Annotated in this window: 52 protein-coding genes and 2 pseudogenes (2 of these 54 running past the window's edge); 18 read left to right on the top strand and 36 right to left on the bottom strand. The window is 67.8% G+C overall.

What is annotated here, in order from left to right:
• The 9 genes from gyrB to mutM form a co-directional block, all read right to left on the bottom strand.
• Positions 1-2,371: the 5' portion of a DNA topoisomerase (ATP-hydrolyzing) subunit B gene (gene gyrB / locus T8T21_RS11140; RefSeq protein WP_183470310.1), read on the bottom strand. It extends 44 nt beyond the left edge of the window; the window shows 2,371 of its 2,415 coding nt (coding positions 1-2,371); its start codon is at positions 2,369-2,371; its stop codon lies beyond the left edge, outside the window.
• A gap of 79 nt (positions 2,372-2,450) precedes the next feature.
• On the bottom strand, positions 2,451-3,071 hold the full coding sequence (locus tag T8T21_RS11145; RefSeq protein ID WP_322335639.1) for a LysE family translocator: 621 nt from the start codon (positions 3,069-3,071) through the stop codon (positions 2,451-2,453).
• The gene (locus T8T21_RS11150) at positions 3,068-3,502 is read right to left on the bottom strand and encodes a VOC family protein (RefSeq protein WP_322335640.1); all 435 of its coding nucleotides are present in this window, start codon (positions 3,500-3,502) and stop codon (positions 3,068-3,070) included. The genes T8T21_RS11145 and T8T21_RS11150 overlap by 4 nt, the downstream gene beginning before the upstream one ends.
• On the bottom strand, positions 3,499-4,599 hold the full coding sequence (recF, locus tag T8T21_RS11155; protein WP_183470304.1) for a DNA replication/repair protein RecF: 1,101 nt from the start codon (positions 4,597-4,599) through the stop codon (positions 3,499-3,501). The genes T8T21_RS11150 and recF overlap by 4 nt, the downstream gene beginning before the upstream one ends.
• Positions 4,600-4,648: 49 nt before the next feature.
• A complete protein-coding gene (gene dnaN, locus T8T21_RS11160; RefSeq protein ID WP_183470302.1) occupies positions 4,649-5,767 on the bottom strand; it encodes a DNA polymerase III subunit beta in 1,119 nt (372 codons plus the stop codon).
• 106 nt (positions 5,768-5,873) lie between these two features.
• Positions 5,874-7,232, bottom strand: a complete 1,359-nt coding sequence (gene dnaA / locus T8T21_RS11165) for a chromosomal replication initiator protein DnaA (protein ID WP_221188708.1) — start codon at positions 7,230-7,232, stop codon at positions 5,874-5,876.
• 723 nt (positions 7,233-7,955) lie between these two features.
• Positions 7,956-8,222 (bottom strand): 30S ribosomal protein S20, encoded by a 267-nt coding sequence (gene rpsT, locus T8T21_RS11170; protein WP_183470300.1) that lies wholly within the window; start codon positions 8,220-8,222, stop codon positions 7,956-7,958.
• A 97-nt stretch (positions 8,223-8,319) separates the two neighbouring features.
• Complete coding sequence (locus tag T8T21_RS11175; RefSeq protein ID WP_322335641.1) at positions 8,320-9,096, bottom strand: enoyl-CoA hydratase-related protein; 777 nt, start codon at positions 9,094-9,096, stop codon at positions 8,320-8,322.
• Between the two features lie 57 nt (positions 9,097-9,153).
• A complete protein-coding gene (gene mutM / locus T8T21_RS11180) occupies positions 9,154-10,005 on the bottom strand; it encodes a bifunctional DNA-formamidopyrimidine glycosylase/DNA-(apurinic or apyrimidinic site) lyase (RefSeq protein WP_322335642.1) in 852 nt (283 codons plus the stop codon).
• 30 nt (positions 10,006-10,035) lie between these two features.
• Between mutM and ubiE the strand changes: the two genes are divergently transcribed.
• Together ubiE and ubiB are read left to right on the top strand one after the other, a co-directional pair.
• Complete coding sequence (gene ubiE, locus T8T21_RS11185; protein WP_322335643.1) at positions 10,036-10,833, top strand: bifunctional demethylmenaquinone methyltransferase/2-methoxy-6-polyprenyl-1,4-benzoquinol methylase UbiE; 798 nt, start codon at positions 10,036-10,038, stop codon at positions 10,831-10,833.
• Positions 10,830-12,356, top strand: coding sequence for a 2-polyprenylphenol 6-hydroxylase (gene ubiB / locus T8T21_RS11190; protein ID WP_322337484.1), 1,527 nt, complete (start codon positions 10,830-10,832; stop codon positions 12,354-12,356). The genes ubiE and ubiB overlap by 4 nt, the downstream gene beginning before the upstream one ends.
• On the opposite strand, the gene T8T21_RS11195 is transcribed toward ubiB, so the two are convergent.
• Entirely contained in the window at positions 12,353-13,018 is a 666-nt protein-coding gene (locus T8T21_RS11195) for a flagellar hook capping FlgD N-terminal domain-containing protein (protein ID WP_322335644.1), read from the bottom strand. The two genes, ubiB and T8T21_RS11195, sit on opposite strands and share 4 nt — an antisense overlap.
• Positions 13,019-13,027: 9 nt before the next feature.
• Positions 13,028-13,441 carry a flagellar hook-length control protein FliK gene (locus T8T21_RS11200; protein WP_322335645.1) on the bottom strand — a complete coding sequence of 138 codons (414 nt, stop codon included), beginning with the start codon at positions 13,439-13,441 and terminating at the stop codon, positions 13,028-13,030.
• Between the two features lie 2,062 nt (positions 13,442-15,503).
• Here T8T21_RS11200 and T8T21_RS11205 point away from each other — a divergent pair.
• From T8T21_RS11205 to T8T21_RS11215, 3 genes and pseudogenes are all read left to right on the top strand, one after another.
• Positions 15,504-15,785, top strand: coding sequence for a rod-binding protein (locus T8T21_RS11205; protein WP_322335646.1), 282 nt, complete (start codon positions 15,504-15,506; stop codon positions 15,783-15,785).
• On the top strand, positions 15,782-16,117 hold the full coding sequence (locus tag T8T21_RS11210) for a hypothetical protein (RefSeq protein WP_322335647.1): 336 nt from the start codon (positions 15,782-15,784) through the stop codon (positions 16,115-16,117). Before T8T21_RS11205 ends, T8T21_RS11210 begins: the two co-directional genes overlap by 4 nt.
• 222 nt (positions 16,118-16,339) lie before the next feature.
• Positions 16,340-16,477 (top strand): annotated as a pseudogene (locus T8T21_RS11215) (flagellin N-terminal helical domain-containing protein); the annotation flags it as partial.
• Here the strand turns inward: T8T21_RS11215 and T8T21_RS11220 are convergent.
• The 8 genes and pseudogenes from T8T21_RS11220 to T8T21_RS11255 form a co-directional block, all read right to left on the bottom strand.
• Positions 16,441-17,736 (bottom strand): annotated as a pseudogene (locus tag T8T21_RS11220) (flagellar hook protein FlgE); the annotation flags it as partial. The pseudogenes T8T21_RS11215 and T8T21_RS11220 sit on opposite strands and share 37 nt — an antisense overlap.
• Positions 17,737-17,799: 63 nt before the next feature.
• The gene (locus tag T8T21_RS11225) at positions 17,800-18,636 is read right to left on the bottom strand and encodes a flagellar motor protein MotB (RefSeq protein WP_322335648.1); all 837 of its coding nucleotides are present in this window, start codon (positions 18,634-18,636) and stop codon (positions 17,800-17,802) included.
• Positions 18,637-18,709: 73 nt separating this feature from the next.
• Positions 18,710-19,114 (bottom strand): DUF6165 family protein, encoded by a 405-nt coding sequence (locus T8T21_RS11230; protein ID WP_322335649.1) that lies wholly within the window; start codon positions 19,112-19,114, stop codon positions 18,710-18,712.
• Positions 19,111-20,457 carry a tetratricopeptide repeat-containing glycosyltransferase family protein gene (locus T8T21_RS11235; RefSeq protein ID WP_322337485.1) on the bottom strand — a complete coding sequence of 449 codons (1,347 nt, stop codon included), beginning with the start codon at positions 20,455-20,457 and terminating at the stop codon, positions 19,111-19,113. Before T8T21_RS11235 ends, T8T21_RS11230 begins: the two co-directional genes overlap by 4 nt.
• 5 nt (positions 20,458-20,462) lie before the next feature.
• Positions 20,463-21,257 (bottom strand): hypothetical protein, encoded by a 795-nt coding sequence (locus tag T8T21_RS11240; protein WP_183470278.1) that lies wholly within the window; start codon positions 21,255-21,257, stop codon positions 20,463-20,465.
• 77 nt (positions 21,258-21,334) lie between these two features.
• Positions 21,335-22,105: a sulfite exporter TauE/SafE family protein gene (locus T8T21_RS11245; RefSeq protein WP_322335650.1), complete on the bottom strand. Its 771-nt coding sequence runs from the start codon at positions 22,103-22,105 to the stop codon at positions 21,335-21,337.
• Positions 22,106-22,124: 19 nt separating this feature from the next.
• Positions 22,125-22,997: a ribokinase gene (locus tag T8T21_RS11250; protein WP_322335651.1), complete on the bottom strand. Its 873-nt coding sequence runs from the start codon at positions 22,995-22,997 to the stop codon at positions 22,125-22,127.
• Positions 22,994-25,255 (bottom strand): NADP-dependent malic enzyme, encoded by a 2,262-nt coding sequence (locus tag T8T21_RS11255; protein WP_322335652.1) that lies wholly within the window; start codon positions 25,253-25,255, stop codon positions 22,994-22,996. The genes T8T21_RS11250 and T8T21_RS11255 overlap by 4 nt, the downstream gene beginning before the upstream one ends.
• Positions 25,256-25,395: 140 nt before the next feature.
• Between T8T21_RS11255 and mutS the strand changes: the two genes are divergently transcribed.
• Positions 25,396-28,041 carry a DNA mismatch repair protein MutS gene (gene mutS / locus T8T21_RS11260; protein ID WP_322335653.1) on the top strand — a complete coding sequence of 882 codons (2,646 nt, stop codon included), beginning with the start codon at positions 25,396-25,398 and terminating at the stop codon, positions 28,039-28,041.
• A gap of 89 nt (positions 28,042-28,130) precedes the next feature.
• On the opposite strand, the gene T8T21_RS11265 is transcribed toward mutS, so the two are convergent.
• Positions 28,131-28,706 carry a nucleotide exchange factor GrpE gene (locus T8T21_RS11265; protein ID WP_322335654.1) on the bottom strand — a complete coding sequence of 192 codons (576 nt, stop codon included), beginning with the start codon at positions 28,704-28,706 and terminating at the stop codon, positions 28,131-28,133.
• Between the two features lie 14 nt (positions 28,707-28,720).
• A complete protein-coding gene (gene hrcA / locus T8T21_RS11270) occupies positions 28,721-29,785 on the bottom strand; it encodes a heat-inducible transcriptional repressor HrcA (protein ID WP_183470270.1) in 1,065 nt (354 codons plus the stop codon).
• Between the two features lie 132 nt (positions 29,786-29,917).
• On the opposite strand from hrcA, the gene rph reads away from it, so the two are divergent.
• From rph to hemW, 3 genes are read left to right on the top strand one after another with little or no spacing between them, the layout of a single operon-like run.
• Positions 29,918-30,625, top strand: a complete 708-nt coding sequence (rph, locus tag T8T21_RS11275) for a ribonuclease PH (protein ID WP_322335655.1) — start codon at positions 29,918-29,920, stop codon at positions 30,623-30,625.
• Positions 30,622-31,233 (top strand): RdgB/HAM1 family non-canonical purine NTP pyrophosphatase, encoded by a 612-nt coding sequence (gene rdgB, locus T8T21_RS11280; RefSeq protein ID WP_407660133.1) that lies wholly within the window; start codon positions 30,622-30,624, stop codon positions 31,231-31,233. Before rph ends, rdgB begins: the two co-directional genes overlap by 4 nt.
• Positions 31,223-32,386 carry a radical SAM family heme chaperone HemW gene (gene hemW / locus T8T21_RS11285; RefSeq protein WP_322335657.1) on the top strand — a complete coding sequence of 388 codons (1,164 nt, stop codon included), beginning with the start codon at positions 31,223-31,225 and terminating at the stop codon, positions 32,384-32,386. Before rdgB ends, hemW begins: the two co-directional genes overlap by 11 nt.
• Positions 32,387-32,389: 3 nt before the next feature.
• On the opposite strand, the gene T8T21_RS11290 is transcribed toward hemW, so the two are convergent.
• The 7 genes from T8T21_RS11290 to hemJ all read right to left on the bottom strand — a co-directional run bounded on the left by T8T21_RS11290 (position 32,390) and on the right by hemJ (position 39,713).
• Positions 32,390-33,271 carry a ParB/RepB/Spo0J family partition protein gene (locus tag T8T21_RS11290; protein WP_322335658.1) on the bottom strand — a complete coding sequence of 294 codons (882 nt, stop codon included), beginning with the start codon at positions 33,269-33,271 and terminating at the stop codon, positions 32,390-32,392.
• A gap of 8 nt (positions 33,272-33,279) precedes the next feature.
• Positions 33,280-34,062 carry a ParA family protein gene (locus T8T21_RS11295; protein WP_322335659.1) on the bottom strand — a complete coding sequence of 261 codons (783 nt, stop codon included), beginning with the start codon at positions 34,060-34,062 and terminating at the stop codon, positions 33,280-33,282.
• Positions 34,055-34,678: a 16S rRNA (guanine(527)-N(7))-methyltransferase RsmG gene (gene rsmG / locus T8T21_RS11300; protein ID WP_322335660.1), complete on the bottom strand. Its 624-nt coding sequence runs from the start codon at positions 34,676-34,678 to the stop codon at positions 34,055-34,057. Before rsmG ends, T8T21_RS11295 begins: the two co-directional genes overlap by 8 nt.
• Positions 34,678-36,543: a tRNA uridine-5-carboxymethylaminomethyl(34) synthesis enzyme MnmG gene (gene mnmG, locus T8T21_RS11305; protein ID WP_322337486.1), complete on the bottom strand. Its 1,866-nt coding sequence runs from the start codon at positions 36,541-36,543 to the stop codon at positions 34,678-34,680. Before mnmG ends, rsmG begins: the two co-directional genes overlap by 1 nt.
• 4 nt (positions 36,544-36,547) lie before the next feature.
• Positions 36,548-37,831, bottom strand: a complete 1,284-nt coding sequence (gene mnmE / locus T8T21_RS11310) for a tRNA uridine-5-carboxymethylaminomethyl(34) synthesis GTPase MnmE (RefSeq protein ID WP_322335661.1) — start codon at positions 37,829-37,831, stop codon at positions 36,548-36,550.
• A gap of 24 nt (positions 37,832-37,855) precedes the next feature.
• A complete protein-coding gene (gene rho, locus T8T21_RS11315; RefSeq protein WP_183470256.1) occupies positions 37,856-39,130 on the bottom strand; it encodes a transcription termination factor Rho in 1,275 nt (424 codons plus the stop codon).
• 133 nt (positions 39,131-39,263) lie between these two features.
• Positions 39,264-39,713: a protoporphyrinogen oxidase HemJ gene (hemJ, locus tag T8T21_RS11320; protein ID WP_322335662.1), complete on the bottom strand. Its 450-nt coding sequence runs from the start codon at positions 39,711-39,713 to the stop codon at positions 39,264-39,266.
• A gap of 418 nt (positions 39,714-40,131) precedes the next feature.
• Here hemJ and T8T21_RS11325 point away from each other — a divergent pair, with 418 nt between their 5' ends.
• Genes T8T21_RS11325 through dnaQ form a run of 4 tightly spaced genes read left to right on the top strand, consistent with a single transcriptional unit; the run spans position 40,132 to position 42,830 of the window.
• The gene (locus T8T21_RS11325; protein WP_322335663.1) at positions 40,132-40,731 is read left to right on the top strand and encodes a Maf family protein; all 600 of its coding nucleotides are present in this window, start codon (positions 40,132-40,134) and stop codon (positions 40,729-40,731) included.
• Entirely contained in the window at positions 40,728-41,558 is an 831-nt protein-coding gene (locus tag T8T21_RS11330) for a shikimate dehydrogenase (RefSeq protein WP_322335664.1), read from the top strand. Before T8T21_RS11325 ends, T8T21_RS11330 begins: the two co-directional genes overlap by 4 nt.
• Positions 41,555-42,148, top strand: coding sequence for a dephospho-CoA kinase (gene coaE / locus T8T21_RS11335; protein ID WP_322335665.1), 594 nt, complete (start codon positions 41,555-41,557; stop codon positions 42,146-42,148). Before T8T21_RS11330 ends, coaE begins: the two co-directional genes overlap by 4 nt.
• On the top strand, positions 42,141-42,830 hold the full coding sequence (gene dnaQ / locus T8T21_RS11340; RefSeq protein ID WP_322335666.1) for a DNA polymerase III subunit epsilon: 690 nt from the start codon (positions 42,141-42,143) through the stop codon (positions 42,828-42,830). Before coaE ends, dnaQ begins: the two co-directional genes overlap by 8 nt.
• A 4-nt stretch (positions 42,831-42,834) precedes the next feature.
• On the opposite strand, the gene secB is transcribed toward dnaQ, so the two are convergent.
• Together secB and T8T21_RS11350 are read right to left on the bottom strand one after the other, a co-directional pair.
• Complete coding sequence (secB, locus tag T8T21_RS11345) at positions 42,835-43,383, bottom strand: protein-export chaperone SecB (protein ID WP_322335667.1); 549 nt, start codon at positions 43,381-43,383, stop codon at positions 42,835-42,837.
• A gap of 53 nt (positions 43,384-43,436) precedes the next feature.
• On the bottom strand, positions 43,437-43,916 hold the full coding sequence (locus tag T8T21_RS11350; RefSeq protein WP_322335668.1) for an FxsA family protein: 480 nt from the start codon (positions 43,914-43,916) through the stop codon (positions 43,437-43,439).
• 143 nt (positions 43,917-44,059) lie between these two features.
• On the opposite strand from T8T21_RS11350, the gene T8T21_RS11355 reads away from it, so the two are divergent.
• From T8T21_RS11355 to T8T21_RS11375, 5 genes are all read left to right on the top strand, one after another.
• Positions 44,060-44,719, top strand: coding sequence for a Tim44/TimA family putative adaptor protein (locus T8T21_RS11355; protein ID WP_322335669.1), 660 nt, complete (start codon positions 44,060-44,062; stop codon positions 44,717-44,719).
• Entirely contained in the window at positions 44,716-45,747 is a 1,032-nt protein-coding gene (gene mltA, locus T8T21_RS11360) for a murein transglycosylase A (protein ID WP_183470238.1), read from the top strand. The genes T8T21_RS11355 and mltA overlap by 4 nt, the downstream gene beginning before the upstream one ends.
• The gene (locus tag T8T21_RS11365; protein WP_322335670.1) at positions 45,747-46,346 is read left to right on the top strand and encodes a Smr/MutS family protein; all 600 of its coding nucleotides are present in this window, start codon (positions 45,747-45,749) and stop codon (positions 46,344-46,346) included. The genes mltA and T8T21_RS11365 overlap by 1 nt, the downstream gene beginning before the upstream one ends.
• Positions 46,347-46,412: 66 nt before the next feature.
• Entirely contained in the window at positions 46,413-47,351 is a 939-nt protein-coding gene (locus T8T21_RS11370) for a diacylglycerol/lipid kinase family protein (protein WP_183470235.1), read from the top strand.
• On the top strand, positions 47,348-48,136 hold the full coding sequence (locus T8T21_RS11375; protein ID WP_322335671.1) for a metallophosphoesterase family protein: 789 nt from the start codon (positions 47,348-47,350) through the stop codon (positions 48,134-48,136). Before T8T21_RS11370 ends, T8T21_RS11375 begins: the two co-directional genes overlap by 4 nt.
• On the opposite strand, the gene hslU is transcribed toward T8T21_RS11375, so the two are convergent.
• The 6 genes in view from hslU to addB are tightly spaced (at most 57 nt apart) and all read right to left on the bottom strand, a layout consistent with a single transcriptional unit that may run on beyond the window.
• Positions 48,133-49,431, bottom strand: coding sequence for an ATP-dependent protease ATPase subunit HslU (hslU, locus tag T8T21_RS11380; RefSeq protein ID WP_322335672.1), 1,299 nt, complete (start codon positions 49,429-49,431; stop codon positions 48,133-48,135). The two genes, T8T21_RS11375 and hslU, sit on opposite strands and share 4 nt — an antisense overlap.
• Positions 49,432-49,469: 38 nt before the next feature.
• A complete protein-coding gene (hslV, locus tag T8T21_RS11385; protein WP_322335673.1) occupies positions 49,470-50,024 on the bottom strand; it encodes an ATP-dependent protease subunit HslV in 555 nt (184 codons plus the stop codon).
• The gene (locus T8T21_RS11390; RefSeq protein WP_322335674.1) at positions 50,021-50,206 is read right to left on the bottom strand and encodes a hypothetical protein; all 186 of its coding nucleotides are present in this window, start codon (positions 50,204-50,206) and stop codon (positions 50,021-50,023) included. The genes hslV and T8T21_RS11390 overlap by 4 nt, the downstream gene beginning before the upstream one ends.
• A 10-nt stretch (positions 50,207-50,216) precedes the next feature.
• Positions 50,217-50,537 (bottom strand): thioredoxin, encoded by a 321-nt coding sequence (gene trxA / locus T8T21_RS11395; protein ID WP_183470227.1) that lies wholly within the window; start codon positions 50,535-50,537, stop codon positions 50,217-50,219.
• A 57-nt stretch (positions 50,538-50,594) separates the two neighbouring features.
• Complete coding sequence (addA, locus tag T8T21_RS11400; protein WP_322335675.1) at positions 50,595-53,966, bottom strand: double-strand break repair helicase AddA; 3,372 nt, start codon at positions 53,964-53,966, stop codon at positions 50,595-50,597.
• Positions 53,963-56,212: the 3' portion of a double-strand break repair protein AddB gene (addB, locus tag T8T21_RS11405; protein WP_322335676.1), read on the bottom strand. 702 nt of this gene lie beyond the right edge of the window; only the last 2,250 of its 2,952 coding nucleotides appear in the window; its start codon lies beyond the right edge, outside the window; the stop codon is at positions 53,963-53,965. Before addB ends, addA begins: the two co-directional genes overlap by 4 nt.

Here is a 56,212-nt window from a genome sequence, read left to right on the forward strand (position 1 = left end):
ACTCGCGGCGCGGCTCGACCACGTCGCCCATCAGCTTGGTGAACAGGTCGTCGGCCTCGGTCGAATCCTCGATCTTCACCTGCAACAGGGTCCGCGCCTCGGGATCCAGAGTCGTCTCCCAGAGCTGGTCGGGGTTCATCTCGCCCAGACCCTTGTAGCGCTGCAGCGTCAGGCCGCGCTGGCCCTCCTCGAGGATCGCGGCAAGGAGATCGAGCGGGCCGTGGATCAGCTGCGTCCGGTCCTTGCGCACCAGCGTCGCGGGCAGGTCGTAGATCTCCTGCAGCGACTTGGTGAAGCTGCCGGTCTTGCGCGCCTCGCCCGAGCGGAGCATCGGGCCGTCCAGCGTGCGCACCTCCTCGACCCCGCGCAGGATGCGAGCGAGCCGGATGCCGTGATCCTGGGTGATCCGGCCGTGCCAGCCACGCTCGTATTCCAGCGCGATCAGGTCGAGCCGCTTGGCGACCTTGTCGGCCACGCCCTGAAGGTCGGCATCGACCGCGCCGGGCACGAAGGCGCCGGAGATCGCCGCCTGTTCGAGGATGTGGCGCGGGTAATGGGTCGGGAAGGCGTCGAGCACACGGCGCAGCTGACGCGCCTCCTCGACCACGCGGCGCAGGTCGTTGCCGGTGATCTCCTCGCCGGTGCCGAGCCGCAGGGCGGTGCCGTCGGTGCCCTGGTGGATCAGGTACTCGTCCATCGCCGCCTGGTCCTTGAGATAGACCTCGGACTTGCCGCGCGTCACCTTGTAGAGCGGCGGCTGCGCGATGTAGAGATGCCCGCCCTCGATCAGCTCCGGCATCTGCCGGAAGAAGAAGGTCAGCAGGAGCGTCCGGATATGCGCGCCGTCGACGTCGGCGTCGGTCATGATGACGATCTTGTGGTAGCGCAGCTTCTTGATGTCGAACTCGTCGCGGCCGATGCCGGTGCCGAGCGCCATCACGAGGTTGCCGATCTCCTGGCTTCCCAGCATCCGGTCGAAGCGCGCGCGCTCGACGTTGAGGATCTTGCCCTTGAGCGGCAGGATCGCCTGGGTGCCGCGGTCGCGGCCGGTCTGGGCCGAACCGCCCGCCGAGTCACCCTCGACGAGGAACACCTCGGTCTTCGACGGGTCCTTCTCGGAGCAATCCTTGAGCTTGCCGGCGAGGAAGTTCACGTCCATCGCGGTCTTGCGGCGGGTCAGCTCGCGCGCCTTGCGCGCGGCCTCGCGGGCGAGAGCGGCCTCGATGATCTTGCCGACGATCTGCTTGGCGAGGTTGGGGTTTTCCTCGAACCACTCGGCGAGCTTCTCGCCTACGAGGTTCTCGACCGCCGGGCGCACCTCCGACGAGACCAGCTTGTCCTTGGTCTGGGAGGAGAACTTGGGGTCCGGCACCTTGACCGACAGCACGCAGGTCAGCCCCTCGCGGGCGTCGTCACCGGTGAAGGAAACCTTCTCCTTCTTGGCGATGCCCGAGGACTGCGCGTAGTTGTTGATGGTCCGGGTCAGCGCGCCGCGGAAGCCCGCCATGTGGGTGCCCCCGTCGCGCTGCGGGATGTTGTTGGTAAAGGGCAGCACGGTCTCGTGGTAGGTGTCGTTCCACCACATCGCCACCTCGACGCCGATGCCGTCCTTCTCGCCCTCGATCCAGATCGGCTCGGGCATCACGGCATGCTTGGAGCGGTCGAGATACTTCACGAATTCGCGCACGCCGCCCTCGTAGTACAGCTCGGAATGCAGTGGCTGCGCCGGGCGGTCATCCTCGAGGATGATGCGCACGCCGGAGTTCAGGAAGGCCAGTTCGCGCAGGCGCTTTTCAAGGGTGGCAAAGTCGTATTCGAGGTTCGAGAAGGTCGTGGTCGAGGCAAGGAAGCGGACCTCGGTGCCGGTCTGGTCGGTCTCGCCCACCACCTCGAGATGCTTCACGGTCTCGCCGCGCTCGAACCGGGCGACGTGCTCTTTGCCGTCGCGCCAGATCCGCAGCTCCAGCCAGTCCGACAGCGCGTTCACGACCGAGACGCCGACGCCGTGCAGGCCGCCGGACACCTTGTAGGAGTTCTGGTCGAACTTACCGCCGGCATGGAGCTGGGTCATGATGACCTCGGCCGCCGAGACGCCCTCCTCGCGGTGCAGATCGGTGGGAATGCCGCGACCGTTGTCGCGCACGCTGACCGAGTTGTCGGCATGGATCTTGACCTGCACGAAGTCGGCGTGGCCGGCCAGCGCCTCGTCGATGCCGTTATCGACCACCTCGTAGACCATGTGGTGCAGGCCCGAGCCGTCATCGGTGTCACCGATATACATGCCCGGACGCTTGCGGACCGCATCCAGGCCCTTGAGAACCTTGATGGAATCGGCGCCGTAGGCGTTGGGTTGCAGAGCGGGTTCAGCCATGGGGGAAATCCTCGGGACGTTACCGGCGGAATATACGAATACTGGTGGGGGATGTCACGGTTTTCCCCCATATTTTGCGCTACAGGAGGGGGATGAGCAGCCCCACGCCGACCAGCATCGCCGCCGCCGCGTGATTGGTCCGGCGCAGCGCCTCGGGCGAGGTCAGAATCGCCCGCGCGCGGTCGATCGACGCGGCAAGCACGAGGTTGCCCAGAAGCGGCACGGCAAAGGAGACCGCGCAGATCGCGGCGATGTCGAGCCCGCCCAGCGCCGAGAGATCGAAGAAGCCCGGCAGCATTCCCATGTAGAACAGGATGGCCTTGGGGTTGCCGAGGATGACCGCCAGGCCGGCCATGAAGCCCGCCCACATGCCGGGACGGGTCAGCCGGCTGTCGGTGGAGATGGAGGCGCCCGCATGCCGCCACAGCATCACCCCCATGGTCACGAACATCGCCGCCGCGACCCAGCGCAGCGCCTCGAGAAAGCCGCCATAGACCGACAACACCCAGTTCACCCCGAGGATCGCCAGCAGCGGCCACGCCACGTCGCCCACCACCACGCCGAGCGCCAGCGGCCATGCGGCGTGAAACCCGCCAGACAGCGCACGCGCGGTGAGCGCGACCCAGACCGGTCCCGGCGTCAGGAACAGCACCAGAAGCGCGCCCGCGTAGAGCGCGAGATCCGGGAAGCCGAGGGTCACGGCGCCTCGGGCAGCGTCAGCGAGCCATCCTCGGCCAGAGACCAGAACGGGTTATGGGCGATCTCCCAAACATGGCCGTCGGGATCGGCGTAGTAGCCGGAATAGCCGCCCCAGAACACTTCCTCCGGTGCCTTGAGCGGCCCTGCCCCGGCATCGAGAGCGGCCTGCCACGCGGCATCCACCGCCGCCCGATCCTCGAAGTTCTGCGCCAGCGTCGCGGCTCCGGTCCCGAGGCGTGCGCCCGGCCGGCCCTGATCCGCGGCAAGATCCGAAAGGCCGAACAGCCCGAGCACGAGCCCGTGCATCTGGTAGAAGGTCACGGAAGGCTGGCTGGAGGCATGCGGCACCCAGCCCAGCGCGGCATAGAAGGCCTTCGACCGGTCCATGTCGGTCACGCCGAGGGTGATGAGGGTCACGCGTTGCGGTGTCATGTCGCCTCCCTGACCTGCGAGACGCCGGCCGTCTCGGTCACCTCGATCCGTTGCGCGCGGTCGCCCAGCGCCTCGAACAGCCCCGGCTCGGTGCCGGTCATGAAGGCCTGCAGCCCCAGCGCGCAGATCTCGTCATAGAGCGCCGCGCGGCGGCGCGTGTCCAGATGCGCCGCGACCTCGTCCAGGAGCAGCACCGGCGGCGCGCCCCCCTCGGCGGCCAGCGCCCGGGCATTGGCGAGGATGAGCGAGATCAGCAGCGCCTTCTGTTCGCCGGTGGAGGCGTCGCGCGCCGCCACCCCTTTGGCGCGCCACAGCGCGTCGAGATCGGCGCGATGCGGCCCGATCAGCGTGCGGCCTGCCGCCATGTCGCGGCCGCGCATCCCGGCGAAGGCCGCGCGCAGCTCCTCCTCGGCCTCGGGCGTCTCGTCGGGATAGCCGAGCGCCAGATCCGCGGCGGGAAAGGCGGTCTCGGCCCGGTCTTGCGCCGCCATCAGCCGGTCGATCGCGGCGCGGCGGGTGGCCGCGATCACCGCGCCGGCCCGCGCCATGCGCCCTTCGAGCGCGCCGTACCAATGCGCGTCGCGCACCCCGTCCTTGAGGAGCCGGTTGCGTTCGCGCATCGCCTTTTCGTAATCGAGCACCTGTTCGGCATGGCCGGGATCGAAGCTCAGTGCGGCGCGGTCGAGAAAGCGGCGCCGCCCCTCGGCGGCCTCGATCCAGAGCCGGTCCATCGAGGGCACCAGCCACAGCACCCGCAGCACCCGCGCCAGCGCCACCTGCGGCACCGCCTTGTCGTCGATCCGGACGCCCCGGCTCTGGCCCGCCTCGGCGCGGGTCTCGATCTCGTGCGGCGCGCCCTCGGCCTCGACCTCGGCCCGGACCTTCCAGCCCAGCCGCTCGGGCCGGCGGGCGATCTCCTCGGCGCCGGCGCGGCGCATGCCGCGCCCGGGCGACAGCAGCGACACCGCCTCGATCAGGTTGGTCTTCCCGGCGCCGTTGGGGCCGAAGATCGCGACCGGCCGGCCGTCAAGCGCCAGCCGCGCCCGCTTGTGCGAGCGGAAATGCGACAGCTCCAACTCGGTGACGGCCGCCCTCATGCGCGGCCCTCGCCCTCACCGTTTCCGACAGGCGCAGGTCCCGCAGGCGTCACACGCGCATCGGCATGACGACATAGACCGCGCTGGTGTCGTCGCCCTCGCGCATCAGGGTCGGATCGCCGGAGGAGTTGAACAGGAACACCGCGTTCTCGCGATCCACCTGGTTGGCGATCTCCTGAAGGTATTTCGCGTTGAAGCCGATCTCGAGCCGCTCGTCGCCATAGGCCACGGCCAGCTCTTCCTCGGCGGCGCCGGAATCGGGCGCGTTGACCGAGAGCACCAGCCGATCCTCTTCGAGCGACAGCTTGACCGCGCGCGAACGCTCGGAGCTGACGGTGGCGACCCGGTCCACCGCCTTGGCGAACTCGGCCGCGTCGACCTCGAGGCGCTTGGAGTTGTTTTGCGGAATCACCCGGCTGTAATCCGGGAAGGTGCCGTCGATCACCTTCGAGGTCAGGGTGATGTTCGGGGTGGCGAAGCGCACCTTGGTCTCGCTGACCGACACCTCGATCTGCGCCTCGTCGTCATCGAGCAGCTTGCGCAGCTCGTTGACGGTCTTGCGCGGCACGATCACCCCGGCCATCGTCTCGGCCCCTTCGGGCAGGTCGGCGTCGATCCGGGCGAGGCGGTGCCCGTCGGTGGCGACGCAGCGCAGCACCCGGCCCTTCTCGCCCTCGGCCACATGCATGTAGACGCCGTTGAGGTAGTAACGCGTCTCCTCGGTGGAGATCGCGAACTTGGCCTTGTCGAAGAGCCGGCGCAGCACCGGCGCGGGGGCGGTGAAGCTCGCGGCGTATTCGGCCGAGGCCATCACCGGGAAATCCTCGCGCGGAAGCGTCGCCAGCTGGAAGTTCGAGCGCCCCGCCTCGATCGACAGCCGCCCGGAGGCGCCCTGATCGGTGAGCGTCACCAGCGCCCCGTCGGGCAGCTTGCGGACGATCTCGTTGAGCAGCACGGCGGCGACGGTGATCGCGCCGTCGCGCTCGACCGTGGCAGGGGCGCGGTCGACCACCTCGATGTCGAGATCGGTCGCACGGAAGCGCACCGTGTCGCCCTCGGCCTCGATCAGCACGTTGGCGAGGATCGGGATGGTGTTGCGCCGCTCGACCACCGACTGGGCCTGGGCCACGGCCTTGAGCAGAACGCCGCGTTCGATCGAGAATTTCATGTGCTTCGCTCCGCTAGTTGCCGCAGGCCTTGGCCGGGACTGGAAAACTACCTGTTTTCCACCCGTTCTCAAGCCCTTTCGGCGGCATCGCGAAGCCCGCCTCGCGTCACTCCTCGAGCGCGCGCCGCAGCAGTTCGAGATCGTCGGCGATCTGGCTGTCGGTGGCCTTCAGCTCCTCGATCTTGCGCACCCCGTGCATGACGGTGGTGTGGTCGCGCCCGCCGAAGCGGCGGCCGATCTCGGGCAGCGAGCGCGAGGTCAGCTTCTTGGACAGGTACATCGCCACCTGGCGCGGCCGGGCATAGCTGCGCAGCCGCTTCGGTCCGATCATGTCCGACAGGCGGATGTTGTAATGCTCCGAGACCCGGCGCTGGATTTCCTCGACGGTGATCTTGCGGTCGCTGGCGCGCAGGATGTCGGCCAGGCAATCCTGCGTCATCTCGAGCGAGATCTCGCGCCCGACCAGCGAGGCGAAGGCAAACAGCCGGGTCAGCGCGCCTTCGAGCACGCGGACGTTGTTGGAGATCCGCTGAGCGAGGAACTCGAACACGCCGGGCTGGACCACGATGCCGGGATACTGGGCGCGGTAATAGTCGGCCTTGGCCTGCAGGATGCCGACGCGCAGTTCGAAATCGGTCGGGAAGAGATCGACCACGAGGCCCGACCCCATGCGCGAGGTGATCCGCTCCTCGACATCCTTCATCGCGCCCGGCGCACGGTCGGCCGAGATGATGATCCGCTTTCCGGCGTCGATCAGCGCGTTGAAGGTGTGAAAGAACTCCTCCTGGGTGGAATCCTTGCCACCGAGGAACTGGATGTCGTCGACCATGAGCACGTCGACCGAGCGGTAGAGCTGCTTGAAATCCATCATGCGCTTGTCGCGCAGCGCGGTGATGAAGCGGTACATGAACTGCTCGGCGGAGGTGAGCACGACCTTGAGATGCGGCTGGTTGGCCTTCAGCTCGTGACCGATGGCGTGCATCAGGTGGGTCTTGCCCAGGCCCACGCCGCCATAGAGGAACAGCGGGTTGAAGCCGAGCGAGCCGCCCTCGGCGATGCGGCGCGCGGCGGCATGCGCCATCTCGTTGGGCTTGCCGACGACGAAGCGGTCGAAGGTGAAGCGCGGGTCGAGCGTGGCCGAGGGGGTGGCGTCCTCGTCATCGGCCGCGGCCAGCGCCGGGGCGGCGGGCTGCGGCGCCGCGGGGCGGGGCGCGGCGGAGGCGTTGGCCGACTGGGCGAAGATCAGGCGCTGCACGGTGATGCCGGCCCGGGCGAGCTGGGTCAGGATCTGGTCGCCGAAATTCTGCAGGACGTAGTTGCCGTGGAAGGTGGTCGGCACGTGGAAGCGGGCCACGCCGTCGACCAGCCCTTCGAAGCGCAGCGGCGCGATCCAGGTGGTGTGGTTGTTGGCGCCCACCGCCTGCTTGAGCTCTTCGCTGACCTGCGCCCAATTGTCGTTCGTCATGACCTGTCCCCGACCTGCCTTCATCGTCACCCGGTCGCGCCCGCCGCGCCCGGCTCGCCATCCACATCAGGGCACAGCTCGTGCGGCCGCCGGCGCGCATGCGCCGACGCTGTTCCGCACCGGACTGACCTAACCTCCGGACCCGAACGGGGACGGACAAGCCGCCGACCCGCTCATGCAGTTCGGCCCGGGATCGGTACATGACGGCAGTGACGTCCGCCGAGATGGCGGCCGCAATGCAGACAAGCGCGGGACGGCGAATGGCACGGCCAAGGCCGTGCGCCCGTCACGCTCATGAGAGCTGGCACCCCGTCGCGGTTCCGATCATTCGGCCGTGCAGCTGGCCTTCGGACCACCGTGGTGCCGACTCGCCCATGTTCCCCCAGGAACGATGTGAATCGCAGGGGCAAGTTAGCGCCTGCGTTCGGACGTCATCAACCGAACAACGCGCTTGACGACGGACTCCGCTGAATCGAATCCGCGGCCATTTGCCGGGGCCCCTGAATCCTAAGGCCCGGCGCCAAATGCCGTGTCAGGGGGCCACAGCGGCTTCGGGGCGCCCGGCCATGCTAAGGGTGCAGCTTGACAGTGGCATGACGGAAATGGGGTCGATTCTGCCGCAACGGCACGGATTCGAGCGCCGCGCTTGGGGCCGAATCCGAACACGAAAAAGGGGTGCCCCTTTCGGGGCACCCCTTTGATATTCTTCGCCTTTGGGCGAGATCAGGCGGCGATCGCCTTCACGCGCGACGACAGGCGCGAGATCTTGCGAGCGGCGGTGTTCTTGTGCACCACGCCTTTGGTGACGCCGCGCATCAGCTCCGGCTGGGCTTCGCGCAGGGCGGTCTTGGCAGCGTCAGGGTTGCCGGAGGCGATCGCCTCTTCGACCTTGCGCAGGAAGGTGCGGATGCGCGAACGGCGCATCTTGTTGATCGCGTAGCGGCGCTCGTTCTGGCGAGCGCGCTTCTTGGACTGGGGCGTGTTGGCCATGTGTCGAGAATCCACTTGCGGGGTGATTGTTCTGAAGCCGCGTCTCTAAGGCCGACTCGACGGCTAGTCAACCTGTCGCGCGCCTTTTCCGGCCGGCTCAGCGATCGCGGTACTGCGGCTCGCGCTTCTCGCGGAACGCGGCCATGCCCTCGGACTGGTCCTCGGTGGCGAAAAGCGCCTCGAACAGCCGCCGCTCATAGGCCAGCCCCTCGGACAGGCCGACCTCCTGGCTGCGGTTGACCGCCTCCTTGATCGCAAGCACCGCGACCTGGCCCTTCTCGGCGATCTTGGTGGCGGCCGCCCGCGCCTCCTGCTCGAGCTGGCGCGCCGGCACGACCCGGCTGACGAGCCCGGAGCGCTCGGCCTCCTCGGCCGACATGAAGCGGCCCGTCAGATGCATGTCCATCGCCTTGGGCTTGCCCACCGCACGAGTCAGCCGCTGGCTGCCGCCCATCCCGGCCATGATCCCGAGATTGACCTCCGGCTGGCCGAACTTGGCGTTGTCGGCGGCGATGATGAAGTCGCAGGCCATCGCCAGCTCGCAGCCGCCGCCCAGCGCATAGCCCGCCACCGCGGCGATCACCGGTTTGCGGATGCGGGCGAGTCGCGCCATGTCGCCCGCGTATAGCGCCTTGCGATACATCTCCACGAAGCCCATCTGCGCCATCTCGGCGACGTCGGCACCGGCGGCAAAGGCCTTGTCCGACCCGGTCAGCACGATGCAGCGCACCTTGTCGGAGCGATCTGCCTCCTCGAGCGCGGTCACCAGCTCGTGCAGCAGCGTCGAGTTGATCGCGTTCATCGCGTCGGGGCGGTTGAGCGTGATGGTGGCGATGTCGTCCTCGGTTTCGACGAGGATGGTGCTGTAGGCCATGCGGGGTCTCCGGAGCAGGTTCTAAGAACCGTGCCGCGCCCCGCCGCGGTGTTCAAGTCACCTCTGGCAGTGCCGGCACAGGAAGGTGGAACGCCCCGACTGCACGATCCGCTCCACCGTGCCGTCGCAACCTTCCGTCGCGCAGCCCTCGCCCGCGCGGTCGTAGACCCGGAATCCGTGCTGGAAATAGCCCATCGCCCCGTCCGCCTGCCGGTAATCCTTGAGCGAGGAGCCACCCGAGGCGATCGCCTCCTCGAGCACCTCGCGGATCAGCGGCACCAGCGTCGCGACCCGCGCGGGCGCGATCCGGCCCGCCTTGCGCCGCGGGTCGATCCCGGCCCGGTGCAGCACCTCGCAGACATAGATGTTGCCCAGCCCGGCGACGATCTTCTGGTCGAGCAGCGCCGCCTTGACCGGCACCGCCCGCCCGGCGAGCCGCTCGGTCAGGTAGGTCTCGTCGAAGGTGTTGCCCAAGGGCTCCGGCCCGATGCCGCGCAGCAGCCGGTGCTGCTCGAGCGTGGCGGTCGGCGCGAGATCCATCGCCCCGAAGCGGCGCGGATCGTTGAAGGTGACGCGGGCGCCGCCCGCCATCTCCAGCACCACGTGGTCATGCTTGGCCGGCGCCGGGTGATCCACGTGGAACCGCCCGAGCCGGACGCCCGAGACGGTCATCCGCCCCGACATGCCCAGATGCACGATCAGCGTCTCGTCGCCCTCGAGATCCGCGAGGATGTATTTCGAGCGCCGCCGCAGCCGCTCCACCCGCCGTCCCGTGAGCCGTTCGGCCATGCGTTCGGGGAACGGCCAGCGCAGGTCGGGCCGGTTGACATGGGCGGTCTCGATCACCGCCCCTTCCATCGCGGGTGCCAACCCGCGACGAACCGTCTCCACCTCGGGCAATTCGGGCATCGCTTCTTTCTTTCGGCTGCCGCGGCCTATATGCCGCCACTGAGCCCTATCAAGGCACGCCACCGGCACGGGACAAGACCCTTGAACGACGAGCAGACCACGCATTTCGGCTACCAGACGGTGCGCGAGGAAGAGAAGGCAGGCCGCGTGCGCGGCGTGTTCACCTCCGTCGCCTCGCGCTACGATGTGATGAACGACGTGATGAGCGTCGGCATCCACCGGCTGTGGAAGGACGCGATGATGGACTGGCTGGCGCCGCGGCCGGGCCAGAAGCTCCTCGACGTCGCCGGCGGCACCGGCGACGTGTCGTTCCGCTTCCTCGCCCGCGCCGGTCGCGGCCACGCTACGGTCTGCGACCTGACCGAGCCGATGTTGGTCGAGGGCCGCAAGCGGGCCGAGGCCGAGCGGCTGGAGGACAGCCTCGACTGGGTGGTGGGCGACGCGATGGCGCTGCCCTTCCCCGACAACAGCTTCGACGTCTACACGATCAGCTTCGGCATCCGGAACGTGACGCGGCCGCAGAAGGCGCTCGACGAAGCCTACCGCGTGCTGCGCCCCGGCGGCCGGCTGATGGTGCTGGAGTTCAGCCAGATCCCCAACGACCTGATGCAGCGGGCCTACGATCTCTACAGCTTCAACGTCATCCCGGCGATGGGCCAGCTGATCGCCAATGACCGCGACAGCTACCAGTATCTGGTCGAGTCGATCCGCCGCTTCCCCGACCAGGAGACCTTCCTCGGCATGGTCGAGGCGGCCGGGTTCGAGCAGGCGAAGTACCGCAACCTGAGCATGGGCATCGCCTGCCTGCATTCGGGGTGGAAGCTCTGAGGGGCCCGCACAACCTCATTCGGCTGATCCGCACCGGCGCCACCTTCGAGCGCACCGGGGCGATGGCCGTCGTGCTCGACGCGGTCGAGGCACCGCGTGCGGTGCGGCTGGCGGTCCGTCTCTTCGCCGCGCCGTTCCGCTGGATGGGCTACGAGGGCGACGCCGGCATGCCGCCCGCGACCCGCGCCATCACCGCGCTGGGCCCGGCCTATATCAAGTTCGGCCAGATCCTCTCGACCCGCCCCGACGTGGTGGGCGAGGAGCTGGCGATGCAGCTGCGGGTGCTGCAGGACAGCCTGCCGCCCTTCCCCACGGCTCAGGCCAAGCGCGCCGTAGCGGTCGAGCTGGGCCAACCGGTCGATGCCATGTTCTCCGAGTTCTCGGAGCCGGTCGCCGCCGCCTCGATCGCGCAGGTGCACCGCGCGCGGCTGGCCGAGACCGGCGAGACGGTGGCGGTGAAGGTGCTGCGCCCCGGCATCGAGCGCGCCTTCCGGCGCGACATCGAAGCCTTCTACTTCGCCGCCCGGATGATCGAGCGGCTCTCGCCTGCCTCGCGGCGGCTGCGCCCGGTCGAGGTGATCGCCCATTTCGAAAGCGTGGTGCTGGGCGAGCTGGACCTTCGGCTCGAAGCTTCCGCCGCGGCCGAGTTCGCCGCCAACACCGCCAAGGACGAGGGTTTCGCCGTACCCGCGCTGCGCTGGCACCTCTCGGGCCGGCGGGTGATGACGATGAGCTGGGTCGAGGGGATCGGCGCCGCCGAGGTGGCCGAGATCGACGCCGCCGGGCACGACCGCAAGCGTCTCGCCGCCCGCGTGCTGCAGCTCTTCCTCGCCCATGCGCTGCGCGACGGTTTCTTTCATGGTGACATGCATCAGGGCAATCTCAAGGTTGGCCCCGACGGCACGCTGATCGCGCTCGATTTCGGGATCATGGGCCGGATCGACGAATACACTCGTCGCGTCTATGCCGAGATCATCTTCGGCTTCATCCGCAAGGATTACCGCCGCGTCGCCGAGGTCCATTTCGAGGCAGGCTACGTGCCGGCCGACCGCGACGTCGACGCCTTCGCCTCTGCCCTGCGCGCGGTAGGCGAGCCGATCTTCGGCATGGACGCCTCACGCATCTCGATGGCGCGACTGCTCAACTACCTGTTCGAGGTGACCGAGCGCTTCGGCATGGAGACCCGCACCGAGTTGATCCTGCTGCAGCGTACCATGGTGGTGGTCGAGGGCGTGGCGCGCACGCTCGACCCGCATATCAACATCTGGGAGGCCTCCCGCCCGGTGGTCGAGGACTACATCCGCGAGAGCATCGGCCCCAAGGCCGTCGCCCGGGATCTCGGCCGCACGATCCAGGTGCTGTCGCGCTTCGGGCCGCGCCTGCCGGCGCTGGCCGAAGCCGCGCTGGTGCGCCAGAGCCACCCCGAGCCCGAGCCGCGCCGCCGCGACTTGCCGCCTCTGGCCTGGCTGACCATCGGCGCCGCGCTGACGGCGACGGCGGGCTGGATCGCCTCGCTGGTCTAGCCGGCCTCGCGCAGCGCGGTGACCGCCGAGACGGGGACCTCTACGCCCGCTTCGGCCACCAGAACCGGTCCGTCGGGGCCCAGCCGCACCTCGCGCACCCGGCCATAGGTTTCGATCGTGTCGCGACCGATCTCCTCCCCCGCTGCCAGGCTCACGATCTCGAAGCGATAGGCACCGGACGGCAGCGGCCGCCCCTCGGCGGTGGTCCCGGCCCAGTCGAGGTCCTGCGCCCCGGCAGACACGACATGGCGGGCCACCTCGACATCCTGCGCGTCGGATACCACGATCTCGCCCGCCTCGGCGCCCGGCCGCGTCTCGAAGCCGAGCGGCACCGGCGCACCGTCGAACCAGGCTGGCATCGGTGCACGCGCCTCGCGCCCGACCCAGCCCGCAATGTCGGCCAACCCGCCCGCGCCCGAACCCGTGGCAAGGGCGGAAAGCAGATCGTTGGTTTTCACCTGCTGCTCGACTCCGGAAAAGGTGGCGAGCTGCACCGCATAATCGGCCGATTCCATCGGTTCGAGCGGATCCTGATTGCGGATTTGCGCGGTCAGCATCTTGAGGAACATGTCGAAATCGGAGGCGGTGGCCGTGCTGGCCGGGCTGCTGGTATGCGCCGCAGGCTGGATGGCCCCGGCGACGGCGTCGGAAATCAGGCTCATGCGATGCTCCTAGAGACGTAGATCGAGCCCGGCCTTTCCAGGCGCTGGCTCGGAAACAGACTGCGGTGGCACTTCGTCGGATGCATCCATCGGAAGGGCCGCAGGGGTCGCCTGCCCCTGACCCGCGCCACTGCGCGCGCCATCTCCACCGCCGAAGCCGAGATCAATCGAGCGGTAGCCCAGCGCCCGGAACTCCTGCGCCAGCTCCTGCAGGTGGCGGCGCAGCAGGTCGGAGGTTTCCGCGCGCTCTGTCGTGATGGTCAGGCTGATCCGGTCGCCATCGCTCTGCATCTGGAGCACGACCCGGCCAAGCTCCTCGGGATCGAGCCGGATCTCGACCCGCCCATCCGCCGCGCCGGTGACGGCAGCGGCGAGCTGCTGTGGCAATGGCCGCTGCGCGGACGGTGCCTCGGCCTGTCGCATCTCGGTCGGAGCCATACCGAAGGGACGCTCCGGCGGCATGGGTGGCGTTACTTCGTTTGGAGCGCCATCGACGCGAAGTGGCTCGGATACTCCCGAAGACGGCAGTGCATGCCAGTCGCCCCTCGATGCGGGGGCTGGGCTCGTCCGGACGGACGGCCCCTCAGCACTGTTTTGCAGGACCCCGCGTCCCTCGCGTGCTTCCGAGGGCGTAAGACGCACGCGCGTGAACGGCTCCTCAAATGGCGGCGCTTCCGAAGGTTCGGCATCAGTCACAGGCGGAACCGCCGTTTCACCGATCCGGTCCGACCGCGCGGTCAGTGTGCCTTCCGACTTCACCTGCATCGCTCCGACAGGGTCCGTCGTCACGACCGGCTCTGCTCGTAAAGCGCCCAGCACGAAGCCCGGCCGCTCCGCTGCGCCGGACGAAGGCGTCAGCCTCTCTGAGGAAATAGAAGCCTCGTTTCTTGTCCCTGATATGGGGATCATTGTCCTCGGTGCCTCGCGCTTCAATACGGCCGTCACAGCATTCCCCGATGGCTGCGCGCCAATGGCGACCGAATTAAACCGCATGAGCTGTACCAGCCGGGCGGGCCAATCACTGGACTCGCTGATTCCGCTTCGAGGGGATGCGGACAGCATCTGATCATTTTGCCTTGCCGGGTTCTCGCTTGAGCCAGCGGCCAAGGTTGTTGCCGGGATAGAAGGCAACAGGCCCTGATCCTCGACTGGAGCTACCGGCCGCGCCTCAGGGCTGGATGGAGCATCGACGCCCTGAATCGACTTCTCTGCACCTTCTGTTGGTGTTCTGGTCGCTGCGAGAGGCATTGCACCCTCCACGCGGGGGAGCGGGTCGAAACCGACGTCACGAGGTGACGGATCGGCACCCTCCTCGCCGACTCCTGACACGACGGGATCGGCGATAGATACGACGGAGGCCTCCATGCCCCAAGATTCGTCACTTACTGGGGCTGCATGGGGCACTGGAGGAGCGTCCTGAGCATACTTGGTCAGTGTGACGGCTGCGGCCTGCTTAACGGGAACGGGCTCATCCGCCCTGCGCGCTGCGCTCTGCCTCCGTCCCGCCATATCCAGGATCGCCTCACTGGGATGGGACCAGTCCGCGCGTGATGCAACCCCCATGGCACTGGGAAGCGGTTGGACAGGTGGTGTTTCGAGGCTCGAAGCCTTGGCTACCAAACGATCCCACCCCGGCTCATACCCCGTGCCTTTATCGGCAGGCGGTGACACCGCCGCGCGCGCCGGGATTTCAACATCGTCCGATGCCCAAGTTTTAGCTTCAGGACCAAGAGCGGCTACTAGCGCCGGAGCAATCGTTTCCTCTATCGCGGGTCTTGGCTCTGGGCGCGTTGGCACGAGTGCGCCTTCATAAGCGTCGAGCTGCGACAGGCCCCGTGCGCCCCTCCGAACAGCAGGGTCGGGGTGATCGGTACTGAGTGCCTCGCCCGTAATGGCCACGTCTCGAGTCATCTTATCACGACACACCACTTGCGGAGCCGTGCCCTCCATCATGACCACCTCCCCGGTGAGATTCGGTGCGCCATCAAGCTTCGTCAGAGGAAGAGGAGGAGATTTTTCTGCCCCCCCGGCCTCTCTGCCGCCCGGCATGGGAGAGGTGGGATTTTTCACTACCGATCCCTGCGGAAAGGACGGCATCACCTGTTCCGCCTTCGCTTGGCGCTTTGCCGGCCGGCGCTCATGCATCGCGGACTCATCCACTGACACCGCCTCAGGCAGGTCTTCCGACACGACATCCCCCGCCTCGTTCATCCCGGCCTGCTTGGCTGCATCCGGAAGTGCGGGGGGCGTCCGCACCGTGCCCTCCAATGCCGTCAGGAACCCGGCGAACCCCGCCGCCCGCACCGGAGTGGGTTCGGCCGCGGGGACCTTGGAGGGCGCGGGCAGTCGCGGTCCGGTCGGCAGGGGGTCGAACATGCGCGGTCCTTTCAGCGCGGCGGCGTCCGCCCATCCTGCCCACGAAAGGCTTACCGAATATTTACCACGCGGCAGGATCATCACCGGCGGATCGCAAGGAGTTCCGCGCATGATCGCCTCTCTCATTACGGGCCATGTCCATGCCCGTCCCCTCAACCCGGCGAAGCCGGACCCGCTGATGACGGCCGCCAGGCAGCTCGAAGCCGGGTTTCTTTCCGAGTTGCTTCGCCTGTCCGATCCCGGCACGCCACAGGGCGGCTTCGGCGAGGGCGCGAGCGAGGCCCAGTTCCGTTCGTTCCTGTTCGAGGCGCAGGCGGAGAGAATGGTCGCGGCGGGGGGAATCGGCCTCGCCGACCAACTCTATGTCGAGCTGTCGGCGCGCGCCCGATGAGCGCCGCCACCCGCCTTGCCCGGCTGCTGGCGCAGGAGCGCGACGCGCTGCTCACCGGCGACGTCGCGGCCCTGGGTGCGCTGATCGCGCCCAAGCAGGCACTGCTCGAGGAGTTGTCGGCGGAACCGCACGATCCGGCAGAGGCACGCGCCCTCGTCGAGCTGGACGGTGCCCTCGCGCGGCAGGCCAGGCTGTTCGAGGCCGCGCGCGAGGGGCGCGAGCGGGCCGAGGCGCTGCGCGCGGCGGCCGGTGGCTTTGCCACCTACGGGCAAGACGGCCGGAGCCGCCCGGCACCGCCCGCCGCCAACCCGGCGCTCAGCCGCAAGGCCTGAGAAATTCGACTGGAATCCGCCCTATCTCGCCGCCCGGACGTTAGGCCGGGCTTAAGCGTCTCCTGCGACAACGACCTCGTCTCCCGAAACCGGGGACACCCCCAGGCGGCGGGGCGCATCGTCCCGGACCGCGAAGTCAGAACGGCTGTCAGCAGCCCCTATGCGGGGCCTTGATCGAAACCCGGCGCGCGACGGCCGCCGAGCTTTAGGACCGTACAACCCATGTCCAGCATTCTGACCAACAACGGCGCGATGGTCGCGCTTCAGACCCTCAAGGGAATCAATTCCGACCTGTCCAAGACCCAGACCGAGATCTCGACCGGCAAATCGGTCTCTTCGGCCAAGGACAATTCGACCGTCTGAATCACCTTGGCGTTCGACGAATAGGCGCGCTGCGTCTGGATCAGCTGGGTGAGCTCGGAGGCGACGTCGACCGTCGATTCTTCGCGCGCGAAGCCGACGATGTCGCCGGTCGGACCGTCACCGGCGTTCCACAACAGCATCTCGCCGCTTTCGCGGGTCAGCGAATAGGACTGGCCGTCATGGGTCTCGAGCCCGTTGGGGTTAGCGACGTCGACCAGCGGCACCTGGTAGATGCGGCGGCTCGCGCCATTGTCGTAATAAGCGTGGACATAGCCGCCGGGATCGACTTCGACCGAGGTCAGGTTACCGGTGGCTGCGCCATCGCGCCCGACCGAGAGCGGCGCGAAGACCCCGGCGAGCTGCGACAGACCACCCGAGACTCCGGGCAGGCCGACATCAATCTCGATCGGGCCGCCGGCCACGTCGATGGTGAAGGTGCCGGTCTCGGGGTCGAAGGGGCCGCCGGTGGCCACGGTCATGCTCGACAAAGTGCCGCCGGCGCCACGGCTGTCGTCGAAGACCAGCGTGTATTCACCGACCACCGCCCCGGCCGAGGCGCCATCCGTGATCTCCAGCGTCCATTCGTTGGTCGGCGCACCGCCCGGCGCCGGCACGGTCGGGGTGAACATCAGGCTCAGCTTCTGCGTGGTGCCGAGATTGTCGTAATACTCGACCGTCAGCTCCTCGGGGAAACCCTCCGAGCCGTCCTGCGTCTCGGTGGCGGGGAGGTTGACGGCGAGCGTGACCTCGGTCGTGGCCATGCCCGACAGCTCGCCCGCGGGGACGCGCACCGGTTGAAGCCCGCCTGCGGTATCGCGCGGATAGGTGCCGATCGTGCCGTCGAGCTCGGCCGGCCAGCCCAGCAGGGTCTGTCCGTCGGGGGTGCGCAGATAGCCATCCTCGTCAGCGCGGAACGATCCGGTGGTGGTCAGGCGGAAATCCTCGGTGCCGCGATCCCCGGCCATGGCCGAAGAGGAGACCGGCAGGAAGCCGCGTCCGCGCACCGCGAGATCGGTCGGGTTGGCGGTCGAGGAGAGCGCACCGCTCTCGTCGATGAGCCGCTGCGAGGTGGTGGAGACCCCGCCCGCGACATAGCGCCCGGACTCGTTGCCCAGCACCAGGGAATGGAAATCGGTCACCGCGCGGCGATAGCCATAGGTGGCCGAGTTGGCGATGTTGTCCGAGATCGTCGCCAGCCGGTGCGCGTTGGCCGCGAGACCTGACACGCCGGCGCTGAGGGAGGAGGAGATCGTCATGCGGGACCTTTCCGTTCGATCGCTTGCTGGGGACAGGGCTAGGGCATCAGGCTTAAGACCGGGCTAATGGCGCCGCAGAAGCGTGATCTCGATCCGTTCGCTGCGCGGCGCGGCGGCGCCCTCTGGCGCCGGGCTGCGGTCGCCAAGACCGGTGACGCGGGCAATCCGCGCGGGCGCGAGACCCGCCGCCTCGAGCGTGTCGCGCGCCGCCAAGGCCCGTCCCGCCGAGAGGCTCCAGACCGGGTTGTCGGCCAGCACCACGGGCCGCGCGGCCAGATGCGCGGCCAGCGCCACGGGGTTGTCGACCAAGCCCGCGACCTGCGCCACGAGACCCAGCAGCGCGCGGGTGACCGGCAGCGGATCGGTCTCTCCCGGATCGAAGATCGGCGCGCCGGGCCGGGCGAAGATCTCGATCACCAGCCCTTCATCGGTGAGCCGGGTGACGACGTGGCGCAGAGCCTTGCGTGCGACTAGGCTCTCGCCGCCGCGGCCGAGCAGCAGCTCTTCGATTTCGCGCAGCGCCGCCACCTCGGTCGCGGCCGCGCCCTCGCCCGGTCGCACCCGTGGCGGGGTGCGGTCGGGCGGCACCGCGCCGCGCAGGCCGACATTGGCGCCGGTGCCGGATTCGCTGAGCGCGTCGCTCTGGTGCAGCGTGTCGCCGGCCAGCACCTCGGCGCCGCCGCCCGAGGTCCGGCTGATCGCGATGGTCGGCGCAAAGTAGTCGGCGAGCCCCTTGCGCTGCTGTTCCGTGGTGGCGTTGAGCAGCCACATCAGCATGAAGAAGGCCATCATCGCCGTGACGAAATCGGCATAGGCGACCTTCCAGGCGCCGCCGTGATGGCCGCCGCCCGCGACGACCTTCTTGCGCTTGATGATGACGGGGACGTTCTGGGCGCTCATTGCGGGCTCCGCGCGGCTCGATCGAGAGGCCGCAGCATGCGCCAGGACGGGTTAAGCCCGCGTATAGGCCGCCCTAGTGCCCGTCTCCATCCGGGTCGACATAGGACTTCTCCTCCACCAGATCGGAGCCCAGAAGCAGGTTGATCCGTCGCTTGACCGCCGCGCGGCGGTCATTGGTGCGGTAGACGGCGCGGGCCAATGCGATGAACCGCTCCGAGAAGTCGCGCCGCGCCTCGCAGGCGCGGATCTCGTCCTCGATCTCCCATAATTCGAGATTGATCGCCGCCAGTTCGCCGCGCAGATGGTCGAGCCCCTCGCTCTCCGGAACGGCCTCCTCGCGCGCCGCCTCGAGCAGCGCGTGTTCGCGCGCGACGTTGGCCCGCTTGTCGGGGTCGATGATCCGCGCCAGCTTGATCTCGAGGATCGTCAGCTTGTCGATCAGCTCGCCGGGCGGGACCGGCACCATGACCTGCTTCACCGCCGCTTCTCCCCGGCCAGCGCCGCCAGATCGCGCGCCACCGTCTCGAACACGTCGCTCCAGTCATGCGGCCGGGTCTGCCGGACCAGCCGCATCGAGGGGTACCAAGCCGTGCGTTCCGAGCCGCGCCCCCAGAGCCAGAAGGCATCCCAATGCAGCAGGGTCCAGACCGGCCGGCCCAGCGATCCGGCGAGATGGGCGGTGACGGTGTCGGAGGTCACGATCAGGTCCATCTCCTCCATCATCGCCGCGCAATCGGCGAAGTCGCGGTCGGACCCGCAGGCGTCGATGATGAAGGCGGCGCTACCATCGGCCCGGTACGGCGCCAGCGCCGGCCCCTTGTAGAGCGAGAAGAGCTGCACGCCCGGAATGTCGGCGAGCGGCAGGAACCGCTCATGCGAGAAGGAGCGGGCGGCATTGGCCCGAAAGCTCGGCGAGCCGCTCCAGACCACGCCGACGCGCAGCCTATCGCGATATGGCGCGGTGACGGCGCGGGCCCGGGCGCGGCTGTCCTCGGGCACCGCGAGCCGGGCCGGCGGCGGCACGGCGGCGTCGCGCGCGAAGCCATGGGCGGGCAGGTCCATCAGGTCGCACCACAGATCGCCCCGGGCCTCGGCCTCGGGACAGACCAGATCGGCGCCCTGCGCCGCCTGCAGCAGCCGCAGCAGCGGCGGCCGGGCGGCGAGGATCACCCGGGAGGCCCCGAGATCGCGCGCCACCGGCAGGAAGCGGGCGAAGGCAATGCTGTCGCCGAACCCCTGTTCGGGCATGACCAGCATGCTGCGACCGTCGAGCGGCGCGCCGTCCCATTTCGGCATCGTCATCCGGCGCGGCGTCAGCTCGCCGCTCTCCCAGCGCATGCCGAAGGCGTCGAACCCCTCGGCCCAGCGGCCCGCGGCCAGCATCGCCAATGCCAGCTGCAGGCGGATTTCGACATGGCCGGGATGGCGCGTCAGGGCACCGCGCAGCCAGTCGACCGCCGCCGGGGCGCGACCGTCGGCGCGCAGCGCCTTGCCGATCATCGCCTCGGTCATCGGGTCCGGCCCCTGCAGCTCGAGCAGGCGGCGGCGCAGCGCGATCGCCTCCCTGTTCTCGCCCAGATCGGCCAGCACGTTGGCGAGGTTGGCGAGCACCTGCGCATCCCGCGGCCCGGCCAGAGCCTGTGCCCGGCGATGCGCGCGCAGCGCCTGTTCGAGCCGCCCGGACTTGCGCAGCGCCGCGCCGAGATTGCTCCACATCCCGGCATCCCCGGGATTCCGTGCGAGCCAGTCGCCATAGAGCGGCACCGCCGCCGCGAGATCGCCTGCGCGATGCAGCGCGACGATCTTCTCGCGCGGGGTCATGCCGGTCACGCGGTTCCGGGCCCGCCGCGCCGCGCCACCGGCGTCACCAGCCGCTCCGGTCGGCGCGCCTCGGCCGCCTCGAAGAGCGAGAAGGTCTGGTTGACGTAGTTCACCGCGCCCGAGATCAGGTCGAGATATTCGAGCAGTTCCGGCGTGCGCTGCGCCTCGACCATGGCGATGCCGCGATCCTGCGGCAGGGTCTCGAACGCGGCATAGAACAACGGATCGCCGCGCGAGATCTTCAGCGGCTTTTCCGGCTCGTGCCATTCGAAGGCCCACATCAGCGGGCGCGGCCAGACATTGATCGGGAAGCGCCCGCCGAAGATCGTGCCCGGCAGGGGCGTGCGGCTGTAATGCATGAAGGGCGCGACCTGGCTCATGTAGACGGGCTCGTCGCACAAGAACAGGTAGGGCAGCAGCAACTGCAGGGTCGGCACGCCGGGATGGCGCCACTCGGCCTCGCTCACCATGTGGAGCTTCTCGCCGAGCTTGTTGCCCCGGATCGTGCTGGCCGCGCCGTTCAGGTTGCGCAGCACCGGCCGGCCCTTCTCGTCACGGTCGAAGCCGACATGGATGTCGAAGGGGCAGCGGATCAGGAAATGGCGGCTTTCGAGATTGATCACCGCCGGGCAGCGCGAGGCGGATTTCGCGTGCCGCCGGTCGAGATCGACCGAGCGTACCCGTTCCGGCGGGGCATAGATGATCCCGCCCTTGGTCTCGTTCAGGCACCAGCCCACGGTCACGGGCCCGCGGCCCGGCGGGCCGTCCGGCGGGCGGTCGAAATGGACGGAGAACTGCATGGGCTGCTGCCCCTTCGGTGATCGCTGCCGGCGCAGGATGCATCTCGCCGAACGACACTGTCAAAGCCTCTCGCGGCCTAGAGCAGCGTCGTGAGCCCGTCCCAGCACAACCTGAGGCCAACCAGCACCACCATGCCGTACATCAGCGGATAGAAGATCTCGGCCCGCATCCTGCGCACCACCCAGGCCCCCGCCAGGGTCGAGATGATGGCGATCGGCACCAGCGAGGCGGCGGCCATCAGGTTGGCAGCGTCGAACTGGCCCAGCGCAGCATAGGGTACCAGCTTGATCGCGTTGACCACGGCGAAGAAGATCACGCTCGTGCCGGTATAGACCCGCGGATCGAGCCTGAGTGGCATGGTATAGACCTGAAACGGCGGGCCGCCGGCATGGGCCACGAAGCTGGTATAGCCCGCCAGCGTCGCCCAGACCGAGGCGCGGGTCACGCTGCCAGTTCGGGGTTCGGCCCGGCTGGCCTGGCTCGAGAACAGCCAGCGCGCCGCGAAGGCGAGCGCCACGACGCCGACGATCAACCGCACCATCGCGTCCGAGACCAACGCGGCGGTCAGCCAGCCGATGCCGATCCCCACCACCGCGCCGGGCAGCATCCGCTTGAGCGTGGGAGCGTGGTACTGTCCGCGCCAGGCCCAGAGACTGATCGCGTCCATCACCAGAAGGATCGGCAGCAGGATGCCCGCCGCCTGCACCGGCGGGATCGTCAGCGCCATGATCGGCACGCCCAGAAGCGCCAGCGCGCCGCCCAGCCCCCCCTTGGACAGCCCGACCAGCACCACCGCGACGCAGCCTGCAAGCAGCGCCGAAGGCTCGGAGAAGACGAAATCCTGCATGGTCGTGCCGCGACAGGGTCTAGAAGACCGCCCGCTCCACCTCCTCGGCCGTGGGGATCGCGTCGGCGGCGCCGGGGCGTCCGACCTTGAGAGCGGCAGCGCGGGTGGCGCGGTTCAGCGCCGCCTCCATCGCGAGCCCCTGCGACAGCCCCGCCAGCAGGTAGCCGGTGAAGGTGTCGCCCGCCCCGGTGGTGTCGACCGCCTCGACGCGGGGGGCGTCGACATGATGGCGCGTCTCGGACCCCGCCTTGATCCAGTCGCAGCCCCGCGCGCCCAGCGTCACCACGACATGCGCGATGCCGAGGCTTTCGATCGAGGCGTCCAGCGCCTGCTCCAGCTGCCGCGCCTCGATCTCGTTGAGCACGAGAAGGTCGAGATGCGGCCGCACCGCGCGCACGGCCTCGGCATCGAAGGGCGCGGCGGCATAGGCCACTGTGAGGCCCTTGGCGCGGGCCTGCGCCGCCGCCTCGGGCTGCAGCGCCGTCTCGTTCTGGGTGACGAAGAGATCCCCCGGCGCGGCGCCCTGCAGGGCCTGTTTCACGGCCTCGGGCTCGATGTCGCGGTTGGCGCCGGGCCAGAGCGTGATCGCGTTCTCGCCCTTTGCATCGACGGTGATGATGGCATGACCCGAAGGGCCCCCGCGCCGCTGCACATGGGCGCAGTCGACGCCGTAGGCTTCGAGCCGCTCGACCATCCAGCCGCCATCCTCGCCCACCGCGCCCAGATGCGCGACCCGGGCACCGGCGCGGGCGGCGGCGACCGACATGTTGGCCCCCTTGCCGCCCAGGCCCCGGCTCAGCCCGGTGGCCGCCAGAGTCTCGCCTGGGGTCGGAATATGCGGCACCGCATAGACATGGTCGGCATTGATCGAGCCGAGATTCCAGATCGTCATGCCCGGCGCGCCTTGCAGGCGGCCATCACCGCCATGTTGACGATGTCGTTGACGGTCGAGATCGTCGAACAGATCTGGATCGGCTTGTCGACGCCCGACAGGATCGGTCCAATCACCGTGGCGCCGGCCATCTCCTGCATCAGTTTCACGCTGATCGACGCCGAGTGTCGTGCCGGAACCACCAGCACGTTGGCCGGTCCGGTGAGACGCGAGAAGGGATAGTTCTCCTGCCCCTTGGGGTTCAGCGCCACGTCGACGGCCATCTCGCCCTCGTATTCGAAATCGACATTGCGCCCATCAAGAACGCCTGCGGCGGCATGCATCTTGGTCGCGCGTTCGGAAACCGGGTAGCCGAAGGTCGAGAAGCTGACGAAGGCCACGCGCGGCTCGAGCCCCAGCTCGCGCGCCACCTGCGCGCCTTGGGTCGCGATGTCGGCGAGATCCTCCTCGTCGGGCCATTCATGCACCAGCGTGTCGGCGATCAGCACGATCCGGCCGTTATGCATCACCACCGAGACACCGACCGCGCCGTCATGCGGGCCCGCGTCGAAGACGTGGTTCACCAGCTCCATCACATGCGCCGATTTGCGGGTGGCGCCGGTGATCATGCCGTCGCCATGGCCATGCGCCAGCATCAGCGAGGCGAAGACGTGCCGGTCGCGCCCGGCGAGGCGATGGATGTCGTGCTGGTCGTGGCCCTTGCGCTGCAGCCGTTCGTAGAGGAACGCCTTGTAGGTATCGAGATGCGGCGTGTTGGCGGCGTTGACCACCTCCAGCTCGGCCGCCGCATCGGCCATGCCCTCGGCGGCGAGCTTTTCGGCCACATCGTCGCTGCGCCCCACCACCAGAGCCTTGCCGAAGCCCGAACGCTGATACTGCACCGCCGCGCGTAGCACCCGCGGGTCGTCGCCCTCGGCAAAGATCATGGTGGCCTGCGCCGCCCGCGCCCGGGCGTTGAGCCCACGCAACACGCTGGCGGTCGGGTCCATCCGGCCCTTCAGCGCCTGCTCGTAATGATCCATGTCCTCGATTTCCCGCCGGGCCACGCCGGTCTTCATGCCGGCGCGGGCGACGGCGGGCGGAATCCGGTGGATCAGTCTCGGATCGAAGGGTGTCGGGATGATGTAGTCGCGCCCGAAGCTGAGCTTCTGGCCATAGGCCAGCGCCACCTCGTCGGGCACCTCCTCGCGCGCCAGTTCGGCCAGCGCCTCGGCGCAGGCGATCTTCATCGCGTCGTTGATCGCCCGGGCATGGATGTCGAGCGCGCCGCGGAACAGGTAGGGGAAGCCCAGCACGTTGTTGACCTGGTTGGGGTAGTCCGACCGGCCCGTCGCCACGATCGCGTCCTCGCGCACCTCATGCGCCTCCTCGGGCGTGATCTCGGGATCGGGGTTGGCCATGGCGAAGATCACCGGGTTCGGCGCCATCGACTTGACCATCGCCTGCGTCACCGCGCCCTTGGCCGAAACGCCCAAGAAAACGTCGGCCCCGTCCATCGCCTGCTCCAGCGTCCTGAGCGGGGTGTCGGCAGCATGGGCCGATTTCCACTGGTTCATGCCCTCGGCGCGCCCCTTCCAGATCACGCCCTTGGTGTCGCACATGATGCAGTTGTCGTGCTTGGCCCCCATCGACTTGAGCAGCTCGAGACAGGCGATACCCGCCGCGCCTGCGCCGTTCAGCACGATGCGCACATCCTCGATCTTCTTGCCCGACAGGTGCAGCGCGTTGAGCAGCCCGGCGGCGCAGATGACGGCGGTGCCGTGCTGGTCGTCGTGGAAGACGGGGATGTCCATCTCCTCCTTAAGGCGCTGCTCGATGATGAAGCATTCGGGCGCCTTGATGTCCTCGAGGTTGATGCCCCCGAAGGACGGCCCCATCAGCCGCACCGCGTTGCAGAAGGCGTCCGGGTCCTCGGTGTCGAGCTCGATGTCGATCGAGTTCACGTCGGCGAAGCGCTTGAACAGCACCGACTTGCCTTCCATCACCGGCTTGGAGGCCAGCGCGCCGAGATTGCCGAGACCGAGCACGGCGGTGCCGTTCGAGATCACCGCGACGAGATTGCCCTTGTTGGTGTAGTCGTAGGCGGTCTCGGGGTGCTCTGCGATCACCTCGCAGGGGATCGCCACGCCGGGGCTGTAGGCGAGGCTCAGGTCGCGCTGGGTGGTCATCGGGACGGTGGCCGTCACCTCCCACTTTCCGGGCTGCGGCGCCTCATGGAAATTCAGCGCGTCCTCGCGCGTGAAACGGGGTTTGGCCATTTTCGTCCCTCCTGCCTTGGCCCAAGCCATAGCGGGATGCTGCGGCGCGGCGCAACGCCCCAGCGTCACCCCTCCGGGCAGGGTTTCGCGTCGGCCCGGTCAAAGATAGTCTCGCGCGGGTCGCATTCCGGGGGACAGGCATGAACATGCAGGCAGGCACCGTCACGCCGATGATGGCGCAGTATCTGGAGATCAAGGCGGCGCATGCGGACGCGCTGCTGTTCTACCGGATGGGCGATTTCTACGAAATGTTCTTCGACGACGCGGTCGCGGCGGCCGAGGCGCTCGACATCGCGCTGACCAAGCGCGGCAAGCATATGGGCGAGGACATCGCGATGTGCGGCGTGCCGGTCCATGCCGCCGAGAGCTACCTGCTGACGCTGATCCGCAAGGGCTTCCGCGTCGCCATCGCCGAGCAGCTCGAGGATCCGGCCGAGGCCAAGAAGCGCGGCTCGAAATCGGTGGTGAAACGCGACGTGGTGCGTCTGGTCACGCCGGGCACGCTCACCGAAGAGAGCCTGCTCGACGCGCGGCGGCACAACTTCCTTGCCGCCTTCGCCGATCTCAGGGGCGATTGCGCGCTGGCCTGGGTCGACATCTCCACCGGGGCGATTTCGGTTCTGGGCTGCGACCGGCTGGCGCTGGGCCCGGAACTGGCGCGGCTGACCCCACGCGAGCTCCTGGTCGAGGAGAGCGCGGAGAACGAGCTGTCGGAGATCACCTCGGGCTTCGATCTGGCGGTCACGCCGATCCATCGCGGTGCCTTCGACGTTGCGGGCGGCACACGGCGGCTGACCGATCTGTGGCAGGTCGCCTCGCTCGACGCCTTCGGCGCCTTCTCGCGGGCCGAGATCGCGGCGATGGCGGCCTTGGTCGAGTATCTCGACCTGACCCAGAAGGGCCGCCTGCCCTTGCTGCGACCGCCGAGTCAGGAAGCGCGGATGTCAGCGATGCGGATCGATGCGGCAACGCGCCGCTCGCTGGAGCTGACCCATGCGATGCATGGCGGGCGCGAGGGCTCGCTGCTGCACGCCATCGACCGCACCGTCACCGCCGGCGGCGCGCGGCTTCTGGAGCGGCGGGTCGCCTCGCCCTCCTGCAAGCTCGACACGATCCGCGACCGGCAGGCGGCGGTGGCGCATCTGGTCGAAGATGACGGGCTGCGCGGCGATCTGCGCGGGCTGCTGCGCGGCGCGCATGACCTCGACCGGGCGCTGTCGCGGCTCGCGCTCGAGCGCGGCGGCCCGCGCGACATGGCGGCGATCCGCGCCACTCTCGACGTCGCATCGCGCATCGCCGCGCTGGCCGAAGGGCGGGTCCTGCCCCAGCCCCTTGCCGAGGCGATCGGGCAGCTGGGCGGTCAGGAGAGGCTGCACGAACTGCTCGACGCGGCGCTCGTGGCCGAGCCTCCGCTGCTGGCGCGCGATGGCGGCTTCGTGGCGGCGGGCTATGATGCCGAGCTCGACGAGGCGCGGCGGCTGCGCGACGAGGGGCGTGGCGTGATCGCCGGGATGCAGGCAGACTACGCCGCCGAAACCGGTATCCAGAGCTTGAAAATCAAGCACAACAACGTGCTGGGCTACTTCATCGAGACCACCGCTACCCATGCCGCGAAGATGCTGGCGCCGCCGCTCTCGGAGCGGTTCATCCACCGCCAGACCACGGCGAACCAGGTGCGCTTCACCACCGTGGAGCTCAACGAGATCGAAACCCGGATCCTGAACGCCGGCGGTCAGGCGCTGGAGTTGGAAAAGCGGGTCTATTCCCGGTTGAGAGAGACCATTCTGGCCGCTTCGGGCCCGCTCGGGCAGCTGGCACGGGCGCTGTCGGAGATCGATTTCGCCGCCGGTCTGGCGGATCTGGCCCGCGGCGCCGACTGGTGCCGCCCGCGGCTCGACGACAGCCGCGCGTTTCACGTGGAATCAGGGCGTCACCCAGTGGTGGAGCAAGCCCTGCGCAAGGCGGGTGAAAGCTTCGTCGGCAATGACTGCGACCTGGGCGACGCGCCGCTGTGGCTGCTGACCGGCCCGAACATGGCCGGTAAGTCGACCTTCCTGCGGCAGAACGCGCTGATCGCGGTGCTGGCGCAGATCGGCAGCTTCGTGCCGGCGGCTTCGGCGCATATCGGCATCGTCAGCCAGGTGTTCAGCCGCGTCGGGGCCTCCGACGATCTGGCGCGCGGGCGTTCGACCTTCATGGTCGAGATGGTCGAAACGGCGGCGATCCTGAACCAGGCCGACGACCGGGCGCTGGTGATCCTCGACGAGATCGGTCGCGGCACTGCGACCTATGACGGGCTGTCGATCGCCTGGGCGGTGCTGGAGCATCTGCAGGGGATCAACCGCTGTCGCGGCATCTTCGCGACCCATTATCACGAGATGACGCAGCTGGCCGAACGGCTCGAAGGTGTGGCGACGGCGACCATGGCGGTCCGCGAATGGCGCGGCGAGGTGATCTTCCTGCACGAGGTGCGGCGCGGCACCGCCGATCGCAGCTACGGCGTGCAGGTGGCGCGGCTGGCGGGCCTGCCCGCCTCGGTGGTGGAACGGGCACGGGTCGTGCTCGCCGCGCTGGAAAGCGGCGAGGCCGGGTCCGGGGCCAAGCCGAAGGCACTGATCGACGACCTGCCGCTGTTTGCGGCCGCAGCGCCAGCGGCAGCGGCAACGCCCGCCTCGGCGGTCGAGGAACGGCTCAGGACGCTGCGCCCGGACGACCTGTCGCCGCGCGAGGCACTGGATCTGGTTTATGAGCTGCGCGGGCTGTTGCCGCAGGAACCGGGCCACTGAGCCACCCGGACTGCTGACATGAGAAAGGCGCGGCCCCGGTGGCCGCGCCTTTCCGTTTCGAATTGGATGGAGGTCCGGACCGGTTGGCCTCAGCCTTCCTTCATCGAGGACACGCCGACCTGCGCCGGGCGCAGCAGGCGGTCGTGCAGCATGAAGCCCTGCGCCGCGACCTGGATGATCTCGCCCGCCTTGGTGCCGGGCACCGGCGCTTCGAACATCGCCTGGTGCATTTGCGGGTCGAACTTGTCGCCGACCTGCGGGTCGATCGGGTGGATGCCGTGCTTCTTGAAGACGCTCAGAAGCTCGCGCATCGTCAGCTCGATCCCCTCGATCAGCGCCTTTTGCGCCTCGCGCTGGTCCTCGGCGATCGCGTCGAGCGCGCGGCGCAGGTTGTCATGCACCGGGAGCAGATCGCGGGCCAGCTTGGAGCCGCCGTAATTCTCGGCCTCGCGGCGGTCGCGTTCGGCCCGCTTGCGCGTGTTCTCGGCATCGGCCAGCGCCCGGATGAACCGATCGCGAATCTCGTCGCGTTCGCGCTTGAGAATCTCGAGGTCGTCCGAGCCCTCGGCGGCCTCGGCGCTGGTCTTCTCGGAAGGCGCTTCGCCGTTCTCGTCGACCTCTGCGGCCAGCTCGTCGAGGCTGCGCGGTTCGTCCTGTTCTGCCATGTGCTTCTTTCCCTTCAGGAGCGGTCGGAGACGAGACGCCCGACCAGCTGTGCTGTGTAGTCCACGATGGGCACGATGCGCCCGTAATTGAGCCGCGTGGGCCCGATCACCCCCACCGCGCCGATGATCTTACGGTCGGCGTTCATATAAGGAGAAACGACCAGAGAGGAACCCGAAAGTGAGAAAAGCTTGTTCTCGGAGCCGATGAATATCCGCACCCCGTCGCCCTCCTCGGCTAGGTCGAGGAACTGCGCGATGTCGCGCTTGCGCTCGAGATCGTCGAACAGGGACCGGATGCGTTCGAGATCGGCCTCGGCGGCGTCCCCTCCCAGCAGATTGCCCCGGCCGCGTACGATCAACCGCTCACCCTGCTCGCCCGGATCGACCCAGGTTGCGAGGCCGGATTCGACGAGGTCGGCCGCCAGCCGGTCGATCTCCTGCCGTCGTGCGGCGATCTCCCGCGAGATCACACCGGCCAGTTCGCGCAGCGTGTGACCGCCGGCGATCGCGTTGAGGAAGTTCGCCGCCTCGCGCATCGAGGACGGGGTCTGCCCGGCCGGCGGAGTGAAGATGCGGTTCTCGACATGGCCGTCGGCAAAGACCAGCACCACCAGCGCCCGTTCGGGCGAGAGCGAGACGAACTCCACATGCCGGATCGGCGCCTCGTGCTTGGGCGTCAGCACCAGCGAAGCGCCATGGGTCAGACCGGAAAGCGCGTGCCCGACCCGGTCGAGCAGCGTCGCCACATCGCCGTCGGCCTCGGCCATCGACTGATCGATGCGACGACGGTCCTCGCCGTCGAGATCGCCAACCTCGAGCAGGCCGTCGACGAACATCCTCAGCCCGCTCTGGGTCGGGATCCGGCCGGCGCTGACATGGGGGCTGCCGAGCAGGCCCATGTGCTCGAGATCCTGCATCGTGTTGCGGATCGTCGCGGCCGAGACCTTCTCGCTCATGTGACGAGTCAGCGTCCGAGAACCGACGGGGGCGCCGGTTTCAAGATACCCTTCCACCACGCGGCGAAACACCTCGCGGGAACGGTCGTTCATGTCTTCGATACGTGGCGATCTGTCTGACATCGCGGTCGCTGTCCTCGGCGAAAGGCAGGGCACATTAGCGGGGGGCCCACCAAGAGGTCAATGCGGGGCCCGGCCTTGGATTTGAGGGCATAGAGGCGTATGCGCAAGCCCGACACAGCAAAGGATGACAACATGCGCCCCTCCGGCCGGACCCCCGACGCGCTGCGCCCGATCGAGATCGAGACGGGTTTCAACCGCCATGCCGAAGGCTCCTGCCTGATCCACATGGGTGACACCCATGTGATCTGCACCGCCACGGTCGAGGAGCGGGTGCCGCCGTTCCGGCGCAACTCCGGCCAGGGTTGGGTGACGGCGGAATACGGCATGCTGCCGCGCGCCACCAACAGCCGGATGCGCCGCGAGGCCAAGGACAAGCAGTCCGGACGCACGCAGGAAATCCAGCGGCTGATCGGCCGTTCGCTGCGTGCCGGTGTCGACTTCCACGCCCTGGGCGAGCGTCAGATCACCATCGACTGCGACGTGATCCAGGCCGATGGCGGCACGCGCTGTGCCTCGATCACCGGCGGCTGGGTGGCGATGAAGCTGGCAATCCAGAAACTGATGAAGGCTGGTCTGGTCAAGACCGACCCACTGGGCACCCCGGTCTCGGCGGTGAGCTGCGGTCTCTATGCCGGTCAGCCCGTGCTCGACCTCGACTATCCCGAGGACAGCGAGGCCGGCGTCGATGGCAACTTCGTGATGATGGGCGATCAGATGATCGAAGTGCAGATGTCCGCGGAGGGATCGACCTTCTCGCGCGCGCAGATGACGCAGTTGATCGAACTGGCCGAACTGGGCTGTGCGGCGCTGGCGCGGGCGCAGCTGGAGGCCACGAGCTGATGCGGCGCTTTACCGAGACCTCTCTGGTGATCGCCACGCACAACGCGGGCAAGCTCGAGGAATTCCGGGCCCTGCTGACGCCCTATGGCGTGACGGTGACGGGCAATGGCGATCACGGTCTGCCGGAGCCGGAGGAGACGGAGGACACCTTCGTCGGCAACGCGCGGATCAAGGCGCGGGCCGCCGTGGCGGCGACGGGTCTGCCCGCGTTGGCGGATGACAGCGGGCTCGAGGTCCACGACCTCGACGGTCGCCCCGGCGTGCATACGGCGGACTGGGCCGAGACCGGATCGGGCCGCGATTTCGATATCGCCATGGAGCGCGTCCAGCGCGAGCTGCAGGAGACCGGCAAGCCGGCGCCGCATGGCGCGCGGTTCCGCTGCACTCTCGTCCTCGCATGGCCGGATGGGCACGAAGAGGTGTTCGACGGTCATGTCGAAGGGCATCTGGTCTGGCCGATGCGCGGTAAGAAGGGCCATGGCTATGACCCGATCTTCGTCCCCGAAGGACACGAGCAGACCTTTGCGGAGATGGATCCCGAAACCAAGAACGGCCTGAGCCATCGTGCCCGCGCCGTCGAGAAACTACGGCTCTGTCTTGGACGATAGTGTCGAAAACTGGCAGCGTGGAGGCTTCGGCCTCTACCTGCATTGGCCGTTTTGCCAGGCCAAGTGCCCCTATTGCGATTTCAACAGCCATGTAGCCGCACGGATCGATCAGGATCGCTGGGGCGAGGCCTTCCTGCGTGAGATCGACCGACTGGCAGAGGAGACCGACGATCGCATTCTCGGTTCGATCTTTTTCGGGGGCGGCACGCCAAGCCTGATGGAGCCGAAGATCGTCGCGGCCATTCTCGACCGTATCAGTCGGCGCTGGCGCCTGCGTAACGATATCGAGGTGACGCTTGAGGCGAACCCGACCTCGATCGAGGCCGACCGCTTTGCCGGCTACCGGGCCGCGGGGGTGAACCGGGTCTCGATGGGGATGCAGGCACTCAACGATGGCGATCTGAAGCGGCTGGGTCGATTGCACGACGTGGCCGAGGGGCTCCGCGCCTTCGATGTGGCGCGTGCCGCGTTCGACCGGGTGAGCTTCGATCTGATCTATGCACGTCAGGATCAGACCCCGCAGCAATGGGAGCAGGAGCTGCGCCGCGCGATGGAGCTCTGCGCGGACCACCTGTCGCTCTACCAACTCACGGTCGAAGACGGCACCGCCTTTGGGGATCGGCTGGCACGCGGTGGTTTGCGCGGGCTTCCGGACGAAGATCGTGCTGCCGAGATGTACGAGATTACACAGGCGATCACCGCCGAGGCCGGTTTGCCGGCCTATGAGGTTTCCAACCATGCGGTCCCAGGCGCCGAAAGCCGGCACAACCTCGTCTATTGGCGGTCCGGAGATTGGGCGGGCATCGGTCCCGGCGCGCATGGGCGGCTCGGGCTCGTTGATCGCAGATGGGCGACCGAGGCCCCCAAGGCGCCCGGCGCTTGGCTCGTCGAGGTCGAAAGTGACAAACCCGGTGAACTGCCGCGCGAGGCGCTGAACTCTGTCGAAGCGTTCGAGGAGCGCGTGATGATGGGATTGCGGCTGGCAGAGGGGATCGCCCTGCCCTTCCACCTTGCCCCTGACCCCGGCGAATTCGAACGCCGGGTGGTCGAGATGGAGCGTCTCGGCTTTCTGGAGCGGAGCGACGACCGGCTGATCGCTACCTCGACCGGCCGTCCGATCCTCAATGCTGTGCTGCGCGAACTTCTCGCCTGAGCTTCAATTGCCGGACAACAACCGCAGCAGATCGTCGAGCTGTTCGAGATCGCGGTAGCGCAGGGTCACGCGACCGCTTTCGCCCTGCGCGTCATGATCAATGCTGACCGGCATTTTGAGCGTCGCGGAAAGCTCGCTCTCGATCTGCAACGTGTCCGCATCCTTGCCGGATTTGCGCGGCGCCTTGGTGTTCGGCGTCTTGCCGGGCTTGCGCACCAGCGCCTCGGCGTCGCGAACCGACATGCCCTTAAGCATGATCTGCCGCGCAAGGCTCGACGCCTGCTCATTGCCGACGAGAGTACGGGCGTGCCCGGCGGTGAGTTGACCGGCGGTCAGCATTTCCTGCACGTCTTCGGGTAGCGACAGGAGCCGCATCAGGTTCGCGATATGGCTGCGGCTCTTGCCCAGAGCGCTCGCCAGCTGCTCCTGCGTGTGGCCGAAACGATCCATCAGCTGCTTGTAGCCGGCCGCCTCGTCGATCGCGTTCAGATCGGCGCGCTGGATGTTTTCGATGATCGCGACTTCGAGGACTTCAGTGTCGCTGTATTCGCGGATGAGCACGGGCAGCTCGTGCAGCTTTGCGATCTGCGAGGCGCGCCAACGGCGTTCACCGGCGACGATTTCGAAATGCCCTTCTCGGGAAGGGTCGCGGCGCACGATCAGGGGCTGGATGACACCCTTCTCGCGGATCGATGCTGCAAGCTCTTCGAGCGCCGTATCATCAAAGTGGCGTCGGGGCTGATCCGGATTGGGACGGATCTTTTCGATCGGAACCATCATGTCTGGGCGCCTCGCCTGCTCTGCCGTCGTCTGATCCTGGCTGACATCGGCCATGAGAGCGGACAAACCACGTCCCAGACCGCGAGATTTCTGCTTTTCCGCCATGGGCACCCTCATTTCTCTCGCTCGATGACTTCGTCGGCCAGATCCAGATAGGCCCGGGCCCCGGCACAGGTCGGATCGTATTCGATCACCGGCATGGCATGCGAGGGGGCTTCGCTGAGGCGGACATTGCGCGGGATCACCGTCTTGAACACCAGTTCGCCCAGCGTCTGGCGCGCATCGGCCTCGACCTGCTGGGAGAGATTGTTGCGACGGTCATACATGGTCAGGACGATCCCTTCGATACGGAGATCGCCATTGGCGGAGCCCCGCACTTCCCGGAGGGTCAGCATCAACTGGGACAAGCCTTCGAGCGCGAAGAACTCGCTCTGCAATGGCACCAGAAGCGATCCGGCCGCAACCATGGCGTTGATGGTCAACAGGTTGAGCGCGGGAGGACAATCGATCAGGAGGTAGTCGTAATCCCCCCTGTCCGCGAGCAGCTCTTCGAGTCTGCGCTTGAGGACGCGGCTGCGACCATTCGTCGACATGAGCTCAACATCGGCCGAACTAAGATCGGTCGTCGCTGGAATGATGTCCAGGCCTTCGACGCCGGTGAGATGGATACCCTCGCTTGCCGGATCCGAACCGATCAGGAGGTCATAGGTCGAAGAGCGGCGCTGTCCGGCTGCGAGGCCGAGACCGGTCGAGGCGTTGCCCTGCGGATCCATGTCGACCAGCAGGACCCTTTTGCCTTTGCTCGCGAGTGCGGCGCCGAGATTGATGGCCGTCGTGGTCTTGCCCACCCCACCCTTCTGATTGGCGAGAGCGATGATGCGGCAGGTCTCAGACATGGGAGAGGTTGCTCACGACTAGGATACGCGCGTTTGGATCGGTCGCACTGCTATGCGTCTCGACGTCGAAATTCCAGCGTTTACACGCAGTTTCGATCTCTTCGGCATGGGATTGTCCCTTCGGGAACACGCAGAGGCCCCCCGCGGTCAGGTGGCGCGAAGAGAGGTCGAGGAGGTTGTCCAGCGATGCGAGCGCCCTGGCGCTGACCCTTTCCGCCTTTAAGGGCGGGGTGTTCTCTATGCGCTGGTCGTGAACTTGGGCATTGAGCTTCAGTTCTCGAATAGCCGTACGCAGGAACGCGGCCTTCCGGGCGTCGCTTTCCACCAAATGAAAGCGTGTGGCCGGCGATTTCTCAAGGCCGCAGATCGCCAAGACGATGCCGGGAAAGCCGCCGCCCGACCCCAGATCAGCCCAAGTTTCGATTGCGGGGTCCAGAAAGACAGAAAGTTGCAGAGAGTCAGCGATATGGCGAGTTTCGAGCTCGTCTAGGTCTCGCCGGGACACCAAGTTGATCTTGGGGGACCACTTGCGAATGAGCTCGCAATAGGTGCGCAGACGGTCAGCTGTTTCACGTGAAACATGCGTTCCGTCCACAACCCATTCGGCGGTAGACATCAGGCCGCGATCCGGCGGCTGGTGTTGATAAGAAGCAGCAGGCCAGCAGCCGTCATGCCTTCGATTCGTGCTGCCTCGCCAACAGAGGCCGGACGGTGCCGCTCGAGTTTGGACCGGAGTTCCGACGACAGACCGGGGATCGTTCCGTAGTCGAGATCATGGGGAAGACGTCGCGCCTCGTCCTTCGCGATCGTCTGCGCGTCGCGCTCCTGACGATCGAGATATGCGCTATATGTCGCCTCGCGCTTGATCTGCTCCCCGATCCGAGGGTCGATTTCCTGAAGAGAAGGATCAAGTTCCGCCAACACTGCAAAGTCGACTTCCGGAAGGGATAGAGCTTCTAGCCCGGTCTTGGCAGGTCGGTCAGGATTGAGGTTCGCACCCGCCTCGATCAGAGCCGAAACCGGGTATTTAGACTGCGAAAGCGTGATCCGGCCCGCTTCGAGGCGCTCCGTCTTCTCGCTGAATGCCTGCCAACGCTCATCGCCGACACAGCCAATTTCGCGGCCTTGCGATGTCAGGCGCTGGTCAGCGTTGTCCGCGCGAAGCGACAGGCGAAATTCGGCGCGCGAGGTGAACATGCGGTAAGGCTCGGTCACGCCCCGCGTGATCAGGTCGTCGACCATCACGCCAATATAGGAGGTCGAACGGCTGAATTCCGGCGCCTCGAAACCGAGAGCGGCAGCAGCGGCGGCGCGACCAGCAACGCAGCCTTGGGCAGCCGCCTCTTCGTATCCGGTCGTGCCATTGATCTGGCCAGCCAGATAAAGTCCAGGCACATCGCGCAGTTCGAGATTACGGGTCAATGCGCGCGGGTCGACGTAGTCGTACTCGATCGCATAGCCGGGCTGCTCGATCCGGACTTGCTCAAGGCCCTTCATCGACCGGATGAAGTCGTTCTGAACCTCGACCGGCAGCGAGGTCGAGATACCATTGGGATAGACCGTGTCCGTGGTCAGCCCTTCCGGCTCCAGGAAGACCTGGTGGCTTTCCTTGTCGGCGAAACGGACCACCTTGTCCTCGATCGAGGGGCAATAACGCGGGCCAGTGCCACTGATATTTCCACTATACATCGCCGACCGCGAGAGGTTCTCGCGAATGATATCATGCGCCTTGGCATTGGTATGGGTGATAGCACAAGCGATCTGCCGCGCTTTGGGCGCGGTGTTCAGGAACGACAACATGACCGGATCATCGTCGCCTGGCTGGCTTTCGAGTCGTTCCCAGTCGATCGTCTTGCCATCGAGCCGGGCCGGCGTACCGGTTTTGAGACGCCCCATGGTCAGGCCGAAGGAGTCCATCCGATCCGCCAGACGGGTCGACGCATTATCTCCCATCCGGCCGCCGGGTCGGGTTTCCCCGCCGAAGTGCAGTACGCCGCGGAGGAAAGTGCCGGTGGTCAAGATAACACCGTTGGCAGAAAGCTTCTGACCCTCGCCCAGGATGACCCCGGTGATCCGGCCGCCTTCCTCGATGAGGTCGGCCACTTCGCCTTCGACGAGGTCAAGACCGTTGACGGAACGGAGCTCGGCCTGCATCCGATCACGGAAGATCACGCGGTCTGCTTGAAGCCGCGGGCCTTGAACGGCAGGACCCTTGCGCCGATTGAGCAGGCGGAACTGGATACCAGCGGCGTCGGCGACCCGGCCCATCAAACCATCGAGGGCGTCGACCTCGCGAACGAGGTGGCCCTTGCCGAGGCCGCCGATGGCCGGGTTGCAGGACATCGCGCCGATGGTGGAGAGCTTCATGGTCACGAGCGCAACTTTCGCGCCCATGCGGGCGGCGATCGCCGCGGCTTCTACACCGGCGTGCCCGCCGCCGACGACGATGACATCATAGTGGTCATGTTTCACGTGAAACAGCCCTTCATTTCCCGATACAGAAGCTCGAAAAGATCTCGCCCAAGACGTGTTCCACATCGACCCGACCGACGAGGCTGTCAAGGGCACGCACCGCCAGACGCAGTTCCTCAGCGGCAAGATCATGCGCAATCCCGCCAGAGGGAAGGAGTTCACGGCAGCGCGCAATATAGGCCAAACCCTCGCGCAAAGCGACGCGATGACGCTCCCGAATGGCGACCCCTGCCGACGCGCTACGCGCCTCCAGACGATCCGCAAGCTCATCGAGCAAATCCGGAACGCCCTGCCCCGTCAGACCGGAAATGCCGCGGGGATCGGCGTCATGGAGATCCGAGCGCGCGACCCGCACCAGATCGTCAGGTCCGGCCAGCGCAGTATCGAAATCCTCCGGACTGACGAGATGCAGCCGGATATCCGCAGCCGCGGCGCGTTCGCGAGCCCGCCCGATGCCGATAGCTTCCACTTGATCCACGGATTCGCGAAGACCGGCGGTGTCGAGCAACGTCACCGGCAGGCCGCGCAGATCCATGCGCACCTCGATCACGTCGCGCGTAGTCCCAGGCACATCCGAGATAATCGCGGCGTCGCGACCGGCCAAGTGATTGAGAAGTGTCGATTTTCCCATGTTGGGCGCGCCGATGATGGCTACTTCGAAGCCATCGCGGATACGCTCTGCCGCGGCCACGCCGTCCATCTCCCGCCGCATCGCGTCAGCGCTACGATCGAGAAGCATCTCGACCTCCGGAGTGACGTCGACCGGCACATCTTCGTCGGCGAAGTCGATCACCGCCTCGAGCAGCGCCATCGCGCGCAGAAGATCGCGTTTCCAAACCTCGGCGCGCTGGCCCAAAGCACCCGACATGGTCCGCATGGCTTGGCGGCGTTGGGCCTCGGTCTCGGCATCGATGAGATCGGCCAGCCCCTCGACCTGCGACAGGTCCAGGCGGCCGTTCTCCAAGGCACGACGGGTGAACTCCCCCGCCTCGGCTGGCCGCAGGTCTGGTAGGTCGCCCAGCCGGTCTAGAACCGCAGAGATCACGGCCTTGCTGCCATGCAGATGCAACTCCACCACGGCTTCGCCGGTAAAGCTGCGCCGCTCGTCGAAAGTCAGGACGAGCGCTTCATCGAGAAGATCACCTTGCGCATCGCGCAGACGACGCAACCCGCGCCCATGCCGGGGAAGCTCGCCCGCCATCGCCTCGCCCGACGCATGCGCGGCGGGGCCCGAAATCCGGATGATGGCCACGCCGGCGCGCCCGCGCGCCGTCGCCAAGGCATAGATCGTTTCCACGATCCCCTCCCCGCTTGCGACGCGTCAGGTGTTCATCGAGTCGAAGAAGTCCGAGTTGGTCTTGGTCTGCTTGAGCTTGGAGATCAGGAACTCGATCGCATCCGTGGTGCCCATCGGGTTGAGGATGCGGCGCAGCACATAGGTCTTCTGCAGATCGGTCTTCTCGACCAGCAGATCCTCCTTGCGGGTGCCCGACTTGAGGATGTCCATCGCCGGGAAGACGCGCTTGTCCGCAACCTTGCGGTCGAGCACGATCTCCGAGTTACCGGTGCCCTTGAACTCTTCGAAGATCACCTCGTCCATGCGCGAACCGGTGTCGATCAGCGCGGTGGCGATAATGGTGAGCGAGCCACCCTCCTCGATGTTGCGCGCCGCACCGAAGAACCGCTTGGGGCGCTGCAGCGCGTTGGCGTCGACACCACCGGTGAGGACCTTGCCCGAGCTCGGTACCGTGGTGTTGAAGGCCCGGCCCAGACGGGTGATCGAGTCGAGCAGGATGACCACGTCGCGCTTGTGCTCGACGAGACGCTTGGCCTTTTCGATGACCATCTCCGACACCGCGACGTGACGCGAAGCGGGCTCGTCGAAGGTCGAGGAGACGACCTCGCCCTTCACCGAGCGCTGCATGTCGGTGACTTCCTCGGGCCGCTCGTCGATCAGCAGCACGATGAGATAGCACTCGGGATGATTCTTCTCGATCGAGTGGGCGATGTTCTGCAGCAGAACCGTCTTACCGGTACGCGGCGGCGCCACGATGAGCGAACGCTGGCCTTTGCCGATCGGCGCGACAAGATCGATGATCCGCGCCGAGCGATCCTTGGTCGCGGCCTCTTCCTCGACTTCCATCTTCAGCCGCTCATCGGGATAGAGCGGGGTCAAGTTGTCGAAGGCGACCTTGTGACGGGCGCGCTCGGGATCCTCGAAGTTGATCTTTTCGACGCTGACTAGCGCGAAGTAGCGCTCGTTCTCGTTCGGCTCCTGGATCACGCCCTCGACTGTGTCGCCGGTGCGCAGCGAGAACTGGCGGATCATGTCGGGCGAGACGTAGATGTCGTCCGGACCCGGAAGATAGTTCGCCTCGGGGCTGCGCAAGAAGCCGAAGCCGTCCTGCAGCACCTCGAGCACGCCATCGCCGCCGATGACCCAGTCCTCCTCGGCACGCTCCTTGAGGATGGCGAACATCATGTCGCCCTTGCGCATCGTCGAGGCGTTCTCGATCTCCAGCTCTTCGGCCAGCGAGAGAAGATCCTTCGGGCTCTGCGCCTTGAGATCGGCGAGGTTCAGGCGGTCCTGGGACATGGGAAACGGTCCTGTGGCAGCCCGCGGGCCGCTCTTGTCGGTCGTGAAAATGGAATCGCTTCGCCCGGACGGGCAAGCGGGAGAAGTCTTAGGCGTGGATAAGTCGCACGTCAACGCCGGGCGTGCCGGTGCCTCAGAACGGGCGGACCACCACCGCCACCACGATCACCAGGAGCAGGAGCGTCGGCACCTCGTTGGCGATGCGATATTGCTTGCCGCTGCGGCTGTTGGTGCCGGCGGCGAACTCCTTGCGCCGCTTCGACAGCCAGCCCTGCATCCCGGTCATCGCCAGAACGGCCACCGCCTTGATCCAGGGCCAGGGCTGGGACCAGTCGACCACGCCGAGCGAGATCAGCAGCAACCCGAATATCCAGGTCGAGATCATCGCCGGCGTCATGATCAGCTTCAGCAGCTTCAACTCCATGACCTTGAAGGTCTCATCGAGCTCCGAGCCCTTCTGCGCCCGCTCCGCGTGATACACGAAGAGCCGCGGCAGATAGAACATCCCGGCCATCCAGGCCACGAAGGACAGGATGTGTCCCGTCTTTATCCACGGATAGGCGTTGGCGACGAAGTCGGTCATCTCGATCCCTTTCTCGGACCGGCTCCTTCTCAAATGAATAAGGATAAAAGAAAAGATGAAGAGGGTAGTAGGGCCGTGGATAAGCGCTCATTGACGGCATATCCTCAGAGTCGTCCACAGGCTGAAGGTCGATCCGAAGCGGTTGGAACGACTCGGCTACATCGGTTAAGTATCTGAAATGAAGCGAAATTAATTTTCAGCTTGTCATATCTTCCGCCCGAGTCGCGCTCTTGACTCGGTCATTTGCCCACAACGATCCCCAGCGACGGGCTTGTCCTCGTCCCCCGTGGATAAGTCGCTGAGTCGCACCGGCGACTCACCCCGCTTGTCCCGAGTCGCGGGAGGCGTCACAACTCTCCACCGAGTCGCCCTCATGATTCGATCCCGATTCCTCCCTCGAGTCGTCCACAGGCCCGCCATGACCCCGAACCTCGTTCTCGCCTCCGGATCCGAGATCCGCGCCACCCTCCTCAGGAACGCGGCGATCCCGTTCGATGTCGAGAAACCCCGCATCGACGAGGCCGCACTCAAGACCGCGCTTCTGGCCGAGGAAGCGCCGCCGCGCGATCTCGCAGACAAGCTGGCGGAGATGAAAGCCCTCAAGGTGTCGCATCGCCGACCGGGGCAGCTGGTGCTGGGCTGCGACCAGGTGTTGGCGCTGGGAGGCGAGGTCTTTTCCAAGCCCAAGACCCCGGAAGAAGCGCTCGACCAGCTCACCCGTCTCTCCGGCCGCACCCACCAGCTGCTCTCCGCCGCGGTGGTCTGTCGCGATGGCGAGCCGATCTGGCGCCATGTCGGCGTGGTCCGCCTCGACATGGCCAAGCTGTCCGAGGACTGGCTGCGGGGTTACGTCGAGCGCAATTGGGATTCGATCCGTCATTCGGTCGGCGGCTACAAGCTCGAGGAGGAGGGCGTCCGGCTCTTCGTGCGGGTGATGGGTGACTATTTCACCGTGCTCGGCCTGCCCTTGGTCGAGCTGATCAACTGGCTGGTGCTGAGAGGGGATCTCGAGAGATGAGCACGCATCGCATTCCGCTGGCGGGCGTCATCGGTGCCCCGATCTCCCACTCCCGATCGCCGCGCCTCTTTGCGCATTGGCTGTCCGAGATGGGGATCGAGGGGCATTACGCGCCGCTGCACGTGGAACCCGCGGATTTCGAACAGGTGATCCGCACCCTGCCCCGGATGGGTTTTCGCGGCGCCAACGTCACCCTGCCGCACAAGGAGGCCGCGCTGGCCATCGCCGATCGCGTCAGCGACCGCGCCCGGCGGATCGGGGCGGCCAACACGCTGACCTTCGGCGAGGACGGGATTCACGCCGACAACACCGATGGCCATGGCTTCGTCGCGAATTTGCGGCAGGGCGCGCCCGACTGGCAGCCCGGGGCCGGTCCGGCGGTGGTGCTGGGGGCCGGCGGCGCGGCGCGGGCCGTGCTGGATTCGCTGATTGAGGCGGGCGTGCCGACGATCCGGCTCGCCAACCGCACCCGGGCCCGGGCCGAGACGCTGGCCGCGACCTTCGGCCCGAAGATCGAGGTGATCGATTGGGATCGCGCGAACGAGGCCTTCGACGGTGCAGCCACCGTGGTCAACACCACTTCGCTGGGCATGAAGGGGGCCGATCCCTTCGATCTCGACCTCTCCGCCCTGCCCGCTTCGGCGCTGGTCACCGACATCGTCTACGTGCCGCTCGACACGCCGATGCTCATCGCTGCGCGGGCGCGCGGCTGCCGCACGGTCGACGGGCTCGGCATGCTGCTGCATCAGGCGGTGCCGGGTTTCGAGCGCTGGTTCGGCGCGACGCCCCAAGTGACGGAGGCCACCCGCGCGGCGGTCCTGGCATGAGCTTCCGGCTCGGTCTCACCGGGTCGATCGGCATGGGCAAATCGACCACCGCCGCCATGTTCGCCGACGAGGGTCTGCCGGTCTGGGATGCCGATGCCGCCGTGCACCGGCTCTATGCGCCGGGCGGCGCGGCGGTGGCACCGATGGCGGCGCTGTTTCCCGAGGCCATCGTCGATGGCGCGGTATCGCGCGACGCGCTCAAGCAGATCATCGCCGCCGATCCGGGCGCGCTGTCGCGGATCGAGACGGTCGTGCATCCGTTGGTGCGCGCCGATCGCGAGGATTTCGCCGCACGGCAGGCCTCCGACATCGTCGTCTTCGACATCCCGCTCCTTTACGAGACCGGCGGCGAAACGGAGATGGATGCGGTGGCGGTGGTCAGCGCCCCGGCCAAGGTTCAGGCCGCGCGGGTGCTCGCCCGTCCGGGCATGACCCACGATCAGCTCGACGCGATCCTCGCGCGGCAGATGCCCGACATGGAAAAGCGCGCCCGCGCCGATTACGTGATCGAGACCGTGACGCTCGACGCCGCCCGTGCCGCCGTGCGACAGGTGATCGACCGGATCAGGAAGGGAATGCGCGATGCGTGAGATCGTTCTCGACACCGAGACTACCGGCTTCGAGCCGGCCGAAGGCGACCGCATCGTCGAGATCGGCGCGGTCGAGCTGCTCAATCACATGCCGACGGGCCGCACTTACCATCAGTACATCAATCCAGAACGCTCGATGCCGCAGGCGGCCTTCGAGGTGCACGGGCTGGGGGATGATTTCCTGCGGGACAAGCCGAAATTCGCGGAGATCGCCCGCGATTTCGTGGAGTTCATCGGCGATGCGCGGCTAGTGATCCACAACGCCGCCTTCGACATGAAATTCCTCAACGCCGAGCTGGGCTGGGTGAACTTCCCCAAGATCCCGATGGAGCGGGCGCTCGACACGCTGGCGATCGCGCGCAAGCGCTTTCCCGGCTCGCCTGCCTCGCTGGACGCGCTGTGCCGCCGCTTCGGCATCGACAACTCGTCGCGCACCCTGCACGGCGCGCTTCTCGACAGCGAAATCCTGGCCGAGGTCTATCTGGAGCTGATCGGCGGCCGGCAGCCCGATTTCGCGCTCGACGTGGCCCAAGGCCGGGCGGGTGGCGATGCGGCGGGGGATTGGCGGCCGCGGCCGCGGCCCGTCCCGCTGCCGTCGCGGCTCACCGAAGAGGAAGCCGCCGCCCATTCCGAGTTCATCGGTCGTCTGGGCGACGGCGCGCTCTGGTCGAAATTCGGCTGAGCGATCAGGCGGTGCCGCTCGGCCCCTGCTCGGCCGAGGCGGCCTGCTGCGCCTGCTGGGCTTGGGCGCGACGCTGGAGCTCGTTGCGATAGAGCTGCAAGAAGTCGATCTGCTCGAGGTTCAGCGGCGGGAAGCCCCCGTCGCGGGTCACGTCGGAGACGATCCGACGCAGATAGGGGAAGGTGATGCGCGGGCATTCGATCAGCAGGTAGGGGTGCAGCTGCTCGTCCGGCACGCCGGAGATCTGGAACACGCCGGCATATTCGATCTCGAACAGGAAGAGCGGGTTGCCCGACTCCTTGGCCTTCGAGGTGATGTTGAGCTTGGTGATGACCTCGTACTGGCCCTCGGCGCCGCGCTTGCGGGCGTCGAGATTGACCTGCACCGAGACCTCGGGCTGCAGGTCGCCGGTCAGGCCCTTCTGCGCCAGCGCGTTCTCGAAGGACATGTCGCGGATGTATTGCGCGACGACGCGCTGCGTCACCTTGGGTTGCTGCTGCGCGGCCTGGCCATTGGCCTCGGGAGTCGAGGGGGCGTCGGGCGTGTCGGTCATGGCTGTCCTCCGATGTCAGTTGGACAGATGTCTAACAGCCGCCGCGCCCCCCCTCAATGCCGGGTCCAGCCCGAGCGGTGGGTGGGACGACGGCTTTCGTCGAGCTCGTGGAAATCACCGTCGATCACGGTATCGCGCGGTGCGGTCGGGTCGGGACGGTGCGGCGCGCCGGTCTGGAACTGCGTGACCTTCACCTTGTCCTTGAGCAGCCGGAACACCCGGCTGCGCACCGCCGGCACCAGCAGCGCGAAGCCGCAGGCATCGGTGAAGAAGCCGGGCGTCAGCAGCAGCGCGCCGGCGAACAGGATCATCGCCCCGTCAGCCAGCGGCCGCGAGGGGTCGGAGAAGTCGTTGATCGAGCGTTTCAATCGCGCGATCGCCTGCATGCCCTGCCCGCGCACCAGCGCAGTGCCAGCGATCGCGGTCAACACGACGATCAGCAATGTCGGCCACAGGCCGATCAGCCCTCCGACCTGGATGAACAGGCCGATTTCGATCAGCGGCACGGCGAGGAAGGCGATGAAGAGCCACATGGGCGGTCTCCCGGAACTCGATTGGCGTCCGCCCGCTCCCGCGACGTTCTGGGCCGGGTGGGTCGGTGGACTTGAACTGTTGCGTGGCTTACATAGGTGCCACACGGGGCCGGTGCGAGGCCCGTGCTGACAAGAGGCGCCGCATGAACTCTCCCATCATCCAGCTTCTGGTGCTCGCAGGCATCGCGATCTTCCTGATCCTGCGTCTGCGCGGCGTGCTGGGAACGCGGGAAGGGTTCGAGAAGCCGACCTTGCCCGCGCAGACCGACAAGCGCCGTCCGCGCCCGGAATTCGAAGTGATCGAAGGCGGTCCCGACCGCGACATCACCGATCACGTTCCCGAGGGCAGCGATGCCGCCCGGGCGCTGCACGCGATGAAGGCGGCGGATCCCGACTTCGGTCTCAACGACTTCCTGCAGGGGGCCCGCGCCGCCTACGAGATGATCCTGATGGCCTTCGAGAACGGCGATCTCGAAAGCGTGCGGCCCTTCCTGTCGCAGGAGGTCCACGACGCCTTCGCCGAGGTGATCGCGACGCGCGAGCGCGAGGGGCTGAAGGTCGAGGCGACCTTTGTCGGCCTGTCCGAGATCGCGGTCCGCGACGCCAGCTTCGACACCGCCACCCGTGAGGGCGAGATCGCGGTGCGCTTCACCGGCGAGCTGACCTATGTGGTGCGCAACACCGCCGGCGAGGTGGTCGAGGGCTCGACCACCGAGATCAAGCGCCAGCGCGACGTCTGGACCTTCGGCCGGGTGATGGGCAGCGACGATCCCAACTGGAAGCTGGTGGCGACCGGGGAATGACCCGTCTCGCCGCGGCACTGGCGCTGGCTCTGGGCCTGCCGCTGAGTGCGGCGGCCTCGCCCAAGCTGCTGAGCTTCGACCAGCTCCGGGGCTGGAAGGCCGACGATCACCGCGCCGCGCTCGAGACCTTTCTCGAAACTTGCCGCGACCTGCGTGACCGCGACTGGCAGGCGCTGTGCGGGCTGGCCCGTGAGACCGAGGATGCGCGGGGCTTCTTCGAATTGTTCTTTCTGCCAGTGCTGGTCGAGGACGGTCGCGAGGCGCTGTTCACCGGCTATTACGAGCCGGAACTGCGCGGCTCCGAAGTGCCCGATGGCCGTTACGTCGCGCCGGTCTACCGCGTCCCCGACGAACTGCCGCCCGAGGGGCCGTGGTTGACCCGGCAGGAGATCGAGGAAGGCGGCGCGCTCAGGGGGCGCGGGCTCGAGATCGCCTATGTCGATCCGATCGAGCTGTTCTTCCTGCAGATCCAGGGTTCGGGTCGGGTCCGGCTGCCCAGCGGCAAGGTGATCCGGTTGGGCTTCGGGGCGGCCAACCGCCAGCCCTATTCCTCGATCGGTCAGGAGCTGGTGTCGCGCGGCGTCTACGAGCCCCATCAGGTTTCGGCCGACGTGATCCGATCCTGGGTGCGCCGCAACCCGGTCGACGGCAAGAAGCTGATGTGGACCAACCGATCCTACGTCTTCTTTCGCGAGGTGAACGAGGTCCCGGCCGAGCGCGGCCCGCTGGGCGCGATGAACCGCTCGATCACCCCGCTCAGGACGATCGCGGTCGATCCGGCTTTCGTGCCGCTGGGCGCACCGGTCTGGATCGAGACCGAGGGCGAGGACGAGTTCCGCCGCCTGATGGTCGCGCAGGACACCGGCTCGGCGATCAAGGGGGCGCAGCGCGCCGACATCTTCTTCGGCACCGGCCGGCTGGCCGGCAAACGCGCGGGCCGGACCCGTGACACCGGGCGGATGGTGATGCTGCTGCCGATCCAGCGCGCCCTCGACATGATGCCGCAGACCCTGGCCGACCCGGCCTGATGTCTCGAAAGCCGCGCCATCTGTCGCCCGAGGAACGGGCCCTGTGGGATAGCGTCGCCCGTCAGGCCGCGCCGATGCACAAGCGGCGCAAACCCCCCGCCGCGCCGCCCGAGCCCAAGGCACCGCCGAAGACACCCGACCCCGCGCCGCGCTACGATCCCCTGCCCCGGTTTCGCGTCGGCCAGATGGCCGATCCCAAGCGCCCGGACGATGTTCTGCCAGGGCTGGGCGAGAGGCTGCGTGCGGCGCCGGTGGCGATGGACGCCAAGGCCCATGGCCGGATGAAGCGCGGCAAGCTGCATCCCGAGGGGCGGCTCGACCTGCACGGCATGACCCTCTCGGAGGCGCATCCCGAGCTGATCGCCTTCATCCTGTCGAGCCAGGCGATGGGACGGCGGCTGGTGCTGGTGATCACCGGCAAGGGGCGCGCGCGCGATTACGAGGCGCCGATGCCGGCGCGGCACGGGGTGCTGCGCCACCAGGTGCCGCAATGGCTCAACCTGCCGCCATTGCGGCAGGCTGTGCTGCAGATCGCTCCGGCGCATATCCGGCATGGCGGCGAGGGCGCCTACTACGTCTATCTGCGCAAACCACGCTGACGCGTTCCGCGCGAAACCGAACCGAAGCCCAAGCGTTTGTCCGGGAAGCCTTTCAGGAGCCCCCGGATGTCCGAACCCATCATCGCCCGACCCGTCCCGGACCGGGCCGGCATCCGCGTGATCTGCAATGATCGCTCGGGGCGCAACAGCCGGGAAGCCGAAGCCATCGAGCAGGCGATGCGCGTGCTTGGCCCCGATGCCGAACTGCGGCACGTCAAGGGGCGCGACATCGACACCGCCGCGCGGCAGGCCGTGCGTGACGGCTGCGACGTGGTCGTCGCGGCGGGGGGCGACGGCACCATCATGGCGGTCGCCTCGGCGCTCAACGGCTCGGGCTGCGCGCTGGGCGTGCTGCCGCTCGGCACCTTCAACTTCTTCGCCCGCGGCTATGGCATCCCCGAGGATCCCGAAGCGGCGGCGCAGGTGATCGCCGCCGGGCATCGCCGCCCGATCGATCTGGGCGCGGTCAACGGCCGACTGTTCCTCAACAACGCCAGCATCGGGGTCTATCCGGCGATCCTCAAGGAGCGCGAGACCGTCTATCGCCGCTGGGGCCGCCGCCGCATCGCCGCGCATTGGTCGGTGCTCAAGACCTTCTGGCGCTTCCGCCGGCCGCTCAAGGTCGAGATCGAGGTCGATGGCGAGCGGCGCAAGTTCCGCACGCCGCTGGTCTTTGCCGCGCGGTCGGCCTTCCAGCTCGAGCATTTCGGTCTGCAAGGCGTCGACTGCATCCGCAATGGCGGCTTTTCGATCTTCGTGGCGCCTGATGAGGGGCGGATGGGCCTGTTGTCGGACGCGGTGCGGCTCGCGGTTCGGCAGATGCGGTTGGGCGAGGATTTCGAGCTGATCTGCGCCGACCGGCTGACGATCCACGTGAAACGCCAGCGCCAGCTCGTAGCCTGCGACGGTGAGAAATTCGTGATGGAGGCGCCGCTGGAGTTCGAGATGATCCGTGGCGCCTTCGAGGTGATCGTCCCCGAGACCGCGAACGAGACCGCCGCATGAGGCGAGTGCTGCATATCTCCGACCTGCATTTCGGGCGCACCCGCGAGGATCTGCTGGAGCCGTTGATCGAGACGATCAACCGGCTTGCCCCCGATATCGTGGCGTTTTCCGGAGATCTCACCCAGCGCGCCCGTGAGAGCCAGTTCGTCCAGGCCGCCGAATTCGTCTCACGGCTGGAAATGCCGGTGCTGATCGTGCCGGGAAATCACGACACGCCGATCGACAATCCCTGGCTGCGCTTCATCAAACCGTTCCATCGGTACCGCATGCTGATCTCCGAGGATCTCGAGCCGGAATACATCGATGACGAGGTGGCGCTGGTGGGCGTCAACACGGTCAACCGGTTTGCCTGGCAATCGGGCAAGATCAGCAATCGCACGATCCGCAGGGTCTGCGACGCTTTCGCGGGCGCGCCGGACGGGCGGACGCATCTGGCGATGATGCACCATCCGCTCGAACATGATCCGGGCGTCGAGAAGCGGCTGATGCGGGGCGCCCGCGCCGCCGTGGCCTGTCTCGGCCGTTGCGGCGCCGACGTGGTGCTGTCGGGGCATCTGCACAACGCCGCGGTGGCACCGCTGACCGCGGCGCCGGGCGTGTTGCTGGTGCAGGCGGGGACCGGGCTGTCATCGCGGCTGCGCGAGGAGACCAACAACTTCAACCTGCTCTACATCGAGCCGGAGCGGATCAAGGTGGAGCGATACGGGGCCTGCGAGAGGCCCCGCTTCGAGATTATACAGACCGCACGCTTCGCCAAGGCGAAGGGGGTCTGGCGCGAGGTCTAGAGCACGTAGCGCGACAGGTCGGTCGAGCGCGACAGCTCGCCCAGATGCGCCTCGACGAAGGCCTCGTCGACGCTGATCGTCTCGCCGGCACGATCGGGCGCGGTGAAGCTCAGCTCCTCGAACACCCGTTCGAGCACCGTGTAGAGCCTGCGCGCGCCGATATTCTCGACCGAGCGGTTCACCTCGGCCGCGATCCGCGCCAGCGCCGCGATGCCCTCGGGCGTGAACTCGACCGTCACCTCCTCGGTGCCCATCAGCGCCGCGTATTGGCGGGTCAGGGCGTTGTCGGTCTCGGTCAGGATGCGGACGAAATCCTCCTCGGTCAGCGCGCGCAGCTCGACCCGGATCGGCAGCCGGCCCTGAAGCTCGGGCAGCAGGTCCGAGGGCTTGGCCACGTGGAACGCGCCGCTCGCGATGAACAGGATGTGGTCGGTGCGGATCGGGCCGTGCTTGGTCGAAACGGTGGTCCCCTCGATCAGCGGCAGCAGGTCGCGCTGCACGCCCTCGCGGCTGACATCGGCGCCGCGCGCATCGGCCTTGGCGCAGACCTTGTCGATCTCGTCGAGGAACACGATGCCGTTCTGCTCGACATTCTCGACCGCGGCCTTGGTCACGGTCTCGTCATCGAGCAGCTTGTCGGCCTCGTCGGCGATCAGCAGCTCGTAGCTCTCGGCCACGGTAACGCGCTTCTTGACCTTGCGGCCGCCCATCGCCTTGCCGAACAGGTCGCCCAGATTCATCATCCCGCCGGGCTGTCCGGGGATGTCGAGACCCTGCATCGGGTTCGAGCTGTCGGTCACCTCGATCTCGATCATCGTGCCGTCGAGCTCGCCCGACTTCAGCTTGCGGCGGAACATCTCGCGGGTCTGATCGCGGGCGTCGGTGCCGGCGATGGCCGAGATCACGCGGTTCTCCGCGGCTTCATGTGCCTTGGCCTTCACGTCCTCGCGCATCTGCTCGCGGGTCTGGAAGATCGCGGCATCGACGAGATCGCGGACGATCTGTTCCACGTCGCGGCCGACATAGCCGACTTCGGTGAACTTCGTGGCCTCGACCTTGAGGAAGGGCGCGCGCGCCAGCTTGGCGAGGCGGCGCGAGATCTCGGTCTTGCCGACGCCGGTGGGGCCGATCATCAGGATGTTCTTGGGATACACCTCGTCGCGCAGGTCGGCGCCGAGCTGCTTACGCCGCCAGCGCGAGCGCAGGGCGACGGCGACGGCGCGCTTGGCCTCCTTCTGGCCGATGATGAAGCGGTCGAGCTCGGAGACGATCTCGCGGGGGGTCAGGTCGGTCATGGGACTGTCCTTGTCTGGGGAACGGAAAACGCGAGGCCTCAGGCCTCGAGCGTTTCCACGGTCAGCTTGCCATTGGTGTAGACACAGATATCGGAGGCGATCGCCATGGCGCGCCGCGCGATGGCCTCGGCATCCATATCGGTGTCCATGAGCGCGCGTCCGGCGGCGAGGGCGAAGTTGCCGCCCGAGCCGATCGCGGTGACGTCATGTTCCGGTTCGAGCACGTCGCCGGCGCCGGTGATGACCAGCAGGTCCTTGCCGTCGGAGACGATCAGCATCGCCTCGAGCTTCTGCAGGTACTTGTCGGTGCGCCAGTCCTTGGCGAGCTCGACGCTGGCGCGCGCCAGCTGGCCCGGCGTCGCCTCGAGTTTCTTCTCGAGCCGCTCCAGCAGGGTAAAGGCGTCGGCGGTCGATCCGGCGAAGCCGGCGATGACCTCGTAGCTGCCGGGGGAGAGCCTGCGCACCTTGCGCGCGGTGCCCTTGATCACGGTCTGGCCGAGGCTCACCTGGCCGTCGCCCGCGATCACCACCTTGCCGCCCTTGCGCACGCCGATGATCGTGGTGCCGTGCCAGCCGGGGAAGTCGTCGCTCATCTTGCCTCCTGTCGGGCGCGGGGCTGCCCGCGCACCATGCGTATTTTTCGAATGGTGAAGGAGGGACCTCCTTCGCCGTCCGGGCCGATATGGGGGCCGTGGCCGGGAAGGGCAAGTTTGGCCCCGATCAGAGCCTGATCAGACACGAAAAAGGCGCCCGAAGGCGCCTTGATCGTCGTCATGTCCGGTGGATCAGAGCGACTCGTCGATCCAGCCCTTGAGCGCGGCCTTGGGGGCGGCGCCGGCACGGTTCGAGACGATCTCGCCATCCTTGAACAGGAACAGCGCCGGGATGCCGCGCACGCCGAGCTGGGCGGGCGAGTTCGGGTTCTCGTCGACGTTGACCTTCACGATCTTCACGCGGCCCTGATACTCGTCCGACAGCTCCTCGAGAGCCGGGCCGATGGTCTTGCAGGGGCCGCACCACTCGGCCCAGAAATCCACCACGACGGGGATGTCGGACTGGCGCACTTCGGTGTCGAAATTCGCGTCATTGACTGCAACGGTGGCCATCGGGGCTCTCCTTGGTCTGGGCTTGGGTCAGTCAGGTAAGGATGCGGGTGGGGCGCGTCAATGGGCGGCGCGGCGCAGGGCCGCCATGACCAGATCGCGTGGCAAGGGCATCAGCCTGGCGCCATGGGTCCACAGCGCCGCCACCTCCACCCGGCGGTCCGGCCAGAGCGCCTCCAGCATCGCCGCATAGGCGCCCATTTGCCGCAGGATCCCCTCCGGGACCTGCTCGGGACAGTCGGGCACCAGCCGGTTGGTCTTGAAATCCACCGCCAGAACCCGCGCCTCGCCGATCAGCAGCCGGTCGATGGCGCCGTGCAGCCGCTGCCCGCCCAGCGCATCGAGATCGGCGGTGATCGCGGCCTCTGCCAGCGCATCGGGGGCGAAGATCTCCTCCAGCCCCGGCGCAGCGACGAGGCCCAGCGCATCCGTCAGGATCGCCTCCGGATCGTCGCATTCGACCGTTTCCTCGGCGTTGTCGAGGAGCCTGCGTCCCTGCACGGCGCGATGCGCCTCAGGCAGAGCGGGCAGATGTTCGAGCAGCAGGTGCATCAGGGTGCCGCGCGCCCGCGCCGCCTCGCCCTGCTCGGGCTCGGTCTCGCCGGGCATCACCTTGGCGCCGCCGAGATCCGAGGGGGTGAGGATGGCGGGCGCGCTCTCGGGCATGGCCACCGCCGGGTAGGTGGGCGCCTCCGGCAGCGCCGCGACGGGGGCGCGGGGCGCGAGCAGCTCGCCGCAGGCCCAGTCGAGATGGGCGTAGCGCCGCCCTTCCCCGCCGGGCATCGGCGCGGCCCCGGCGCCGAGCCGGTCGAGCCCCTCGGACATGGTCGCGTGCCAGCTGTCGCCGCCCTCGCCCACATCGCCCGCCGCGCAGCAGATCAGCCAGCTCTCGGCCCGGGTCATCGCCACGTAGAGCAGCCGCCGCCGCTCGCGCTCCTGCGCGTCGATCAGCTCGGCGCGCAGCGCCTGCAGCGGCTCGGGACTCTCGGCCACCGGCACGGCCCAGAGCTGCGCGCCCTCGGCCTCGTAGAGCTTGTCGCGCAGGTCCACCCGGCGCTTGGCGGTGTCGGGCAGGATCACGATCGGCGCCTCGAGACCCTTGGCGCCATGCACCGACATCACCCTGAGCCGGTCGCCGGCGGACTCCGCCTGCCGCTTGATCTCCAGCTCGTCGGTTTCCATCCATTCGAGGAAACCGGTCAACCCCGGCACCTGCGTCTGCTCGTAGGAGAGCGCTTGCGACAGCAGCGCGTCGATGCCGTCCTCGGCTTCCGCGCCGAGCCGGGCCAGCAGCTTGCGGCGGCCGTCATGGCGCAGCAGCAGCCGGTTGATCAGATCGTAGGGCCGCAGGAAGTCGGCCTGGCGGCGCATGTCGTCGATCACCGCCATGGTGTCGGGATATCGGTCGCGGGCGTCGCGCAGCCGCGGCCACAGATGGGCGGGGCGGCCCTGGGCGAGGTCGTAGAGATCCGCCTCGCTCCAGCCCAGTATCGGCGAACGCAGCGCGCAGGCCAGCGACAGATCGTCCTCCGGCAGCGCGAGGAAGCGCAGGAAGGAAGCGATGTCCTTGACCGCCAGCTCGCCGCCGATGCGCAGCCGGTCGGCCCCCGCCACGTCGAGCCCGGCTGCCTTGCAGGCGCGGATGATCTCGTGAAACAGCGCCGAGCGGCGCTGCACCAGGATTAGCACGTCGCCCTCGCTCACCGGGCGGCGGTCATAGACACCGGAATGGCCGCGCTCGACCGGGATCGTCTCCTCGGCCTTCATGCGCTTGATCTCGTCGGCGATGCGTCGCGCCAGCACAACGGAGGGGTCGGTGGCGCCGGGCCGGTCCACCGGGTCGGTCCAGGGCGTGTCGTCCTCTTCCTTCTCGGGCGGCTCAACCGGCGGCCAGAGATCGACCCGGCCCGGCATCGCGGATTTGAAGGCGCGGTGCGGCACCTCCTGACCCAGTCCCTCACGATGCGGGCCGACGAAGGTGGCGTCGACCGCGCGCAGCACCGCTTCGGAGGAGCGGAAGGAATATTCGAGATCGAGCCTGTTGAGCCCCTGCCCCGCAGCCTCCAGCCGCTCCTCGAAATGGCGCTGCATCTCGTCGAAGCCCTCGGGATCGGCGCCCTGGAAGGAATAGATCGACTGCTTCTTGTCGCCGACGACGAAGATGGTGCGGCGGTGCTCGGCGCGCGCGCCCTCCCCGGCCGCAAATTCCTGCGCCAGCCGCTCGATCACCGCCCATTGCGCCGGAGAGGTGTCCTGCGCCTCGTCGACGAGGATGTGGTCGATGCCGCCATCGAGCCTGAACAGCACCCATTGCGCGACCGCCGGATCGGTCAGCAGCTTGCGGGCGCGGCCGATCAAATCGTCGAAATCGAGCATACCGCCCAGCAGCTTGCGCCGCTCATAGGCCGGGACGAAGACGCGGGCGAAGGCGTCGAGGGTGCGGGTCTTGTCGAAGGCGGCGAGCGCCAACCGCGTCTGGCGCCCCTCCTCAACACGCGCCATCAGGTCGTCGAGCCGCTCGATCAGCGCCGGTTCGCTCTCGCGCAGCGCCTTGGTCGGGAACTTGCCGATCTTGGCGCCGTAAGGCGTCTTGGCCGAGGCACCGAACAGGAACAGATTCTCGAGCAGGTCGAACAGCGCCGCATCAGGCGCGGCCTTGAGATCCACCTTGCCGAGCCGGTCGGCGGCCTTGAGATCGGTCGAGGTACCCCGGCGCAGCAGCACCCGCAGGGCACCGAGCGTGTCGAAATCCTCCGGTTCGAGCGCGACGTCGTGGAACCGCTCGGTGGTGAGCCCGGCGGGCAGGTCGAAATGCCGCGCCAGCGCTGCCGGATCGGGCGTGCCCAGAAAAGCCTCGCGCCGGGCGGTGATCTCGCGCAGCAGCGTGTCGAAATCCCCCTCGGAGGCGAGCATCGCCAGCGCGTCGACCAGCGGCCGCTCGGGCCCGGCCGCCATCGCGTCGACCACCTCGGCGCGCAGCAGCTGGGCGGCGCGGTCCTCCATCTCGGTGAATTGGGGGCTGACCCCGGCTTCGAGCGGGAAGCGGCGCAGCAGCCCCGCGCAGAAGGAATGGATGGTCTGGATGCGCAGCCCGCCCGGCGTCTCGATCGCGCGGGCGAAAAGCGTGCGTGCGGCCCGCAGCGAGATCGCCTGCGGCGTGCCGAGCCGCTCCAGCGCCTCGCGCAGGGCCCGGTCCTCCATCATCGCCCATTGCCCGAGCCGCTGGAACAGCCGGTTCTGCATCTCGGAGGCGGCGGCCTTGGTATAGGTCAGGCACAGGATGTTCTGCGGGTCGGTGCCGTCGAGCAGCAGCCGCGCCACCCGGTCGGTGAGCACGCGGGTCTTGCCCGACCCGGCATTGGCCGAGAGCCAAGTGGAATTGGCCGGGTCGGCGGCGCGGACCTGCCGTTCGGTCGCCTCGTCGCGGATCATCCGACCTCCTCCCCCTCGGCCTCGGCCGAGAAATCCCATTCGCCGAAGCGCGACAGGTGGTCGTAGTCGCTGCGGTCCTTGTCGCTCATCAGCGCCATCCGGGCCGAGTAGCCGCGATCGCGCTCCTGCCAGCGGGCGATCAGCTCGCGCAGCTGGGCCCAGACCATGTCCGGCGGGATCTCGTCGAGCGGCGCCTCCACGACCCGGCCACTGCCGGCGAGGCCGATATAGGCCGCGCCCGCGACCCGGCCCGGCCCGGCCTTCTCGAAACCGCCGCGCTCGGCCATCGCCGCCTCGAGCAGGAGTTGCTTCTCGAAGTTCTTCTGCTGCGGCCCGGTGGGCGGGCTGCCGGTCTTGTAGTCGTAGATCCTGAAGCCGTCATCGCCGACATCGATCCGGTCGGCCTGCGCGGTCAGGGTGAAGTTCAGATCCTCGATGGCGGCGGCGCCGTCGATTTCGAAGTGGCGCGGGGTCGCCAGCTTCTGTCGAGCCGCCTCGGTGGTCAGGAACCAGTCGCTGATCCGGGCGATCCGCGCGATCCAGAGCCTGCGCACCGTGGGCCAGGGGCATTCGGCCTCAAGTACCCGCTCGGTCACGGCGAGGAGCCGCGCCTTGGCGATCGGATCGCTCGGCGCGAGCCCTTCCTTGAGGAACTCCTCGAACACCTTGTGCAGCACCGTGCCGCGCAGCGCCGCATCCGGGCTCGGCGTCAGTGGATCGAGACAGCGCAGACGCAGCACGTGACGGGCATAGATCGCGTAGGGGTCGCGGATCAGCGTGCGGATCGCGGTGACCGAGAGCCTGTCAGGCCGGGCCGCCAGCGGTGGACGCGGGCTAGGGCGACGGGCGGGCGGCACCCGCGCCTCGGGCACCGAGAGCGCCGTGGCCCGGGCCAGCCAGTCCGCGCCGCGGGCGCGCATCGCCGCCAGCGCCTGACGCCCGCCCTGTTCCGGCAATCCGTCGAGCAGGTTGGTCAGCCGGTTGATCCAGCGCGACGGCACCGTCTCGCTATCCGCGGAGCGGGTCGAGCGGGTGATCCAGACCTCGCGCACCGCGACCGCCTGCTGGTAGTCATGCGCCGAGAGGCCGATCCGCCGCTCGGGCAGCAACAGCCCGGCCTGGGCCCGCATCCGGCGGTTGAGCCACGGGTCGGCCGGCGGCGCCTCGGGCCAGGAGCCCTCGTTCATCGAGGCAAGGATGGTGAGATCGGCGCCCTGCACCCGCGCCTCGAGCGTGCCGCGGATCAGCACCTGCGGATGGCCGATATCGGGATTGCGCACCTCGACCCGGCGCATCACCCCGAGAAACAGCGACCGGTAATCGCGCAGCGGCATGGCGCCCGCCGCCTCGGCATGCTCGGCCAGACCGTCACAGGCCTGCCGCGCGGCGCGGCCCGCCGCCTCGTCCCAGAGCCCGCCGGCGCCTTCGATCCCCGGACCGGCGGCGAGGCATTCGGCGAGCTTGAGATGGCAGGCGAGATGCTCGGAGAGCGGTTTTTCCGCGCCGTTCGGCACCAGGTCGAGCGCCTCGCAGACCCAGTCGGCCCAGCCCATCCGGCCGGGATCGCGCGCGCCGGTCTTCTCCGCCCAGCGCCGCAGCACCGCGTCGTCGGGATAGGCCGCCCCCTCGCGCCGGAGCCAGAGCTCCAGCTCGCGGGTGCGCAGCAGGTGCGGGCCGCGCTCGCGCCCCGAATGGCACAGCGGATGCTTGAGCAGCGACAGGATCGCCGCCGGGCCAGGGCGCTCGCCCATCACCTCGCCGGCGAGCCGCAGGAACCGGCCCGGGGGCGTCAGCGGGAGCGGCACGCCGGCGCTGTCGTCGGCCACGAGGTTCCAGCGGTCGAGCGCGGCCGAGACCTGCCGGGTCAGCATCCGGTCGGGGGTGACGAGGGCGACGGTCTTGCCCTCATCGACGGCGGCGCGCATCCGTAGCGCGATGGTCTCGGCCTCCATGCGGGGCGAGGGCGCCTCGAGCAGGGTCATGCCCTCGGTCGCGGGGCCGAGATCGCCCAGGCCCGGCCCTTCCTCGCGCCACTGGTCGGTCACCGGCGCCGGGCGCAGCGACAGCGACACCAGCCGGTTGCGCGCGGGCGAGGGGGCGGGCGTGTCGTGCCACAGCCGCAGCTCCTCGGCCTCCATGTCGAGCATCCGCAGAATGCGGCGGAAGCGGAACTGCGGGTGATCCTCGGCGGCCAGCGCCTCGTCCAGCCGCTCCCAGACCTCCTGCGGCTGGTCCATGTCGACGCC

The organism is Limimaricola variabilis, assembly GCF_034371605.1.
Classification (GTDB): domain Bacteria; phylum Pseudomonadota; class Alphaproteobacteria; order Rhodobacterales; family Rhodobacteraceae; genus Limimaricola; species Limimaricola variabilis.

Bases quoted from the DNA above. Each gene is read 5' to 3' on its own strand.
- T8T21_RS11150 (WP_322335640.1), bottom strand. From the start codon at position 3,502: ATGACACCGCAACGCGTGACCCTCATCACCCTCGGCGTGACCGACATG.
- recF (WP_183470304.1), bottom strand. From the start codon at position 4,599: ATGAGGGCGGCCGTCACCGAGTTGGAGCTGTCGCATTTCCGCTCGCAC.
- dnaN (WP_183470302.1), bottom strand. From the start codon at position 5,767: ATGAAATTCTCGATCGAACGCGGCGTTCTGCTCAAGGCCGTGGCCCAG.
- dnaA (WP_221188708.1), bottom strand. From the start codon at position 7,232: ATGACGAACGACAATTGGGCGCAGGTCAGCGAAGAGCTCAAGCAGGCG.
- rpsT (WP_183470300.1), bottom strand. From the start codon at position 8,222: ATGGCCAACACGCCCCAGTCCAAGAAGCGCGCTCGCCAGAACGAGCGC.
- T8T21_RS11175 (WP_322335641.1), bottom strand. From the start codon at position 9,096: ATGGCCTACAGCACCATCCTCGTCGAAACCGAGGACGACATCGCCACC.
- mutM (WP_322335642.1), bottom strand. From the start codon at position 10,005: ATGCCCGAATTGCCCGAGGTGGAGACGGTTCGTCGCGGGTTGGCACCC.
- ubiE (WP_322335643.1), top strand. From the start codon at position 10,036: ATGCCGCCACTGAGCCCTATCAAGGCACGCCACCGGCACGGGACAAGA.
- T8T21_RS11195 (WP_322335644.1), bottom strand. From the start codon at position 13,018: ATGAGCCTGATTTCCGACGCCGTCGCCGGGGCCATCCAGCCTGCGGCG.
- T8T21_RS11200 (WP_322335645.1), bottom strand. From the start codon at position 13,441: ATGCGACAGGCCGAGGCACCGTCCGCGCAGCGGCCATTGCCACAGCAG.
- T8T21_RS11205 (WP_322335646.1), top strand. From the start codon at position 15,504: ATGATCGCCTCTCTCATTACGGGCCATGTCCATGCCCGTCCCCTCAAC.
- T8T21_RS11210 (WP_322335647.1), top strand. From the start codon at position 15,782: ATGAGCGCCGCCACCCGCCTTGCCCGGCTGCTGGCGCAGGAGCGCGAC.
- T8T21_RS11225 (WP_322335648.1), bottom strand. From the start codon at position 18,636: ATGAGCGCCCAGAACGTCCCCGTCATCATCAAGCGCAAGAAGGTCGTC.
- T8T21_RS11235 (WP_322337485.1), bottom strand. From the start codon at position 20,457: ATGACCCCGCGCGAGAAGATCGTCGCGCTGCATCGCGCAGGCGATCTC.
- T8T21_RS11240 (WP_183470278.1), bottom strand. From the start codon at position 21,257: ATGCAGTTCTCCGTCCATTTCGACCGCCCGCCGGACGGCCCGCCGGGC.
- T8T21_RS11245 (WP_322335650.1), bottom strand. From the start codon at position 22,105: ATGCAGGATTTCGTCTTCTCCGAGCCTTCGGCGCTGCTTGCAGGCTGC.
- T8T21_RS11250 (WP_322335651.1), bottom strand. From the start codon at position 22,997: ATGACGATCTGGAATCTCGGCTCGATCAATGCCGACCATGTCTATGCG.
- T8T21_RS11255 (WP_322335652.1), bottom strand. From the start codon at position 25,255: ATGGCCAAACCCCGTTTCACGCGCGAGGACGCGCTGAATTTCCATGAG.
- mutS (WP_322335653.1), top strand. From the start codon at position 25,396: ATGAACATGCAGGCAGGCACCGTCACGCCGATGATGGCGCAGTATCTG.
- T8T21_RS11265 (WP_322335654.1), bottom strand. From the start codon at position 28,706: ATGGCAGAACAGGACGAACCGCGCAGCCTCGACGAGCTGGCCGCAGAG.
- hrcA (WP_183470270.1), bottom strand. From the start codon at position 29,785: ATGTCAGACAGATCGCCACGTATCGAAGACATGAACGACCGTTCCCGC.
- rph (WP_322335655.1), top strand. From the start codon at position 29,918: ATGCGCCCCTCCGGCCGGACCCCCGACGCGCTGCGCCCGATCGAGATC.
- T8T21_RS11290 (WP_322335658.1), bottom strand. From the start codon at position 33,271: ATGGCGGAAAAGCAGAAATCTCGCGGTCTGGGACGTGGTTTGTCCGCT.
- T8T21_RS11295 (WP_322335659.1), bottom strand. From the start codon at position 34,062: ATGTCTGAGACCTGCCGCATCATCGCTCTCGCCAATCAGAAGGGTGGG.
- rsmG (WP_322335660.1), bottom strand. From the start codon at position 34,678: ATGTCTACCGCCGAATGGGTTGTGGACGGAACGCATGTTTCACGTGAA.
- rho (WP_183470256.1), bottom strand. From the start codon at position 39,130: ATGTCCCAGGACCGCCTGAACCTCGCCGATCTCAAGGCGCAGAGCCCG.
- hemJ (WP_322335662.1), bottom strand. From the start codon at position 39,713: ATGACCGACTTCGTCGCCAACGCCTATCCGTGGATAAAGACGGGACAC.
- T8T21_RS11325 (WP_322335663.1), top strand. From the start codon at position 40,132: ATGACCCCGAACCTCGTTCTCGCCTCCGGATCCGAGATCCGCGCCACC.
- T8T21_RS11330 (WP_322335664.1), top strand. From the start codon at position 40,728: ATGAGCACGCATCGCATTCCGCTGGCGGGCGTCATCGGTGCCCCGATC.
- coaE (WP_322335665.1), top strand. From the start codon at position 41,555: ATGAGCTTCCGGCTCGGTCTCACCGGGTCGATCGGCATGGGCAAATCG.
- dnaQ (WP_322335666.1), top strand. From the start codon at position 42,141: ATGCGTGAGATCGTTCTCGACACCGAGACTACCGGCTTCGAGCCGGCC.
- secB (WP_322335667.1), bottom strand. From the start codon at position 43,383: ATGACCGACACGCCCGACGCCCCCTCGACTCCCGAGGCCAATGGCCAG.
- T8T21_RS11350 (WP_322335668.1), bottom strand. From the start codon at position 43,916: ATGTGGCTCTTCATCGCCTTCCTCGCCGTGCCGCTGATCGAAATCGGC.
- T8T21_RS11355 (WP_322335669.1), top strand. From the start codon at position 44,060: ATGAACTCTCCCATCATCCAGCTTCTGGTGCTCGCAGGCATCGCGATC.
- mltA (WP_183470238.1), top strand. From the start codon at position 44,716: ATGACCCGTCTCGCCGCGGCACTGGCGCTGGCTCTGGGCCTGCCGCTG.
- T8T21_RS11365 (WP_322335670.1), top strand. From the start codon at position 45,747: ATGTCTCGAAAGCCGCGCCATCTGTCGCCCGAGGAACGGGCCCTGTGG.
- T8T21_RS11370 (WP_183470235.1), top strand. From the start codon at position 46,413: ATGTCCGAACCCATCATCGCCCGACCCGTCCCGGACCGGGCCGGCATC.
- T8T21_RS11375 (WP_322335671.1), top strand. From the start codon at position 47,348: ATGAGGCGAGTGCTGCATATCTCCGACCTGCATTTCGGGCGCACCCGC.
- hslU (WP_322335672.1), bottom strand. From the start codon at position 49,431: ATGACCGACCTGACCCCCCGCGAGATCGTCTCCGAGCTCGACCGCTTC.
- hslV (WP_322335673.1), bottom strand. From the start codon at position 50,024: ATGAGCGACGACTTCCCCGGCTGGCACGGCACCACGATCATCGGCGTG.
- T8T21_RS11390 (WP_322335674.1), bottom strand. From the start codon at position 50,206: ATGACGACGATCAAGGCGCCTTCGGGCGCCTTTTTCGTGTCTGATCAG.
- trxA (WP_183470227.1), bottom strand. From the start codon at position 50,537: ATGGCCACCGTTGCAGTCAATGACGCGAATTTCGACACCGAAGTGCGC.
- addA (WP_322335675.1), bottom strand. From the start codon at position 53,966: ATGATCCGCGACGAGGCGACCGAACGGCAGGTCCGCGCCGCCGACCCG.